The 57,671-nt window shown below is 64.2% G+C and carries 47 protein-coding genes and 1 pseudogene (2 of these 48 running past the window's edge); 32 read left to right on the top strand and 16 right to left on the bottom strand.

The window, feature by feature from the left end; translation table 11 throughout:
• A pseudogene (locus ECTOBSL9_RS05410) lies at window positions 1–721 on the bottom strand (cobalt-precorrin-6A reductase); its annotated part reaches 23 nt to the left of the window's first position; the annotation flags it as partial.
• 242 nt (window positions 722–963) lie between these two features.
• On the opposite strand from ECTOBSL9_RS05410, the gene cbiE reads away from it, so the two are divergent.
• Both cbiE and cobM read left to right on the top strand, forming a co-directional pair.
• Window positions 964–2,172, top strand: a complete 1,209-nt coding sequence (cbiE, locus tag ECTOBSL9_RS05415; RefSeq protein ID WP_240481063.1) for a precorrin-6y C5,15-methyltransferase (decarboxylating) subunit CbiE — start codon at window positions 964–966, stop codon at window positions 2,170–2,172.
• A gap of 65 nt (window positions 2,173–2,237) precedes the next feature.
• Complete coding sequence (gene cobM, locus ECTOBSL9_RS05420; RefSeq protein WP_063464210.1) at window positions 2,238–3,002, top strand: precorrin-4 C(11)-methyltransferase; 765 nt, start codon at window positions 2,238–2,240, stop codon at window positions 3,000–3,002.
• A gap of 99 nt (window positions 3,003–3,101) precedes the next feature.
• Here cobM and ECTOBSL9_RS05425 read toward each other — a convergent pair whose 3' ends face one another.
• The gene (locus tag ECTOBSL9_RS05425; RefSeq protein ID WP_063464211.1) at window positions 3,102–4,214 is read right to left on the bottom strand and encodes a cobalt-precorrin-5B (C(1))-methyltransferase; all 1,113 of its coding nucleotides are present in this window, start codon (window positions 4,212–4,214) and stop codon (window positions 3,102–3,104) included.
• Between the two features lie 20 nt (window positions 4,215–4,234).
• On the opposite strand from ECTOBSL9_RS05425, the gene ECTOBSL9_RS17810 reads away from it, so the two are divergent.
• From ECTOBSL9_RS17810 to recG, 8 genes are all read left to right on the top strand, one after another.
• Complete coding sequence (locus ECTOBSL9_RS17810; RefSeq protein ID WP_371259001.1) at window positions 4,235–4,660, top strand: uroporphyrinogen-III C-methyltransferase; 426 nt, start codon at window positions 4,235–4,237, stop codon at window positions 4,658–4,660.
• Window positions 4,621–5,097, top strand: a complete 477-nt coding sequence (locus ECTOBSL9_RS17815; RefSeq protein WP_371259002.1) for a uroporphyrinogen-III C-methyltransferase — start codon at window positions 4,621–4,623, stop codon at window positions 5,095–5,097. Before ECTOBSL9_RS17810 ends, ECTOBSL9_RS17815 begins: the two co-directional genes overlap by 40 nt.
• Window positions 5,098–5,163: 66 nt before the next feature.
• Window positions 5,164–5,505: a hypothetical protein gene (locus ECTOBSL9_RS05435; protein WP_156500045.1), complete on the top strand. Its 342-nt coding sequence runs from the start codon at window positions 5,164–5,166 to the stop codon at window positions 5,503–5,505.
• Between the two features lie 46 nt (window positions 5,506–5,551).
• Window positions 5,552–6,070: a transcription elongation factor GreB gene (gene greB / locus ECTOBSL9_RS05440; protein WP_063464213.1), complete on the top strand. Its 519-nt coding sequence runs from the start codon at window positions 5,552–5,554 to the stop codon at window positions 6,068–6,070.
• Window positions 6,071–6,080: 10 nt separating this feature from the next.
• The gene (locus ECTOBSL9_RS16435; RefSeq protein ID WP_082829760.1) at window positions 6,081–6,215 is read left to right on the top strand and encodes a lipoprotein; all 135 of its coding nucleotides are present in this window, start codon (window positions 6,081–6,083) and stop codon (window positions 6,213–6,215) included.
• A gap of 68 nt (window positions 6,216–6,283) precedes the next feature.
• Window positions 6,284–7,531, top strand: coding sequence for a diaminopimelate decarboxylase (lysA, locus tag ECTOBSL9_RS05445; protein ID WP_063464214.1), 1,248 nt, complete (start codon window positions 6,284–6,286; stop codon window positions 7,529–7,531).
• Window positions 7,532–7,574: 43 nt separating this feature from the next.
• On the top strand, window positions 7,575–7,958 hold the full coding sequence (locus tag ECTOBSL9_RS05450) for a RidA family protein (protein WP_063464215.1): 384 nt from the start codon (window positions 7,575–7,577) through the stop codon (window positions 7,956–7,958).
• 30 nt (window positions 7,959–7,988) lie between these two features.
• On the top strand, window positions 7,989–10,049 hold the full coding sequence (gene recG / locus ECTOBSL9_RS05455) for an ATP-dependent DNA helicase RecG (RefSeq protein ID WP_063464216.1): 2,061 nt from the start codon (window positions 7,989–7,991) through the stop codon (window positions 10,047–10,049).
• A gap of 45 nt (window positions 10,050–10,094) precedes the next feature.
• Here recG and ECTOBSL9_RS05460 read toward each other — a convergent pair whose 3' ends face one another.
• A complete protein-coding gene (locus tag ECTOBSL9_RS05460) occupies window positions 10,095–10,751 on the bottom strand; it encodes a hypothetical protein (protein WP_063464217.1) in 657 nt (218 codons plus the stop codon).
• A gap of 249 nt (window positions 10,752–11,000) precedes the next feature.
• Here ECTOBSL9_RS05460 and ECTOBSL9_RS05465 point away from each other — a divergent pair, with 249 nt between their 5' ends.
• The 6 genes from ECTOBSL9_RS05465 to msrA all read left to right on the top strand — a co-directional run bounded on the left by ECTOBSL9_RS05465 (window position 11,001) and on the right by msrA (window position 17,577).
• Entirely contained in the window at window positions 11,001–11,453 is a 453-nt protein-coding gene (locus ECTOBSL9_RS05465) for a DoxX family protein (RefSeq protein ID WP_082829761.1), read from the top strand.
• A 153-nt stretch (window positions 11,454–11,606) separates the two neighbouring features.
• Window positions 11,607–12,596 carry a CHAD domain-containing protein gene (locus ECTOBSL9_RS05470; protein WP_063464218.1) on the top strand — a complete coding sequence of 330 codons (990 nt, stop codon included), beginning with the start codon at window positions 11,607–11,609 and terminating at the stop codon, window positions 12,594–12,596.
• A gap of 234 nt (window positions 12,597–12,830) precedes the next feature.
• Complete coding sequence (locus ECTOBSL9_RS05475; protein WP_063464219.1) at window positions 12,831–13,829, top strand: TAXI family TRAP transporter solute-binding subunit; 999 nt, start codon at window positions 12,831–12,833, stop codon at window positions 13,827–13,829.
• 145 nt (window positions 13,830–13,974) lie between these two features.
• Window positions 13,975–16,158 (top strand): TRAP transporter permease, encoded by a 2,184-nt coding sequence (locus ECTOBSL9_RS05480; RefSeq protein WP_063464220.1) that lies wholly within the window; start codon window positions 13,975–13,977, stop codon window positions 16,156–16,158.
• Between the two features lie 112 nt (window positions 16,159–16,270).
• Window positions 16,271–16,849, top strand: coding sequence for a hypothetical protein (locus ECTOBSL9_RS05485; protein WP_063464221.1), 579 nt, complete (start codon window positions 16,271–16,273; stop codon window positions 16,847–16,849).
• A gap of 86 nt (window positions 16,850–16,935) precedes the next feature.
• Window positions 16,936–17,577 (top strand): peptide-methionine (S)-S-oxide reductase MsrA, encoded by a 642-nt coding sequence (gene msrA / locus ECTOBSL9_RS05490; RefSeq protein ID WP_205631995.1) that lies wholly within the window; start codon window positions 16,936–16,938, stop codon window positions 17,575–17,577.
• Here msrA and ECTOBSL9_RS05495 read toward each other — a convergent pair.
• From ECTOBSL9_RS05495 to ECTOBSL9_RS05525, 7 genes are all read right to left on the bottom strand, one after another.
• Window positions 17,565–18,665, bottom strand: coding sequence for a hypothetical protein (locus ECTOBSL9_RS05495; protein WP_063464222.1), 1,101 nt, complete (start codon window positions 18,663–18,665; stop codon window positions 17,565–17,567). The genes msrA and ECTOBSL9_RS05495 overlap by 13 nt on opposite strands.
• 27 nt (window positions 18,666–18,692) lie before the next feature.
• The gene (locus ECTOBSL9_RS05500) at window positions 18,693–19,862 is read right to left on the bottom strand and encodes a hypothetical protein (protein ID WP_063464223.1); all 1,170 of its coding nucleotides are present in this window, start codon (window positions 19,860–19,862) and stop codon (window positions 18,693–18,695) included.
• A gap of 15 nt (window positions 19,863–19,877) precedes the next feature.
• The gene (locus ECTOBSL9_RS05505; RefSeq protein WP_063464224.1) at window positions 19,878–20,327 is read right to left on the bottom strand and encodes a hypothetical protein; all 450 of its coding nucleotides are present in this window, start codon (window positions 20,325–20,327) and stop codon (window positions 19,878–19,880) included.
• Window positions 20,328–20,404: 77 nt separating this feature from the next.
• Window positions 20,405–21,199 carry a gamma-glutamyl-gamma-aminobutyrate hydrolase family protein gene (locus ECTOBSL9_RS05510; protein WP_063464225.1) on the bottom strand — a complete coding sequence of 265 codons (795 nt, stop codon included), beginning with the start codon at window positions 21,197–21,199 and terminating at the stop codon, window positions 20,405–20,407.
• A gap of 3 nt (window positions 21,200–21,202) precedes the next feature.
• A complete protein-coding gene (locus ECTOBSL9_RS05515) occupies window positions 21,203–22,201 on the bottom strand; it encodes an amidoligase family protein (RefSeq protein WP_063464226.1) in 999 nt (332 codons plus the stop codon).
• Entirely contained in the window at window positions 22,198–23,121 is a 924-nt protein-coding gene (locus ECTOBSL9_RS05520; RefSeq protein WP_371259017.1) for a diguanylate cyclase, read from the bottom strand. Before ECTOBSL9_RS05520 ends, ECTOBSL9_RS05515 begins: the two co-directional genes overlap by 4 nt.
• Entirely contained in the window at window positions 23,118–28,820 is a 5,703-nt protein-coding gene (locus tag ECTOBSL9_RS05525; RefSeq protein WP_063464228.1) for a PAS domain S-box protein, read from the bottom strand. The genes ECTOBSL9_RS05520 and ECTOBSL9_RS05525 overlap by 4 nt, the downstream gene beginning before the upstream one ends.
• A 165-nt stretch (window positions 28,821–28,985) precedes the next feature.
• On the opposite strand from ECTOBSL9_RS05525, the gene ECTOBSL9_RS05530 reads away from it, so the two are divergent.
• The 10 genes from ECTOBSL9_RS05530 to ubiB all read left to right on the top strand — a co-directional run bounded on the left by ECTOBSL9_RS05530 (window position 28,986) and on the right by ubiB (window position 38,955).
• The gene (locus ECTOBSL9_RS05530) at window positions 28,986–30,662 is read left to right on the top strand and encodes a sensor domain-containing diguanylate cyclase (RefSeq protein ID WP_063464229.1); all 1,677 of its coding nucleotides are present in this window, start codon (window positions 28,986–28,988) and stop codon (window positions 30,660–30,662) included.
• 49 nt (window positions 30,663–30,711) lie between these two features.
• Complete coding sequence (gene dapF, locus ECTOBSL9_RS05535; RefSeq protein ID WP_063464230.1) at window positions 30,712–31,548, top strand: diaminopimelate epimerase; 837 nt, start codon at window positions 30,712–30,714, stop codon at window positions 31,546–31,548.
• Window positions 31,545–32,243, top strand: coding sequence for a DUF484 family protein (locus ECTOBSL9_RS05540; RefSeq protein ID WP_063464231.1), 699 nt, complete (start codon window positions 31,545–31,547; stop codon window positions 32,241–32,243). Before dapF ends, ECTOBSL9_RS05540 begins: the two co-directional genes overlap by 4 nt.
• Complete coding sequence (xerC, locus tag ECTOBSL9_RS05545; RefSeq protein ID WP_063464232.1) at window positions 32,240–33,157, top strand: tyrosine recombinase XerC; 918 nt, start codon at window positions 32,240–32,242, stop codon at window positions 33,155–33,157. Before ECTOBSL9_RS05540 ends, xerC begins: the two co-directional genes overlap by 4 nt.
• 276 nt (window positions 33,158–33,433) lie before the next feature.
• Window positions 33,434–33,967 carry an ATP-dependent protease subunit HslV gene (gene hslV / locus ECTOBSL9_RS05550; protein WP_063464233.1) on the top strand — a complete coding sequence of 178 codons (534 nt, stop codon included), beginning with the start codon at window positions 33,434–33,436 and terminating at the stop codon, window positions 33,965–33,967.
• 57 nt (window positions 33,968–34,024) lie between these two features.
• Window positions 34,025–35,368, top strand: a complete 1,344-nt coding sequence (gene hslU, locus ECTOBSL9_RS05555) for an ATP-dependent protease ATPase subunit HslU (protein WP_063464234.1) — start codon at window positions 34,025–34,027, stop codon at window positions 35,366–35,368.
• Window positions 35,369–35,420: 52 nt separating this feature from the next.
• Window positions 35,421–35,783, top strand: a complete 363-nt coding sequence (locus ECTOBSL9_RS05560; protein ID WP_025280228.1) for a gamma-butyrobetaine hydroxylase-like domain-containing protein — start codon at window positions 35,421–35,423, stop codon at window positions 35,781–35,783.
• Between the two features lie 14 nt (window positions 35,784–35,797).
• On the top strand, window positions 35,798–36,547 hold the full coding sequence (gene ubiE, locus ECTOBSL9_RS05565) for a bifunctional demethylmenaquinone methyltransferase/2-methoxy-6-polyprenyl-1,4-benzoquinol methylase UbiE (protein WP_063464235.1): 750 nt from the start codon (window positions 35,798–35,800) through the stop codon (window positions 36,545–36,547).
• Between the two features lie 93 nt (window positions 36,548–36,640).
• Entirely contained in the window at window positions 36,641–37,261 is a 621-nt protein-coding gene (locus ECTOBSL9_RS05570) for an SCP2 domain-containing protein (RefSeq protein WP_025280230.1), read from the top strand.
• 8 nt (window positions 37,262–37,269) lie between these two features.
• Window positions 37,270–38,955, top strand: coding sequence for a ubiquinone biosynthesis regulatory protein kinase UbiB (gene ubiB / locus ECTOBSL9_RS05575; RefSeq protein WP_063464236.1), 1,686 nt, complete (start codon window positions 37,270–37,272; stop codon window positions 38,953–38,955).
• 189 nt (window positions 38,956–39,144) lie between these two features.
• Here ubiB and lpdA read toward each other — a convergent pair whose 3' ends face one another.
• The 3 genes from lpdA to ECTOBSL9_RS05590 form a co-directional block, all read right to left on the bottom strand.
• On the bottom strand, window positions 39,145–40,593 hold the full coding sequence (gene lpdA / locus ECTOBSL9_RS05580; protein WP_063464237.1) for a dihydrolipoyl dehydrogenase: 1,449 nt from the start codon (window positions 40,591–40,593) through the stop codon (window positions 39,145–39,147).
• A gap of 81 nt (window positions 40,594–40,674) precedes the next feature.
• Entirely contained in the window at window positions 40,675–42,003 is a 1,329-nt protein-coding gene (gene odhB, locus ECTOBSL9_RS05585; RefSeq protein ID WP_063464238.1) for a 2-oxoglutarate dehydrogenase complex dihydrolipoyllysine-residue succinyltransferase, read from the bottom strand.
• 100 nt (window positions 42,004–42,103) lie between these two features.
• Complete coding sequence (locus ECTOBSL9_RS05590; RefSeq protein WP_063466029.1) at window positions 42,104–44,911, bottom strand: 2-oxoglutarate dehydrogenase E1 component; 2,808 nt, start codon at window positions 44,909–44,911, stop codon at window positions 42,104–42,106.
• Between the two features lie 163 nt (window positions 44,912–45,074).
• On the opposite strand from ECTOBSL9_RS05590, the gene uvrD reads away from it, so the two are divergent.
• Complete coding sequence (uvrD, locus tag ECTOBSL9_RS05595) at window positions 45,075–47,246, top strand: DNA helicase II (protein ID WP_063464239.1); 2,172 nt, start codon at window positions 45,075–45,077, stop codon at window positions 47,244–47,246.
• 244 nt (window positions 47,247–47,490) lie between these two features.
• Window positions 47,491–48,594 (top strand): TRAP transporter substrate-binding protein, encoded by a 1,104-nt coding sequence (locus ECTOBSL9_RS05600; RefSeq protein WP_063464240.1) that lies wholly within the window; start codon window positions 47,491–47,493, stop codon window positions 48,592–48,594.
• A 14-nt stretch (window positions 48,595–48,608) separates the two neighbouring features.
• Here the strand turns inward: ECTOBSL9_RS05600 and ECTOBSL9_RS05605 are convergent, their stop codons facing one another.
• Both ECTOBSL9_RS05605 and ECTOBSL9_RS05610 read right to left on the bottom strand, forming a co-directional pair.
• On the bottom strand, window positions 48,609–48,950 hold the full coding sequence (locus ECTOBSL9_RS05605; RefSeq protein WP_063464241.1) for a DUF2782 domain-containing protein: 342 nt from the start codon (window positions 48,948–48,950) through the stop codon (window positions 48,609–48,611).
• Complete coding sequence (locus ECTOBSL9_RS05610) at window positions 48,947–49,672, bottom strand: TIGR00730 family Rossman fold protein (protein WP_063464242.1); 726 nt, start codon at window positions 49,670–49,672, stop codon at window positions 48,947–48,949. The genes ECTOBSL9_RS05605 and ECTOBSL9_RS05610 overlap by 4 nt, the downstream gene beginning before the upstream one ends.
• A gap of 155 nt (window positions 49,673–49,827) precedes the next feature.
• Between ECTOBSL9_RS05610 and polA the strand changes: the two genes are divergently transcribed.
• Entirely contained in the window at window positions 49,828–52,539 is a 2,712-nt protein-coding gene (gene polA, locus ECTOBSL9_RS05615; protein ID WP_063464243.1) for a DNA polymerase I, read from the top strand.
• 518 nt (window positions 52,540–53,057) lie between these two features.
• On the opposite strand, the gene yihA is transcribed toward polA, so the two are convergent.
• Window positions 53,058–53,696, bottom strand: a complete 639-nt coding sequence (yihA, locus tag ECTOBSL9_RS05620; protein ID WP_063464244.1) for a ribosome biogenesis GTP-binding protein YihA/YsxC — start codon at window positions 53,694–53,696, stop codon at window positions 53,058–53,060.
• Between the two features lie 172 nt (window positions 53,697–53,868).
• Here yihA and ECTOBSL9_RS05625 point away from each other — a divergent pair, with 172 nt between their 5' ends.
• The 3 genes from ECTOBSL9_RS05625 to ccsB all read left to right on the top strand — a co-directional run.
• Complete coding sequence (locus ECTOBSL9_RS05625; protein WP_063464245.1) at window positions 53,869–54,492, top strand: cytochrome c; 624 nt, start codon at window positions 53,869–53,871, stop codon at window positions 54,490–54,492.
• Window positions 54,493–54,669: 177 nt separating this feature from the next.
• The gene (locus tag ECTOBSL9_RS05630; RefSeq protein WP_063464246.1) at window positions 54,670–56,733 is read left to right on the top strand and encodes a cytochrome c biogenesis protein ResB; all 2,064 of its coding nucleotides are present in this window, start codon (window positions 54,670–54,672) and stop codon (window positions 56,731–56,733) included.
• Window positions 56,734–56,778: 45 nt separating this feature from the next.
• Window positions 56,779–57,671, top strand: partial view of a c-type cytochrome biogenesis protein CcsB gene (gene ccsB, locus ECTOBSL9_RS05635; protein WP_063464247.1) — the 5' portion only. Its footprint extends 454 nt past the window's final position; the window shows 893 of its 1,347 coding nt (coding positions 1–893); the start codon lies at window positions 56,779–56,781; its stop codon lies off the right edge, out of view.

Below are 57,671 nucleotides of genomic sequence, written 5' to 3' on the forward strand. Positions count from 1 at the left end.
GGGTGTCTGCCTCGTGGGTGGCCTTGGGCAGGGGGGGGCGCTCCACCATGATCACTTCTACGCCGCATTGACGGGCGGCCTGCAGCTTGGCCTGGGTGGCATTGCCGCCGGAATTCTTGGTGACCAGGGTGTCGATGTGGTGTTCGCGTAGCAGGGTCAGTTCATCTTCCAGTTGGAAGGGGCCCCGTTGGGTGAGGCACAGGCATTGGGGCGGGCGGGTTTCGGGGAGTTCGACGCTGCGGGTGATGTAGTGGTGCTGGGGGGCCTGGCAGAAGGCGGCCAGTTCCAGTTGGCCGATGGTGAGCAGCACCCGTTTTGGGGTGTCGCCCAGGGCCTGGGCGGCGGCGGCCATGTGGGGCACGCTGCGCCAGTGATCCTCGCGCTCGGGATTCCATGCCGGACGGCGCAGGGCCAGGAGTTGGCAACCGGCTTGATCCGCTGCGGCGGCTGCGTTGGCGGAGATTTGGGCTGCGAAGGGGTGGGTGGCGTCGATGATGATGTGGGTGCCTTCGGTGCGCAGCCATTCCACCAGGCCTGGAACGCCTCCGAAGCCGCCGGTGCGGCAGCGCAGGTTGGGCAGGCGGGGCTTGCGGGTGCGGCCTGCGACGGAGTAGACCGGGTCGAAGCGCGTGTCGTCTTCCAGGGCCCTGGCCAGTTCCATGGCTTCGCCGGTGCCACCGAGGATGAGGAGTTTGAGGGGAGGGCTGATGTCTGCGGGCATGGGAGGCGACGGGTTTCAGGGGATGGCTGTTGATGGTACTGCACCTTACTGAACGTGTCCGGGATGTTCCATCGTCGTTGGCCTCCGCGCCCCTCATCCCCGGCACGAGCCCCAGTTTATGGCACACTTGGAACGATCTTCCCGCGACCGCATCGCCCATGATGGATTCTCCTACTACCCAACCTTTCCCATCCCGCCCCTGGCTGCACCTGATTGGCCTCGGAGAGGAGGGTGTCGACGGTTTGACACCCACCGCTCAGGCCCTGGTGCGTTCCGCCGAGCTTGTGGTGGGTGGCCGGCGCCATCTGAAGCTGGCCTCTTCGTTGATTCAGGGCCGGGCGCTGCCCTGGGCATCGCCTCTGGCGGATTCGCTGCCTGAACTCATGGCCCATCGGGGGCGCCCGGTGGCGGTGCTGGCCTCGGGAGATCCCTTTTTCTTTGGCGTGGGCAGCACCTTGCGTCCGCATGTGGAGCCGGGCGAATGGCTGTGTTTGCCGCATCCTTCCAGTGTGGCGCTGGCGGCGTCCCGGCTGGGTTGGTCGCAGCAGGAATGTGCGGTGATCTCCCTGACGGGGCGGCCCCTGGAGAGCCTGCGTCCGGCCTTGCAGCCGGGTGGCCGGGTTTTCGTGCTCAGTGCCGATGCGACGACGCCCTTTCAGGTGGCCCGGGCACTGGTGGATTGGGGCTTCGGGGAGAGCATCGTGACCGTCCTGGAGGCCCTGGGCGGTCCTCATGAACGCCAGCGATCGTCGGTGGCCCATCGCTTCGATCTGGATGACGTCAACCCGTTGAACCTTCTGGCCATTCAGGTGGTGGCGGGGCCGGAGGCCCGGGTGTTGCCGCGGTCACCGGGTTTGCCCGATGACTGGTTCGAGCACGATGGTCAGATCACCAAGCGCGAGGTGCGCGCCGTGACCCTGTCCAGCCTGCGACCCCGGGCGGGTGAGCGACTCTGGGATGTGGGATGTGGCTCGGGGTCGGTGTCCATTGAATGGCTTTTGGCGCATCCCTCCACCCAGGCCATTGCCCTGGAGAGTCATGAGGATCGTGCGGCCCGGGCTGCCCGCAATGCGGCATCGCTGGGGGTGCCTCGTCTGGAGTTCAAGGTAGGACGGGCTCCGGCCGTGCTGGAGGGTTTGCCGACGCCGGATGCCGTCTTTCTGGGTGGAGGGGCGCGGGACCCGGAGGTGATCGAGCGTTGCTGGGAGGCATTGCGGCCTGGTGGGCGGCTGGTGGCCAATGTGGTGGTGCTGGAGACGGAGCAGGTGATTCAGGCTGCGTGGCAGCGCCTGGGCGGCAGTCTCACCCGGCTCTCTGTGGAGCGTCTGGATACCGTCGGTGGACTGCATGCCTTCCGGCCGGCCATGTCGGTGGTGCAGTGGGTGGTGGACAAGCCGGTTTCGGGTGCCGCCCCCGGCCCCGATGAGGGGATTGGGCTGTTGTCGCGCTGATCTTGTATGGTGTGTTGCTCGACCGATCATCTTCACTGTCATTCGGATCTTCACAGGATTAACCCATGACTGTTCATTTCATCGGCGCCGGGCCCGGTGCCGCCGACCTGATCACCTTGCGTGCGGCGCGTTTGCTGGGCGAGTGCCCGGTGTGTCTGTATGCGGGTTCCATCGTCCCCCAGGAGGTGCTGGAGCATTGTCCGGCAGGGGCGCGTCTGGTGGATACCGCGCCGCTGGATCTGGATGCCATTGAGGCGGAGTATGTGCGTGCCTTCAAGGCGGGGGAGGATGTGGCGCGGCTGCATTCCGGTGATCTCTCGGTATATAGCGCTGTGGCGGAGCAAATGCGGCGTCTCGAGCGTCTGGGCATTCCGTACACCCTCACCCCCGGTGTGCCGGCCTTTGGTGCGGCGGCCGCCGTGCTGGGTCGGGAGTTGACGGTGCCGGAGGTGAGTCAGAGCCTGGTGATCACCCGGGTGTCGGGGCGGGCTTCGAAGATGCCGCCGGATGAGACCCTGGAGAATTTTGCCCGTACCCAAGCCACGCTGGCGATTCATCTGGCGATTCATCGTCTGGAGGAGGTGGTGGAGCGCCTGGAACCGTTTTATGGGGCGGATTGTCCGGCAGCGGTGGTGGCCCGCGCCACCTGGCCGGATCAGGTGGTGGTGCGTGGCACCCTGGGGGATCTGGTGGAGATGATGCGGGCCTCGCCAGTGGAGCGCACGGGGTTGATCCTGGTGGGGCAGGCCCTGGGGAGTCGGGATTTCCGGGAGAGCGCCCTTTATGACCCGGGCTATCGACGTCGCTATCGGTCCGGGGGGGCTGGATAGGTTGGATGCCCGCCGTCCCCTCATCCCCAGCCCTTCTCCCCAGAGGGGAGAAGGGAGCCGACCCTGACATTCCGGCGTGTTCTCCCTTGGGGTGAGGGCCTACGGGGCCGAGGTGGCCCCGCCCACCAGATGACCGGAGCGGTCAAACACCAGGATCTCCAACTGGCTCTGCTGAGGGTCGATCAGATGCAGCGCAAAATGCAGCGCTGCCTGGGCTACGGCGTCGCCGATGGGAACGCCGGCGGCCCGGGCATGGTCGAAGGCTTCAGCTACGGTGTTGGACTGGCGAATCCTGTCCTGACAGGTTTCGTCTGCCCCCGCGGTGGCTGCCAGATCCGCCAATTGCCCCAGGTCCGCCTGGCCACGTCGGGAGTGTACATCCATGAAACCCTGGGACAGCTTCGTGATCTTGGCCATGCCGCCGGCCACCGTGATGCGTGGTATGGGATGAGTGCGCAGATATTTGAGCATGCCGCCGATGAAGTCTCCCATGTCGATGAGCGCCTCTTCGGGCAGATCATGATGGGCCTGCACGGCCTTCTCGGAGGTGCGACCGGTGGAGCCGGCCACGTGGGGCAGCCCCGCGGCCCGGGCCACGTCGATGCCCCGCTGGATGGAATGGATCCAGGCCGAACAGGAGAAGGGGATCACCACGCCCGTGGTACCCAGGATGGACAGCCCACCGACGATGCCGAGGCGGGGATTGAGGGTCTCGATGGCAATTTCCGCGCCCCCGGGGACAGAAATTTCCACTTGAACATCGCCGGGCACGTTAAACTGTGCGGCTACCTCGCTCACGGCCTGCTGAATCATGGCCCGGGGCGATGGATTGATGGCGGGTTCGCCCGCCGGGATGGGCAGACCCGCGCGGGTTACCATGCCCACCCCTTCGCCAGCGGCGAATGTGACGCCGCTTCCCGGTACGCCCAGGCGTACCGTGGCCCGTATCAGGGCGCCGTGGGTGACATCCGGATCATCCCCGGCGTCCTTGATGATGCCCGCCATGGCGGTGCCATCCCCCTGTTCCTGCACCGCCAGGGAAAATGCCGGGGTGCGGTTCTTGGGCAGGGTCACCTGGACGGGGTCCGGGAAATGGCCGCTGACCAGGGCTGTGAAGGCCGCCTTGGTGGCCGCGGTGGCGCAGGCCCCCGTGGTCCAACCGCGTCGGAGGGCTGTACCCTGTTCAGGGGGCGTAGGGGTCTGCTCGGACATAGCACGGAGTATACTGATCGATGAATTCACTGTCCCGGACAAGCCATCCCGTCATGGGTACGGCGCTGGATACACTGGACGCCCTGATCCCGGGGCTACCGCGCATGCGCCCGGGCGAGGTGTGGATCGTGGGTGCCGGGCCGGGTGATCCGGGGCTGCTGACCCTGCACGCGCTCTCGGCCCTGTTGCAGGCGGATGTGCTGGTGCATGATGCCCTGATCGACCCCAGAACCCTGGCCATGGTGCGCCCCGACGCGGTACGCATCTTTGCCGGCAAACGTGGCGGCAAACCCTCCACTCATCAGGACGACATCACGGCCACCCTGGTGGATCAGGCCCGGCGCGGTTTTCGCGTGGTGCGCCTCAAGGGGGGCGACCCCTTCATGTTCGGTCGGGGGGCGAGGAAGTGGCTGCGCTGCTGGAGGAGGGGATTCCCAATCGCGTGATTCCCGGCCTCACCTCGGGTCTGGCCGGATTGAGTGCCGTGGGCATTCCGGCCACCTGTCGGGGTGTGAATCAGGCGGTGTTCCTGGCCACCGGCCATGGGGCCGGGCGCAAGCCCACGCCGGAGGGCATCGACTGGACCCTGGTGGCTCGCCTGGGACAGCCCGTGGTGCTTTACATGGCCATCAAGAACCTGCCCCATATCCTTCAGGGCCTCACCGATGGGGGCATGGCAGCAGACACGCCGGCCGCCGTGGTGACCTCGGCCACCACGCCCCAGGAACGGGTGGTGATCGCCACGCGGGCGACCCTGCTGGAGACCATCACCCGGGAGCGCCTGGAGGCGCCGGCCATCATTGTGCTGGGGGAGATTGTCCAATGCCGCACCACCCTCAACCGGGTGGTGACCCACACGGCGCAGGAGATGTCAGGCAGCTGAGCGTTTTACTGGCTGGCAGTTTCCGGCCATGTATTCCAGGTCCGTTTGTCCCGGGAGCACCCTGTCATGAGCAATGTTCGTCAAAGGTTGGTCTCCATGCGCAGGCATCTGGATGCCCTGCAGTCCGCCGCCGGCGAGGCGGATGCCCATGTGCGGGATCTTGTCGCGCAGTTGAGCGGCGAGTTGGCCGGCCTTGAGCAGGCCCTGGACCCGCGCCAGTCAGAGTCCTCGCCGGGCCACGCGGTCACCCGGGAGCCGGATGGCGATGCGGAGAAGTGTCCCTGCTGCACCCTGCGTTCCCTGTATGCGGTGCCGGGAGAGGTGCGGGACAGTCAGGATCGTGACGGTGGCCGGGAGGCCCTGTTCCACTGCTGGAGCTGTGGCTACGACACCTGGCGTCCTATCTGAGGCCCGAGGCCGTGATGAAATATCGGATTGATAAGGTTTTCTTCTGATGGCACGCTGGCGCCCGCCGCAACCCCGTTCATCCCCCCACATCACCGCCGAGGGTCACGCGGCCCTTGAGGCGGAGCTGCAGGGTCTTTGGACGCGCCGCGCCGATGTGACCCGCCACCTGTCCGCCGCAGCGGCCGAGGGCGATCGCTCGGAGAATGCCGAATATATCTATCGCAAGAAGGAATTGCGGGAGATCGACCGGCGCATCCGCTACCTGCAGAAGCGAATACCGTCCCTGCAGGTGGTACGCGATCCCCCGACGGATCAGGCCCGTGTCTTCTTCGGTGCCTGGGTCACCCTGGCCGATACCTCGGGTCGGGAGGTGCTCTACCGCATCGTCGGTGCCGATGAGTTTGACCCGGAGCGGGGCTGGATCAGCCTGGATTCCCCCGTGGCCCGGGCGCTACTGGGCAAGCACCTGGACGACGAGGTGGAGGTGGAAACGCCCGGCGGGGTCGTCCGCTACGAGGTGGTGGATGTGGCTTACCGGGATGCCGAGGCTTCCCCTGACTCATGAGGTGCATACCATGCGTTTTTGCTGGTCCAATCTGTTGCTCATCGCCGTGGTCGTGATTCTGGGGACGGCCAGCATGCTGTCCAGTTGTGGTCAGCGTGGCGACCTGTACCTGCCCGATGATGAGACTCAACGGGCCGACCCCTAGGCCCTTCAATCCATTACCACACGCAACCCACCGGGCCATCGGCCCGCCCCCGAACCGGATATCGACGGATGGATCATTTCAATTACCAGGACGGCGTTCTCTGTGCCGAGGACGTGAGTCTGCAGGCTCTGGCCGAAGCCCATGGCACGCCCCTCTACGTGTATTCCCGGGCCACGCTGGAGCGACACTGGAAGGCCTTTGACGATGCCCTGGGGGATCACCCCCATCTGGTGTGCTACGCCGTGAAGGCCAATTCCAGCCTGGCGGTGCTGAACGTGCTGGCACGTCTGGGGGCGGGTTTCGATATCGTCTCCGGTGGCGAGCTGGAGCGGGTGCTGCGGGCCGGTGGCGATCCCGGGCGCGTGGTGTTCTCGGGTGTGGGCAAGCAGGTGGGGGAGATGCGCCGGGCGCTGGAGGTGGGTATCCGCTGTTTCAACGTGGAATCGGTGGCGGAACTGGAGCGCCTGAACCGGGAGGCGGGGGCGCTGGACATGATCGCGCCGGTCTCCATCCGCGTGAATCCCGATGTGGATGCCGGTACTCACCCTTATATCTCCACCGGCCTGAAGGAGAACAAGTTCGGGGTGGATGTGGAAGATGCCCTGGATCTCTACCGCCAGGCGGCCGCTCTGCCCCATCTGAGGGTCACGGGACTGGATTGCCACATTGGTTCCCAGCTCACGTCCCTGGATCCGTTCGTGGATGCCCTGCGGCGGGTGATTCTGCTCACCCGGGCCCTGCAGGCAGAGGGTATTCAACTGGAGCACCTGGATCTGGGAGGCGGCCTGGGCATCCGTTACCAGAACGAGACGCCGCCCTCGCCGCGCGACTATGCTCAGGCGATGCTGGCGGAGCTCAAGGACACCGGCTACGAGATCCTGCTGGAGCCCGGTCGGGCCATTGCCGGTAATGCCGGGGTGCTGGTCACCCGCGTGGAGTACCTCAAGCCCACCCGCCACAAGGATTTTGCCATTGTGGATGCGGCCATGAACGATCTCATCCGCCCGGCCCTGTACGACGCCTGGATGGATATCCTGCCGGTGCGCCCCCGCAGCGGTGAAAGCCGTGAATATGATGTGGTGGGTCCTGTCTGCGAGACCGGCGACTTCCTGGGCAAGGGGCGCTCGCTGGTGCTGGAGCAGGGGGATCTGCTGGCGGTACGCTCCGCCGGTGCCTACGGTTATGTGATGAGTTCCAACTACAATACCCGGGCCCGGGCCGCCGAGGTGATGGTGGAGGGTAATCGTGCCCATGTGATCACCCGGCGCGAGACCCTGGAGGACCTGCTGGCGCGGGAGACGGTATTGCCCGGGTAGCATGAGATAATAGACAACCCATCATGACCCATAAGGAGTCCCCATGGCACGCGAGATCATCGCCACCCCCAAGGCCCCTCAGGCCATCGGCCCCTATTCACAGGCAGTGAAAACGGGCAGCACCGTGTACCTGTCGGGCCAGATCCCGCTCATCCCCGAGACCATGGAGCTGGTGGATGGGCCCATCGAGGACCAGGTGCGCCGCGTCTTCGATAACCTGTCGGCGGTGGCCGAGGCCGCGGGAGGGGATCTCAACGATATTGCCAAACTCAATATCTTTCTCACTGACCTGGGACATTTTGCCATCGTCAACGAGATCATGAGCCAGTACTTTGCCGAGCCCTATCCGGCCCGCGCCGCCATCGGCGTGGCCAGCCTGCCCAAGGGCGCGCAGGTGGAGATGGATGCCATCATGGTCCTGGAGTAAGCCTGACTCCCCCACGCAACGGACGCACCCATGACTGAACCCATCACCGCCCTCAAGGGCGTGGGTCCGAAGATGGCTGCCCGGCTGGAGCGCCTGGGCATCGCCACCGTCACCGACCTGCTGTTCCACCTGCCGGCCCGCTATCAGGATCGCACCCGCCTCGTGCCCATCGGCAGCCTGCGGCCCGGGGACGAGGGGGTGGTGGAAGGGGAGGTGGATCACACCGAGGTGGTGGCCCGTTCCCGGCGCATGCTGCTGGTGCATCTGGGCGATGGCACCGGTGGGGTCACCCTGAGGTTCTTCCATTTCTCCGGTGCCCAGCAGCAGGCCATGGCCCGGGGCACGCGCCTGCGCTGTTTTGGCGAGGCCCGCATGGGTAAGGCGGGCATGGAGCTGGTGCATCCCGAGTACCGCATCCTGCGTGAGGGCGAGGCGGTGGTGGAAGAATCCCTCACGCCCATCTATCCCACCACCGAGGGCCTGCATCAGATGAGCCTGCGCCGGCTCACCGATGAAGCCCTGGCTCGCCTGGACCGGATCCCGGAGTGGCTGCCGCCGCCTATCCTCGATTCGGCGGGCCTGCCGGATCTGGTCACGGCCCTGCGTACCGTGCACCGCCCGCCCCCGGATGCCCCCGTGTCCAGCCTGCTGGAAGGCTGTCATCCGGCTCAGCGGCGCCTGGCCTTCGAGGAACTGGTGGCTCATCACCTGAGCCTGGGGCGCGTCAGGGCGCGGACCACGGATCAGCCCGCCCCTCCGGTGCGGGTGGCCGGCCAACTCCTGCAGCGATTACTGGACAGCCTGCCGTTCCCGCTCACCGGGGCTCAGCAGCGGGTGATCCGTGAACTGGTCACTGACATGGCCCGACCCCATCCCATGTTGCGTCTGGTGCAGGGGGACGTGGGGGCGGGCAAGACCCTGGTGGCCGTGGCCGCCTGTCTGCATGCGGTGGAGGCGGGTTATCAGGCGGCGGTGATGGCGCCCACGGAGATTCTGGCCGAACAGCATCACCGCAACTTCAAGGCCCTGCTGGAGCCCCTGGGCGTTGAGGTGGCCTGGTTTTCCGGCAAGCAGGGGGCACGCTCCCGCCGCGAAGCCAGCGAGGCGCTGGCCTCCGGGCGGGCCGCCGTGGCGGTGGGCACCCATGCCCTGTTCCAGGGGGACGTGACTTTCCGGGATCTGGCCCTGGTGGTGGTGGATGAGCAGCATCGTTTCGGGGTGCACCAGCGCATGGCCCTTAGGGAGAAGGGTGCCCGGGACGGGCGTCTGCCCCACCAGTTGATCATGACGGCCACGCCCATCCCCCGCACCCTGGCCATGACCGCCTATGCGGACCTGGACTATTCCGTCATCGACGAACTGCCGCCGGGGCGCACGCCCATCAAGACCGTGGCTCTGAGTGATGACCGGCGCGATGAGGTGGTGCAGCGCATTCACCACGCCATTGGCGAGGGGCGCCAGGCCTATTGGGTGTGTACCCTGGTGGAGGAATCCGATGTGCTGCAGGCCCAGGCGGCGGAGGATACCCATGCCCAGCTGGAGGAGGCCCTGGAGGGCATCCGTGTGGGGTTGGTGCACGGGCGCATGAAGCCCCGGGACAAGGAGGCGGTGATGGCCCGGTTCAAGGCCGGGGAGGTGCAGTTGCTGGTGGCCACCACGGTGATCGAGGTGGGCGTGGATGTGCCCAATGCGTCACTGATGATCATCGAGAATGCCGAGCGTCTGGGCCTGGCCCAGCTGCATCAGTTGCGGGGGCGCGTGGGGCGCGGCGAGGCGGCCAGTGCCTGTGTGCTCATGTATCACCCGCCCCTGTCCCAGACGGCCCACCGGCGTCTGGAGGCGTTGCGTAACAGCACTGATGGCTTCGAGATCGCCCGCATCGACCTGGATCTGCGCGGCCCCGGCGAGGTGCTGGGGACGCGTCAGACCGGGATGATGCAGTTTCGCATCGCCGACATCGTCCGTGATCAGGACATGCTGGAGGACGTGAAGATCGCCGCCACCCGCCTCACCGCCGAACACCCGGACCATGTGGACCCGCTGATCGACCGCTGGCTGACCGGCTCCCAGGAGTACGGCCGTGTGGGTTGAGGCGCCGCGCCGCCCCATGGACGGCGCGGCCTGGGGCGGCAGGGGTCAGAAGCGGTAGGTCACGCCCAGGCTCACGACCGGGTAGTACTTGAAGTCGTCCAGATCGTCCTGGAGTTCTTCCTGCTCCCTACGCACGTCTTGGTCGAATTCGTCTTGAAGGGCAGGGTCGTTGACCCGCCCCTTAAGGCTGACATCCGGTGACCCCGTGAACATCACACCCGCGTCAAAGGCAAAGGACCAGCGCCCACCCTGGACCGCATTGCCATAACCAATGCCCAGGTAGGGGGCAAAGCTGCGCCAGTCAATGGTGGCATCCAGCGAGCCTTGATAAGGGCCGTCATCGCCAATATCAAGCTCACCCTGGGCCTTACCGGTCAGCTCATTGCCGTTGTAATACGCCCCGGCACTCAAGCGGAAACCGCCATTGAACGGATGCCAATCCGCCAGCAGCGCAGCGCTGCGCAGCTTGAGATCGGCGTCGTAGTCCACATCGGTCTCCTCCACATCGGTGCTGTAGGTGAAGCCGTACAGCCCGCCGCGCAGATTCACGTTCTCGCGCAGGCCGTAGGTGCCTTCCAGGCCCAGGCCCGTGGTCCCCACCTTGGCCCCCAGGGCGAAGGAGCCCGCCTGTGCCGCCCCCCCGGCGGTCAGCAGCCCTACGGACATCACGACAACGGCGAGTTTGATCGACTTCCTGTTCATGCTGTGTTCCCCCCAAAAAGCTGAAGATAAAGATCGAATTGAACAAAACCCTGCTGGCAGTGGACCAATACGGGAAATCGGCCACTGTACAACTGTGTTCAGTGTAAGGTCCGGATGACGCAGGGGGTCCCCGTCCGTCGGTGATATGAACGCGCTTCTCGGCCGGGGGCGCGCGTGCGGCGGGTCCCCAGCAGATGGACGACCCGGGATTCCCCGTCTTGCTCACTCACTCACGAAAGGAGACTCTTCATGCAATTGAATCTCAACGAGCTGCTCTTCGGCGGCCAGACGCCAGCCTCCATGGCCACGGATGCGGGCATGACCGTGCTGCGGGTGGCGGCGGGGCTGATGATGGCGTTCGGGCACGGGCTGGGCAAGCTGCCCCCTTCACCGGGGTTCGTGGGCATGGTGGAAGGGCTTGGATTCCACTCGCCCGAACTCTTTGCCTGGATGGCCGGGCTGGCCGAGGGGATCGGCGGGTTGCTGCTGGCCGCCGGTTTGCTGACGCGGGTCTCTGCGGTGGCCATCCTGGGGGCCATGATGGTGGCAGCCTTCATGGCCCATGGAGGTGATCCGCTGTTTGCCACCGCTGGCCCAAGCAAGGAGTTGGCCCTGCTATATGCCGCTGTGATGGTGCCCTTCCTGTTCGCCGGCTCCGGCCGCTATGGGGTGGACTCCATGTTCCGCCGTCAGGAAGGCTGATCGGCAGGGATTTGAATCCGGGCGGCCCCGCACGAGTATGATGTCTGGGGCCGCCCGTTCCCCCCAACTTTCCCCGCAGCTGTCATACTTTCATCATACTGTCATCTTCCTCGGTCTTAATGTTGCCCCTGATATCCATTGATCCGGAGCCCCATGAAACAAGCCCTGGCAGCCCAACCCGCCTCCCGCGCCGTCCGTCACCTGGCCAGGACCTATCTGGATCAGGCCCAGGCGGCCTGCGACCGGCTGGATGACCCCGCAGACACCGAGGCACTGCACGATTTTCGGGTGGCGCTGCGGCGCCTGCGCAGTCTGCTCAAGGCCCACAAGGGCTATGCAAAGCAATGGTTGTCCAAAAAACTTCGCCAGCGCGCCAAGGACCTGGCATCCAGTACCGGGCTGGCGCGGGATACCGAGGTTCAGCTGGCCTGGCTCATGACGCAGCAGGATCGCATCAAGTCCCATCAGCGCCCGGGTTTTCTGTGGATGAAGGAGCGTTTGCAGGATCGCCTTGGTGATGAATACGCGGATATCCGGCAGGCAACACCATCTGCCTTCAAGCGTTTCCGCAAGCGCATGAATGAGCGACTGGATCTGGACAAGGACGATGACGCACCGCCGTTCGGTCGGGTCACGGCCCTGCGCCTGACGGAGGCCGCCGAGGATTTCCGTGCTCACCTGGACCAGATGAAGACGGGGGTCGCCCAGGACGAGGTGCATCAGGCACGCATTGCCGGCAAGCGTCTGCGCTATCTGCTGGAACCGGTGGCCAGGGAACTGGAGGGTGGCAAGGACCTCATCAAGGAACTCAAGGAGATGCAGGACCTCATGGGCGAGGTTCATGACATCCAGGTGTTTGCCGAGGAACTGGCCCAGGCCTCCGAGGAGGCCGGAGCCGAGCGCATGCGGCGGATGGTGGAACTCTCCCTGGCGCGCGGTCAGGACGATCCGGATCTGCAGGCAGCCCGGCGCACCGACGAACGGGCGGGCCTGATGAGCCTGGCCCGGCAGCTCCATGATCGCCAGGAACACCTCATGTCGAGACTGACCGCCAAACTGGAGGATGGCGAGGCCGAGCGCTTCCTGGCGCATCTGGAACAGACGGCAGAGCAGCTTGATGTGCTGGCGTACCCGGAGGGCTGACCTCGGGGGCTGGGCCCTGGCGGCAAGCAATCCTCCGCATTTCGCCTGCAATTTTCGTCCATTGACTTCAACCGAATCCGTCAATCCGTAATAATCCGCACCCGGTCTATGCTATCTTCCGAATCGGGCTTGACCGGCGGGGACATGGCAGTCTGTCCGGATGGCCCACGTTTCAAACCATCCAGAAGAACGGGAGACCGGAACGGTCCCCAGACTCCCAGGAGGAGTTTTGCCATGCTAAAAAGTTGTATGCGTTGGGCGGGTGTGGCCGCCCTGAGCTGTGCGATGGCCCTGGGCGGTGCCGTATCCGCCGACGATCGCTCCGATTGGCCGCGTTCGGCCAACGTAGGCACCGCCTCTCAGGGTGGAACCTACTTTATCTACGGTGCCGGCTGGGCAGGACTGGTTGACGAAGCAACCGGTGTCAACATGTCCGCCGAGGTGACCGGTGGCCCCGCCCAGAACATGGTGCTGGTGCATCAGGGCCAGCTGCATTTCGGGATGACCACCATGGGACCGGCCTTTGAAGGTTGGCACGGCCAGTTGCAGGTGGCCCGCGGGCTTGAGACCCGCAATGTGCGTGCCATGTTCCCCATGTATCAGACCCCGCTGCAGGTGGTGGCATTGCAGCGTTCCGGCATTGCGACCATTTCCGACCTGGATGGCAAGCGTGTGGGCGTGGGCCCCCGGGGTGGCACCGCCAGCATGTTCTGGCCGCGCTTCTTTGAGGACCTGGGTCTGAACGTGCGCGTACGCTTTGGTGGTGCCGCCGACCAGGTGGGTCAGGTACAGGACGGCATCCTGGATGCCTTCGCCTTTGCCGCTGGCGTGCCCATCTCCGCTTTCAGTCAGATCGAAGCCCAGCAGCCGGTGAACATCTTCTCCCTCAACGAGGAAGAGATTGCCCAGATGGTAGAAAACCACCCCGTGAGCCGCATCGTCATCCCCGGTGGCACCTATCGCACCGTGGAAGAAGACCAGCCCACCGTGGCTCTGTGGAACTTCGCCATTGCCAACAAGGACATGCCCGAAAGCTTCGTGTACGAAATCATGAAGACGGTGCTGGACAACAACGACCGCATGAGAAGCATCCACCGCTCCGCGGCGGAAACCTTGCCCGAGAACATGGAACACAACAGCTTCATGTGGTTCCATCCGGGCGCAGTGCGCTACTACCAGGAACGGGGCATCGAGGTGCCTGAGAACCTCATTCCGCCCGAGTACGAGAGCTGATCAGCCATCAGGATGGCATGGAAGGGTTCGGGCCGCATCATGCGGCCCGAACCCTTTGCCGCTGAACCTTACTGACGCCCCGATGACGTGCATCCGCGCCCGGCGTGTCATGTCAACATAACAGTATGCTCAGAAGAACTCTCCCATGACGAGCTCCGAAAAATCGGGCCCCGCTGAAGACAAAGACATTGTTGCCGCCGCGGCTGCCGCCGCCGAGGAAGGGACCTCGTCACAGCGTAATCTCACCCGCTGGCAATACTGGCTGCTGTTCGCGCTGGGTCTCACCTATACCAGTTTCCACCTGTTGGTCCTCAACGTCTTCCCCATGGAGACCTGGACCTTCCGGATCATCCACGTGGCTGGCGCCCTGGTGATCGGTTTCGCCATTGTCGCCGCCTGTGTACCGCCTTCTGATCAATCGCCCAGGCGACGATGGCTACTGGAGTTGCTGCCCATGGTGATCACTGTGGGTACGGCGCTCTACGCCGTGGGTGCCATCATTGCCGCCTACCTCATGCGCCATGTATGGGGGTATGACTCATGGTCCATGCCTGACTGGCTGTTCCAGAGTTTCAGCTGGACCCTGCTGGCCGCCACGGTACTGGGCATCCTTTTCGCCTGGGTCTTCAAGCCCCGTTCGGACCGCATCGGCTGGTACGACTGGTCGCTGATGGCCACCAGTCTTTCCGTGGGGGCCTACCTGGTCTTCCATCTGGAGGATCTGCAATTCCGATCCGGCGTGATGCCCACCCAGCCGGACTTCTGGGTCGCGGTGGCCGGTATCCTGCTCATCCTGGAGCTCACCCGGCGTGTGGCCGGCATGGCCCTGGTGGTGATTGCAGCCGTCTTCATCCTGTATGGATTCATCGGCCCCTGGCTACCCGGGGTGCTGGAACACGGCGGCTATGAGGCAGATCGCTTCTTCACCTATCTGTACACCGACAACGGCATTCTGGGTCCCACCACGGCCGTGTCCTCCACCTACATCATCCTGTTCATCGCCTTTGCCGCCTTCCTGCAGGCCTCCAAGGTGGGTGATTATTTCGTGAACTTCGCCTTCGCCGCCGCCGGGCGGGCCCGGGGTGGTCCGGCCAAGGTGGCCATATTCGCCAGTGGCCTGATGGGCATGATCAATGGCACCTCGGCCGGTAACGTGGTGGCCACCGGCTCCCTGACCATCCCCCTGATGAAGCGCGTGGGTTATAAGCCACGCAGTGCAGGGGCCATCGAGGCGGCGGCCTCGTCCGGCGGGCAGATCATGCCGCCAGTGATGGGGGCGGGTGCCTTCATCATGGCGGAGATCACCGGCATCCCCTATACCGAACTCATCATCGCCGCCCTGATCCCGGCGGTGCTGTACTTTGCCTCCGTCTACTTCATGGTGGATCTTGAAGCGGCCAAGACGGGGATGAAGGGGCTGCCCTCCAAGGACCTGCCCAAGGTGGGCAAGCTGTTGCGCCAGATCTACCTGTTCGCGCCCATCATCATCCTCATCGGTGCGCTCTTCATGGGGTATTCGGTGATCCGCGCCGGGACCGTCGCCCTGATGAGTGCCGTGGTGGTGAGCTGGCTCACACCCTTCCGTCTGGGGTTCGTCGGCTCTGCCAAGGCATTGGAGCTGGCGGCCCGCATGTCCATCCAGTTGATTGCCGTGTGTGCCTGTGCGGGTATCATTGTGGGCGTCATCGGCTTGACCGGGGTGGGGCTGCGCTTCTCCTCCATGCTCCTGGCGGTGGCTGACAACAGCCAGTTGCTGGCCCTGTTCTTTGCCATGGGGATCTCGGTGATCCTGGGCATGGGCATGCCCACCACCGCTGCCTATGCCGTGGCCGCCTCCGTGGTGGCACCGGGTCTCATCCAGATGGGAGTCGAGCCGCTGGTGGCGCACTTCTTTGTCTTTTACTACGCGGTGATGTCGGCCATCACCCCGCCGGTGGCCCTGGCGGCCTATGCGGGCGCGGCGATCGCCGGCTCGGAGCCCATGCGCACCTCGGTGACGGCCTTCAAGATCGGTCTGGCGGCCTTTATCGTGCCGTTCATCTTCTTCTATCACCCGGCCCTGCTCATGGTGGGTGAATGGTGGCAGATCAGCCAGAGCTTCCTGTCGGCCCTGCTGGGCGTGTTCTTGCTGGCGGCTGCGGCCCAGGGCTGGTTCTTCGGACAGGCCGGTCGCGTGGTGCGGCTCCTGTTGTTCATTGGTGCCCTGATGGCCATCTCCGGTGAATTGGTCAGCGACATCATCGGTGTGGGCCTGGCGATTGCCTTGGTGATATGGCAGCTGAAGATGGCTGGTGGGGGTGGAAAACCCTCGACAGTCGAGGCATCGTGACCATCGCGTGGGGGCTCTGATTCAGGGCCTCCCCCTTGGGTGGCGGCAAAGTGATGTGTACCGGCTTTCATCGGGAAGATGACAAGGCGGTCAACGGTGATAAGGGGGCGTCATGGGAGACAAGGCCTATCTGGTGGCGGTGACCGGGCAGTTGGTCGATGGCGTCGACCATGCCACCGCCCAGGCCAATCTGGCCCGGCTGTTCCGCATCCCCGAGGCGCGGGCGGCGGCGATGCTCTCGGGCAAGCCCGTGGTCATCAAGAAGGGTGTGGACGAGGTCACGGCCAGGCGCTATCAAGCCTCCCTCAGGGAGGCCGGCGTGCTGGCCCGGCTGATGGCCTGCGCCTCCGAGCCTGATGAGTCGCCCCCCGCCAACGTCGAACCGGATCCGCCGGCCCCCGCGTCCAGTGGCGACCTGAACGAGTCGCCCAACCCACCGGTTGCACAGGTGGAGCCTGCAGGGCCGGACTGGATACTGGCACCCGTGGGTACCGATCTCAGTGATCGCGAGGAACCACCTCCCCTGGAGGTGGATCTGTCGGAGCTGTCCCTGGCTGAACCCGGCGTCACGCTGGGCACCCCCCGGGACGACCCCCCTCTGGAGGTGGATACCAGCGATCTCACCCTGGCACCGCCCCCAAATGAAGAAGATGGGTCATCAGCAGAGGAGCCGGACAACCCCCGTCCATAACCTCAGCCCCCAATAACCAAACTTTCCCGCTCCGGCGCTTTCCAAGTGAGGCAAGCCCGCCATCCATCTCCGGGAGGTGACCCACCGTGTTCTCTTTCATGCGCAAGACCGCCATGCCTCGTCCCGATCAGGCCCTGCCCGGCCGCGACGAACCCATGCCTGTGAGCAAGCACCATGTGGTGCTCAACACCCCCATGAAACCTCCGTATCCCGAAGGCATGGAGACCGCCCTGTTCGGCATGGGCTGCTTCTGGGGGGCCGAGCGGGCCTTCTGGCAGTTGCCCGGGGTGCATGTGACCGCCGTGGGCTATGCGGGCGGCTACACGCCCAATCCCACCTACAAGGAAGTGTGCAGCGGGATGACCGGCCACAACGAGGTGGTGCAAGTGGTGTTCGATCCGCAAAGGATCAGTTATCAGGACCTGCTCAAGCTCTTCTGGCAGTCCCATGACCCCACCCAGGGCATGCGCCAGGGCAACGACGTGGGCACCCAATATCGTTCGGGGATCTACACCCATGATGACGACCAGGCTCGACAGGCTGCCGAGTCGCGGGATGTGTATCAGCAGGCTCTGAGCGCCAGAGGACGGGGCGCCATTACCACCGAGATCGTGCCGGCGCCGCCCTTCTATTTTGCCGAAGACGACCATCAGCAGTATCTGGCCAAGGTGCCGGGAGGGTATTGTGGTCTGGGCGGAACGGGGATCCCCTGGCCTCAGGCCTCCTGATCCGTCTCGTCGCTGAGGATGACGGCGCCGCGCTCGTCCACCATGGGGCGGTCGAGCACTGCGGTGGTGGCCACGTGGGGCCAGGCACCTGAGCGGGCGATGGTTCGGGTATGCCGCATCCAGATGCCAGCCAGGGCCAGTTGCAGCAGCCACTGCATGGCCCCGGCATGACCGGTGGCAGCGCCGCTATCCAGGGAGGGGGGCGTGATGGGCTCCGGGGGCAAGGGATCTTCGTCGGGCTCCCGGGGCAGTGACACGCCTTCCGGGATGTCGGCGCGCAACGGCCATAGATGCACCTGGCAACTCCACCACTCCCGATCCCCTTCGGCCCCGTTCCCCGGCGGCAGCAGGATGCCATCCAGGCTGGATGCCTCAAGGCCTGCCTGCGTCAGGGCACTGGCCAGCGCCTGGGCAAGGGCGGGATGCTCCCCTGTAGAGTCAGGTCTGGCTACCGGAGTGGGGCAGCTATCCCAACCCAGAATCCGCACGCCATCGCCGCCATCCCGCACAGGGATGAAGACCGCCGCCTCACCCGGGACGAGGCCATCCTCGCCGTCCCAGGCCAGCGGCACCTGCTGATCCACCAGGGCCAGCAGGGTGTCCGGGTCCAGCAGGCTATCCGCTCCGCCCAGAACCAATGCCCGGTCCGGATGATGGGACCATGCCTCCTCTGCATGGTCCAGGAGCGTGACGGCCGACTCATCCAGGTAAACAGGCTGCAACCGGGCCTCTGGATGGCGCAGGCCCTCCTTGCCCATCCAGTTCCAGAGTGCTTGTGGGTGCAGCCGTGAGTGTTCAACCAGGGTGGAGCGATACGGCCACAGAACCAGGGTCTGGGCGGGCAGGGGATGTTGCTCCAGTGCCCCTCTGAGCAGTGCCTGTATCCGGCTGAGGGTGTCCTGCTGACCGCCCATCGCCGGCGCCCCGCGCAACACCTGATGACGGCCGCCCGGCGAGGCCAGCGCGGCGGAGTGGGTCAGGCGTTGCTCCCTGCCAAGGGGTGTGGCGGCTGCCGCCCAGAGCGCCAGAGGATCGTTGCCGGTCGCGGCGCATAGGCGAATGTGGTCCGGGTGGAACACCAGCCTCATGAACGACCCTCTTTGACTGCAATGAATTCATGCATGCACGGCCTCCCGAGGGGATTCCGCCTGCAGCGCCTGGATGCGCCCGGCGAGCTGGCGTCGCCGTCGATACTGCCAGTGTTCCCGCGGCGCCGCTGGAGGCGCCCCCAGGGCCAGGGCAAGCCGCAACTGCAGCCCATCGGCCTCGCGCCCGGCCGTGGCCATGACATGGCGGGCCAGACTCACGGGTGTTTGTGGTGCCCCCTGCCAGAGGCGTTGGCGAGTGTGAAGGCGGGGACGCGTCTTGCGCCACCAGGCCTGGGCCATCATCTGGGGATCGGGCCCGGCGTTGCCGCGCAATGGCCGGGGCCCGCGCGGCCCCCTTGGCAGGCGCAGCCCGGAGACCGCTTCCAGGGCAGCGTGAATGTCACTCAGGTGACGGGGCTGGGCCAGGCCTGCGATCAGGGCATCCACCGCCGCCGGCGTACCGTTTAAAGCCAGCCCCCATGCCGCACCCGCATGCCGGGGCAGGGCGTCGACGAGGGTTTCCAGGGCCTCGGACAGGCCCAGCACGCCCATGAGTCGCAGTACGGCATCGCTGCTTTCCATGTCCAGCAAGTGCTGCAAGCCTTCCCGGGCAGAGATCCGGCCTCGGGCACAGGCGCCGCGCACCCACCAATACCGTGCCGCGGCACGGGCATGACATCCCGGGGTGTTCGGCTCGATCACCGGGGCACGGGGATGATCTGCCATCCAGCGCAGCCGGGCCAGAACGGTGTCGGGGTCATCGTTGGGCGAGGGTTCGGGCAGCCCGGCTGGCACGGTGTTCTGGCAGCGGGCGATTTCCCAGCAGAGCGGACGCAGGGTCGGCACCGATCCCAGCGTGGTCAGCCAGGGTCCCAGTGGTTCAGGAGGCAGGTGAATCAGCAGCCAGCGCCAGGGGTGTTGTGCATCCTCGCTCAAGGCACTGACCACGTCCTCCATGGCGGGCCGCTGCTGACTCACCCAGGTGGCGGCGCAGCGCAGGAAGTGGGCGGAGGTCGAGGCGTCGTCGGGCAGCACGGCTCCGGCATCACGGCCCAGTAACAGCCATTGCGTGAGCAGCCGTCGCTCCAGCCGCTCCAGGCTGGCGGCATCGTCCAGTGGCAGCGCCTGACGCCGACCGTGTTGATCCCACAGGGCTCGGGCCAGGTCCTCATGTTGTTTCCAGAGAGGCCGTTCCATGGCGATGCTCCCGGGTCAGTTGAAGTGGATCCGGGCCGCCAGAAAGTGCATCAGCCGCGCCATGATGCCGTGCAGTTCCCGGCCTCGCATCTCCATGCGCCCTTCGGGCTCCAGGGTCATGGCGGATTCACCGCAGCGCAGGTACAGGCCGCGCTCGGCTCGCAGATGCACATGGCCGTCACGTTCGGTCACCGCCTGGGAGGGCGGAGCCTCACCATGGCGCCGGAGACGGTCCAGGATCACCGGGCCTGTGGCTGGCTGGAGCAAGACCAGCACCCGGTCGCCGGGGCGCAGGGCGGGAGTCGATTGAGCATGGCCCATGGGGGGCAGGGTGGCGCCGTTGCAGTCCACCCAAAGGGCCTCGCCGGCCTGGGCCTGGACCACCCGGGCCAGGGCGACCTGGCTTGGGTCTGGGGTAGATGACTGAGGGGTGGGGTTCAGCGGCAAGACGTCCTTGGCCTGCATGGATGCACTCTCCCTGTGGGCGGGGCCAGGCCCCTGGATGATGGATCGGGCGATTCCCGTCGCCCGGTCGCTCAATCCTACTGGGATCGGGCCCTGGCCGACAAGTCCCGGCTGGAGTCCACCAGACCCTGGAACAGACGTCGCTGGCGGGCCTTCTGGGGCAGATACTCCGGATGCCATTGCACCCCCAGGATGAGGGGGGCGCGTCGACTCTCGATGGCCTGGACTACGCCGCTGGCCTCCCGGGCCGCCACCACCAGATCCTGGCCCAGGTCTGCCACCGCCTGATTATGCAGGGCGTTGACGGGCAGGGGGTCCTTACCGGTCAGGGCGGCGATACGCGAGCCTTCGGTGAGGGTGACCACCTTGCGTGGCAGCACGCTGCGCACCTGGGGGTGTTCACGGTAAAATCCTTCCAGATTCTGGTACAGGGTGCCGCCGCACACCACGTTCAGCAACTGCATGCCCCGGCAGATGCCCAGGATGGGCAGCCCGCGGTCCAGGGCCTCCCGGATCAGGGCCTGTTCGAGACGATCCCGGTCAGCGTCGCCGCCGTGCAGCTTGGTGTACAGCACCCTGCGCAGCAGCCACAGCAGGGGGTAGAGCACAAAGCCGAGGATGCGCTGTCGCCAGCCGGTCTCGGTGGCATCGATCTCCCGGATCAGGCTCAAGGGATCCTGACCATAGAGGCTGGGGTCCACATCCGCGCCCCCACCCACCACCAGGCCGTCCAGTTCCTGGCAGCTGCGGGGCCGCCCAGGGGTAATGTGAATGGCCTTGCCGCCGGCCCGCCGGATGGCCCACCAGGTCATGATCCAGGCAGCCACGCCGCCCCGGTCCGGCCCCGTGACGCCGATGCGGGGTCTCGCCATGGTTCAGCTCCGCAGCCAGTCGGTGACTTTTTCCACCCAGCGTTGCCCCTTGCTGGCCAGGGTCTCGGGTTCTGCCGCCAGGTATTCACGGGCCATGGCCCCCAGGCGTTGAGGGTCCGCGGCCAGGCGTTCCACCTCCACCCAGGCGTTCCAGGGCACGCTCAGATCCCAGTCCGGTTCGTCGATGCGACAGTCCGGCAGGCGGTAGTGAAAGGTGGGCCGAGGGCGGATCAGATGATGTTCCACCGGCGCCGCATCCACCTGTTCCGGGGATAGATGGGCAAACAGCGGCAGCATGTCCAGTGGCCGATTACGGGTGGGGTTGTGGGCCAGATAATCATCAATCAGGCCCGACAGGTCCGGGTGATAGCCCGACGCCAGGATCAGGCGGGGGTAGTCCTCGGGGAACGGGTCCACGAAGGGCGTGAGGCGCCGGGACAGATCCGCCTGGGAATGGCTGAGCAGCCAGTCATACAGGAGCATGAAGGCCTGAAGATGATGCAGGATGTGATCGGCATCCAGGCGCGCCAGCTCCAGGTTGATCTGCAGGCCGAAGGCGTAGAACAGGGAGCTATGGGTCCCCTTGGCCCCTTCCTGCTGCAGGCGCTGGCGCAGCCTGTCCAGTTCCGGTAGGGCATCGTGGGGGATGGGCGGGGCCACCACCTCATGGGGCACCACCAGTCCGGCCACCTGGGACAGGGCGTTCTCCAGGGCATGGGGCTCGGCGTCCCGGTCGATCTCGATGCCCATGTTTTCCAGGTAGTCCAGATATTCCCGGCGTTTGAGCAGGTCGCTGTCCAGTTCCAGGCCGAAATCACCGAATCGTGTTCCGGTTACGTGGTGTTCAAAGGGAGAGTCCTGCTGATGCACGCCCCCGAAAAGATCCACAATGGAATCGGCAATGACATCCAGCGAGATCTCCGCCATTTCCATCTCGATGCCCACGCGGCGCAACTCGCCGTCCGGGTTCTGGCTGTGGGGAAGGTGCCTGAATTCTGTCATGTGTCAGCCTGGTATTGGTTACGCCCGTTCTTCTTGGCCTGGTAAAGGGCAGTATCAGCGGCCTTTTTCAGTGCTTCCGCCGAAGCCTTGGGATGCTGCCTGGAATGGGTGGCACCGCCTGCGCTGATGGTGACATGGGGCGCCACATCCGAGTACTCATGGGTGATGCCAAGGGCGCTTATCGCGTCGATCATTCCCTCGGCCACGTGCCGGGCGCCTTGTGCGTCGGTCTCCGGCAGTAACACCACGAACTCCTCGCCCCCATAACGGGCCACCAGATCCATGGCACGCACAGGCACGCGCTCCAGGGCCTGCGCCACCCGTCTGAGACACTCATCACCGGCCCCATGGCCGTAATGGTCGTTATAGGGCTTGAACTGATCAATGTCGATCATGAGCAGGGAAAGGGATTGATTATTTCGACTCAATCGGGCCCATTCTTCTGCCAGCTTCTGGTCGAAGTAGCGCCGGTTATGTATTTCCGTCAGGCCGTCCTGCAGGGAGATCTTCTCCAGCAAGTCTGTCTTGAGCTTGAGATTCACCTGGTTGCGCACCCGGGCACGCACGACGGCCGGGCTGAAGGGCTTGGAGATATAGTCGGCGGCACCCAGGTTCAGGCCTTCCTCCTCGTCCTTCTCATGGTCCAGGGCCGTCACGAAGATCACCGGGATGGCCCGGGTGGCCTCGTTGTCCTTGAGTCGACGGCAGATCTCGTAGCCGTCCATGTCCGGCATGACGATATCCATCAGGATCAGGTCCGGAGCTTGCTTGCCCTGGGCCAGTTCCAGTGCCTTTTCGCCCCGCGTGGCGGTCAGGATCCGGTAATCCCCCTTGAGCAGGGAGGCCAATGCATGGATGTTGGTCGGTTGATCGTCGACGATCAGTACCGTCGCTCTTGTATGGGGCACATCAGACCTCAGGAAAGTTTGACGCCGGCCTGCCTGGCCAGTTGTTTGAGCAGCGCGGCCGCTCCATCATGATCGAATTGATCCACCCGTTCTGCCAGCTCCTGGGCGGCGCGTGTATCCACCTGCTGGCCCAGGTAGGACGTGACCTGACCCAGCTCCCGTTGGTCCAGCAGCTCCCCCGAGGCAAGGCATTGCAGGATATGCTGCATCGCTTGTAGCGGGGGCTGTGGGTTCGTGCCTTGAATGCCTTCAGAGCCTTGCGTTTGCGGAAGGGTGGCCAGTTGAGCCCGGACGGTGTTCAGGGCCTCCATGAAGGCACTCAGGTCGTCTTCGGGAATGGTCTTTCCCTCCTTCAGCATGGTCTCCAGGCGTCCGGCCCTGTGGGCCAGATCAAGGGCGCCGATGGTGCCCGCCAGGCCCTTGAGGGTGTGGATCATCCGCCCCGTGCGGGGGTTCTCGGGCTGATCCAGGCATCCGCATAGCTCGTCGAACTCCGCTTCCATCTGCGCTGCGAAGCGTTGCAGGGTGCGCAGATACAGGCTTATGTCGCCGTCGAAGCGCTTGAGCCCCGCCGCCAGATCGAAGGCCTTCAGTGTATCAGGCAGCTCCGCGCCTGGGGTGTCTTCGTCCCGGGGTTCGACGCAGATGCCGTCGCTTTGCAGCCACTTCTCCAGCGTGTGCAGCAGCGCCTCACTGTCGATGGGCTTGGCCAGGTGGTCGTTCATGCCGGCGGCCCGCGCCCGCTCGCGATCATCCTCCATCACGGCCGCCGACAGGGCAATGATGGGCAGGTCGGGGAACCGTTCGCGGATGTGACGGGTGGCTTCGAAGCCGTCCATGACGGGCATCTGCAGATCCATCAGCACCAGATCGATGGGGTATTGTGCCACCTGGTCCACCGCCTCGCGGCCATCATTGGCCAGGATGACCCGGACCTGGGTCTTCTTGAGCATCTCCCGGGCCACTTCCTGATTCAGGGCGTTGTCCTCCACCAGCAGGATGGTCCGACCCTGGAAGCATGGGACTTGCATCAAGTCACTAACGGATGCTTCCGTGGTTTGTTCCGCCACCGCCTTGTTCATGGCCTCCACCAGGGAACGCGGTGTGACAGGTTTGCTCAAAAAGGCGCTGAAGCGATCCGAATGGGGCACCAGATCCTCCTGGCTGTAGGCGCTGATAATCAATGCAGGAATGGTCGTCTGCTGCAGATCTCCCTGCTGGCGCAGCGCATGCAACCGATCCAGTGCCTGCAACCCATCCAGCTCGCCGGGCATCTTCCAGTCCATGAGGATGAAGTCAAAGGACATGCCGGCCCGTTCCGCCGCCCGCACGGCCTTGATCGCCGCCTCTCCGCTGTCGGCTTCCTGCGTCTGGAAACCATAGCTTTGAAGCATGTTGTTAAGCACGATCCGCGCGGTGGCATGGTCGTCCACCACCAGGACACGGGCCCCGGGTCTTATGGATTCATGTGTCGATGCCAGCCCTTGATCCGGTGACAGCGGCAGGGTGAGTTCGAAATGGAAGCTGCTGCCGGCCCCCGGGCTGGAATCCAGTTGCAACACGCCTCCCATCCTTTCCAGCAGCTTGCGACTGATCACCAGACCGAGGCCGGTGCCGCCATATTTTCGGGTGGTGGATGTGTCGACCTGTGAGAAGGCCTGGAACAGCCGTGTCTGCTGTTCTGCATCGATGCCGATACCCGTGTCGCGCACCTCGAAATGCAGGCGCGCGCCCTGCGCGTCGCGGCCCAACCGACGAATGGACAAGACCACCTGCCCCTGATCGGTGAATTTGATGGCGTTGCTGAGCAGGTTGGTGAGCACCTGCCCCAGGCGCAGGGCGTCGCCTTCGACGCTGATCGAACCCTGAGTGTCCAATTCGAACACCAGTTCGATGCCCTTGGCATCGGCCGCCGAGGCAAACAGGGTGCGCATTTGATCGAGCAGATCATCGATGCGGAAGCTATGGTTCTCCAGATCCAGCCTGCCGGCCTCGATCTTGGAATAATCCAGGATGTCGTTGATGATGCCCAGCAGCATGCGGGACGAGTCGCGTATCTTGCCCAGGTAATCCCGCTGTTTGGCGTTGAGTGACGAGCTCAGCAGCAGATCACTCAGGCCGATCACGGCGTTCATGGGCGTGCGGATTTCATGGCTCATGTTGGCCAGGAACTGACTCTTGGCAAGATTGGCCCGTTCGGCGGTCTCCTGTGCCTGCTTGATCTCGGTGAGGTCGTTGTAGACGGCCACCACTTCGCCGGAGGAAAGTTTGAACAGCGTGTTTTCGCGCCAGCCCTTGAGGTGCCCATCGTCATACTGGGAGAGGGGCAGGAATTCGCCCTGCCCGGTACGGGCCACCCGGCGCAAGGCGTCCATCAGCCCCATCTCATGGACGGCGGGGAAGCGCTCCGATAGCCGGTAACCGATGACGTCCTCACGGCATGTGTGGTCCATCTGCTCGGCGGCGGGATTGTAATCGGTGAACACGAAGTCCTGGGCATCATTTACCGGCCGGTAGACAGCCACGCCGCTACCCGTCTTCTCGAAAATCCCCCGGAAACGTTCTTTCTCGGCTTCCAGGGCCTGCTTGGCATCGACGGCCTCGGTGACATCCAGGTCGCTGCCCCGATACCCCCGGAATATCCCCTGTTCATCCATCAGCGGGAAGGCGTGGGTGGACATCCAGAGTGTTCGTCCCTGTTTGTCGTTAACGGGATTGATCAGTCCTTGCACGGTCTCGCGCCGCTCAATCATCTGGAAGGCTTTGGTCTTGAAGGCCGGCCGATGGGCTTCGGGGTAGAGTTCGTAAAAGTATTTGTGGCCCACCAACTCATCACTTGAATACCCCCAGACGGCCTCGGCTACGGGGCTCACGTAGGTAAAACACCCTTCAACATCCATTTCCCAGGTGACGTTGCGGCTATGGGCCGCCAGTTGCTGCAGCCGCTCCTCACGGTCCTTGAGTTCCTGTTGCGCCTGTTTGACGGCCGATATGTCCTGAATGATCGACCAGATGACTTCCCGCCCTTCTGCGGTGGTGGTCTTGAAGCCATGGAGCAGCACCGGGTAGCGCGTGCCGTCCTTGCGGATGTACTCCTTTTCGAAGGGGCCGTAGATGCCTGCCCGGTTCATGGACTCCAGCACCCGCTGTTCATCCGGCAGGTATTCTGATGGGGTGACCTCCCAGTAACTCAGCCGACGAAATTCCTCGGGACTGTAGCCGGCCGGCTCGTTGATGGCGGTGTTGAACTCCAGAAACTCCCCCGTATGGAAGTCGTTCATGGCGATGCCCACTGGCGAGAGTTCGAACAGGGTGCGGAACTTGGCCTCCTCCGCGGCCAGTTTGCGGTCGGCCAGGATGCGTTCGGTGATGTCCTCGTTGACCCCCACCACCCGGATGGCCTTGCCCTGGTCGTCACGGATGGCCCGAGCCAGCCCGCGCAGGCTACGGATCTGGCCGTCACTGGGGCGGCGTATCTGGATCTGCACATCAAAAGGCGTGTCGTCCTGGATCAGGGCCCGGAAGGCTGGCTGAACCCGGGACAATGATTCGGGCATCAGGGTGTGGGCCCAGTCGTCGAATCGGTGCCCGAACTGCGCTGGATCCACGCCGTAGAGCATGTACATCCGTTCATCCCAGATCAGGCGGTCCTTCTCCACGTCATAGTCCCAGATGCCCATTCCGGCGGCCTCGGTGGCCAGTTTCAGGCGGTCCTCGCTGTCATGTAGGCGCTGTTCGGCCTGCTTTCGCTGGGTGATATCCCGAAACACGGCCAGCATGCAGGGCTGCTCGCCCAGTTCCAGGAGGGTGACCGTCACGTTCACATCGATCAGGCTGCCATCCTTGCAGCGATGGCGGGTTTCAAAATCGTCCCGGCCTTGCGCCTTTATCCTCTGTATGTGCCTGGCCACCTCGGCGGGCGTTTCCAGGGCCTCGTAGTCCGTGATGCGCAGGCCAGCGAACTCTTCGGCGGTGTAGCTCAGTTGCTGGTGGGCCTTGGTATTGAACTCCAGAGTGCGGCCATCAGCCACGTCGATCAGCAGCGTGGCGTCGGGATAAAGCTCGAACAGGGTGCGAAACCGCCTTTCCTGCTCCTCCAGGGCGTTTCGGGTTTCCAGTTGTTCCGTCTGGTCCAGCAGGTAGCCACGCAGGGCCACCAGACGGCCGTCGGCGTCATATTCGGGGAAGGAGTAGTCGTAAAATCGCCGGTATTCGCCGTCCTTTCTCCTCAGGCGATACTGATGCTCCATGACCGGGGCCCGCCGGGCCAGGTAGTCAGCGATTTCCCTTTCCACACGGATAACATCCTGTTCGTGGCCCAGATGGGAAAAGCCTTGCCCACCGCTGAGCAGTTCCTCCCGGGTGAAGCCCAGGATATCCTGGGCGTTGGGGGAGACATACTTGAGGGGCCAGCCGGGTTCGGGCAACCAGACGCAGACTATCACCGGCCCACGGGAAAAGAGCTCCAGTTCCTTCTCCAGCTGACGCGCCTTCAAGGCCGCATCGCTGACATCCTGCAGCAACAGGAGGAACCCGCGACTCTGGGCCATGGGCTTGGCCTTGAGTTCCACGATGATCGGGCTGCCCTCCCGGTTGAACATCACCTCGCGCCCCGCGAACGGCTGACCATCCCGCAGGGATTCGAACACCCGACAGCGTTCCGCAGGGATCCAGCTCTGGGTATGGTCACAGTGCAGCCAGCTGGAGTCTCCATTCCTGTGGTGTGCGCAGCGAAATAAGTCCAGGGCTTTCTGCCCCAACACCTCGTCGGATGCGTAACCCAGAAGTTCCGTCGTGGCCTGGTTGATGCGCGTGATGATGCCCGCGTTGTCGATGACCATCAGACCGGCCGGCACCTCTTCGGTCAGGCTCGTCAGGGCCTGGTTGGTGTCGCTCAGTTCCTGATTGAGCTGGTCCAGTTGCTGCTGATGGTCCTTGAGCAGGTTGAACCAGCGGTTGTAATACAGGCTCACCAGCTCCTTTTGACCCACCAGGCCAGTGAAGCGACGATCGGCATCCACCACGACCACCCGCTTGATCCGGTGTTGACGGCAGAAGCGCAGTGCCTCGGAGATGGTGGTGTCCTTGCTGAGGGTCTGCAGCGGGGAGGTCATGTACTCGCCAATGGGCCGATCCAGATCGGCACTGGCATCGATGAGGTGGATCACGTCCCGCTGGGTGAGGATGCCCACGGGGATGCCCTGTTGGATCACGATGGCGGGGGTGAAGTGATCCCGGTCCATGCGCTGCATCACCTGGCGCACGGGCTGGTTCTCCTCCACGGTGAGGGGCTGCAGGCCGTGGATCAGTTGCCCCAGGCTCTGGCTTTCAGCCAGCACTTCCGGGTCCAGGCTGCAGGCCAGGTCGCTGTAGCTGACAATGCCTTTCAAGACCCCCTCTGCATCGACCAGGCAGATGTGCTCGGCCTCGTTGCGGATGGCCTTGAGTCCCTCCAGCACGGTCTCTTCGGGGTTCAGGATGGCCGGCGCAGGGAGCTGCAGATCCCCCAGGGGGGTGGACAGCGGCACACCCTGGATCTGCAGCTTCAGCAGCAGGCTGGAGAGCAGCAGGCGATAGTCATCGCCGAGGGTGACCACCACATCACGGATATTGTGCCGCCGCATGCTGTGCACCGCCTCTGTCAGGGTGGCGGTCGCTGGTAGGGTGATCACCCTGGCTGTGGCGATGCTGCGAAGCTTCGGGAAGAACATTCTCACCTCGGTGGAATTCGACGGCGACAGGTCTTGATGTTACCAAGCCCGGGCGCCGAGGTGAGACCCGCGCAGCCCGGTCTGCGGTGGGTTATTTGCAATGGCGGTGGAGGGCGGTATCGTGAATACCATGACGAACGGGAGTTCGTCCCAAAGGAGCATGCCATGGGACCCGCTGGCAAGGGTCGTGATACCCGTCACTGGAAAACGTCACCTGGTCCGATTCATGTCGCTGGGCGACGCCTCTGGCGCGGCCTGGGTCTGCGCCCCCGGCTGCTGATGGCCTTTTTGCTGGTGGCCCTGATTCCCATGGGACTGTTGTTCATGCTCCAGTACCATCATACCCGCAGCCTCACCCTGTCCTTTGCCGAGGTCGGCCTGGAGCGGGTGGCGCAGGTTCAGCAGCGTCGGCTGAACGTGGAACTCGGTCGCATGTTCGATCATATGGATCTGGTGGCCAGTCGCACGCAGATGCGCCTGAGCCTGCGGGCCTACACGCGCACCGGCGAGGACGCGCACCGGCAACTCATCGAGCGCATCCTGCAGGACGCCATCGACCCCATCGTCATGCTCGACGGGGCCTGGATCCGTGATGCACGGGGTCATCTGGTAACAGGCGTGAACCATGATGGGGGACTGGATGAGCCGGATATCCAGCCCCCGTTGCATGAGGGCTCGCAGGGCCGCCTGGATGTTTACTGGCCCGAAGGCGACACACCCATGATCTGGGTCAGCGGTCCTCTGGAACTGGATGGTGAGGAGATTGGCAGTGTGCATCTGCTGATGCGGCTGGATGACCTGAAAGCCGTGCTGGAAGATTTCCCCTATGAAGAACTGGGCGGCAAAACCCTGCTGCTGCTGGAAGAGCCCGGGCGCAAGCCTGCATTGATCGGGGGTGGTCAGCAAACGGATCTTTTCCTGTGCGAGCAACGCCGTGATTTTCCGCTCGCCTCAGGTGGCGGACCGATACGCGTGTGTGACTATCTGATGGTGGTCCTGCCGCTGGATCATGTGCCGGGCGAGGTGCTGGTCTACGCGTCGCTCGATGCATTGAAAGCGGCGCTACGGGAACAGACGCGTTTCATGTTGTGGAGCGTGCTGTTCATGCTGATGCTTGGTCTGCTCATGGCCATCGCATTCACCCGCATGATCTCGCGACCGGTGACGATGCTGACCCGGGCCACGCGGGCCTTGCGCAAGCATCGGGGCGATGTCCTGGTCAGGGAGCCCTTCTGGGGGGAGTTCACGGAACTGGCCCGCTCCTTCAATCAGGCGGCGGGCATCATTACCCGCCGCACCCATGACCTGAGTCGGGAACTGGAGGCGCGACGTCACGCACAGCATCAGCTCACCGAGCTTGCCAATACGGATGCCCTCACCGGTCTGGTGAACCGCCGGCGATTCATGGAAATCCTCGAGTCCCGGATGGAGGAAAGCCGGGAGATGGGAGGCAGCCTGACGCTCCTCTACCTGGACCTGGATGGATTCAAGCCCGTCAACGATCAGTTGGGGCATGATGCAGGCGACATCGTCCTGCAGGTGGTGGCAGAGCGTCTGCGTTACCTGGTGCGTGGCGAAGACATCGCCGCGCGCCTGGGGGGGGACGAATTTGCCCTGCTGCTCGCGGACGACAACGGGGACAGGCATGCCGATCCCCGCCGCCTGGCCAGGCGCGCCGAGGAACAGCTCTCCCTGCCCATCGAGGTCAAGGGCCGCCTGGTGAAGGTGGGTTGCAGCGTCGGCGTCGCCACAACCCGGCCCGAGGACAAGCCCCAGGACGTGCTCAACCGCGCAGATGAGGCCATGTATCAAGTGAAAAGGTCTCGTCGCGAGAGGGGTTGAGGAGGGGCCGCTCTTCCCAGCCGGGCCTCCACCCTTTACGCTTTCGCCGATGACACTCTTCTTTACCAAGATGCAGGGCCTGGGCAACGACTTCGTGGTGATCGACGGGGTGCGCCAGGCGGTTGAACTCACGCCGGAGCGGGTGCGGTTTCTGGCCCATCGCCGGCTGGGCGTGGGTTGTGATCAGGTGCTCCTGGTGGAGCCGCCCGCCGATCCCGCCAGGGCGGCCTTTCGCTACCGGATCTTCAACGCCGATGGCGGCGAGGTGGAGCAGTGTGGCAACGGCGCCCGCTGTTTTGCCGTATTCGTGCGCGATCAGGGCCTGACGGACCAGACCCTGATTCCGGTGGAGACGGCCGGGGGGCTGATCCAGCTTCAGGTGGAGGGCAATGGCGAGGTCACGGTGAACATGGGCCGGCCCCGGTTCGAGCCAGCCGAGATACCGTTTGAGGCATCTGCCATGGCACCGGTCTACGCGCTGGAAGTGGATGGGCAAACCGTGGAAATCGGTGCGGTCTCCATGGGCAACCCCCATGCGGTGCTGCGGGTGGAGGATGTTTGCAAGGCCCCGGTGGAATCCCTGGGACCCGCCATGGAGTCCCATCCGCGTTTCCCCAGGCGCGTGAATGTGGGCTTCATGGAAGTGATGGCAGGGGATCATGTGCGTCTGCGGGTGTTCGAGCGCGGGGCAGGGGAGACCCAGGCCTGCGGCACCGGTGCCTGCGCCGCCGTGGTGTCCGGGCGCAAGCGCGGCTGGCTGGACGAACGGGTGGCAGTGGATCTGCCTGGCGGGCGGCTTGTGATACAGTGGGAGGGCTGCGAAGACGCCCCGGTCTTCATGACCGGCCCCGCGACATCGGTCTTTACGGGTAACATCAAGCTATGAGCACACAAGGCAAGGGCGCGCTGGCCGAAGAGGCCTTGTCCGAGGAGGCGGTGGAGTCCTATCTGCGCGCGCATCCCGATTTCTTCGAACGTCACTTATCCCTGCTGGAGGTGTTGCGTCTGCCTCATCCCAGCGGCGCGGCCGTCTCCCTCATTGAGCGCCAGATGGCCGTGATGCGGGACAAGAATCGCGCCCTGGAGCGCAAGCTCATGGATCTGGTGCACACGGCCCGGGAGAACGAGCGCCTCAGCCAGCGCATGCACCAGCTGGCCCTGGGAGTGATGGAGGCGGAAAGCCTGGATGCCGTGCTGGCCATCACCCAGGAGCAGTTGCGCAACGAGTTCCGTGCCGACGTGGTGGTGGTGCGCCTCTGTGGCGATCCGGCACAGGGCATGCACTTCATGGCCGAGGATGACCCGGCCATGCAGAGCCTCTCCCATCTGTTCGAGCATCGCCGCCCGGTATGCGGGCGCCTGTCGGACACTCAGCTCCAGGCTCTGTTCTCCGCAGAAGATGCCCCGGGTGTGGCCTCAGCCGTGGCCGTGCCGCTGCTGGACGGCACCCAGCCCCTGGGTTTCGTGGCCCTGGGCAGCCAGGAGGCCTCACGGTTCCATCCGGGGATGGGCACGCTGTTCCTGGGTTACCTGGGCGAGATCATCTCCCACGCCATCGGGGGCCGTCTGGGGCAGGCATGAATACATCCCTGGATCCCTGGATCGATGCCTACCTGGGGCATCTGGGCCGGGAGCGGGGCTGCTCGCCGCATACCATCAGCAATTACCGCCGGGATCTTCTGGTCCTGCAGGGGCATGTACCGTTGCCGGCGTCGTCGGATCGCCGTGACTGGGCGACGGTCACTGTCCACGACATCCGCGCGCTGGTGTCGGCACTTCACCGGGGTGGCAAGGCCGGCCGCAGCCTGCAGCGGCTGCTCTCCTCGGTGCGTGGATTCTTCAATTATCTGATCCGTGAAGGTGTACTCGGGGCCAATCCCGCCCAGGGCCTGCGGGCACCGCGTACCCCCCGCAAGCTGCCCGAGGTGCTGGATGCCGAGCAGGTGGCGCGACTGGTGGAAGTGCCCGGGGACGACCTGTTGCTGGTGAGGGACCGGGCCCTGCTGGAGCTGTTCTATTCCTCCGGTCTGCGCCTGGCTGAACTTACCGACCTGAACTGCACCGATCTGGATAGGGCGGATGCCATGGTGCGAGTCACTGGCAAGGGCCGCAAGACACGCACCCTGCCGGTGGGCCGCAAGGCCCTGGAGGCCCTGGACGTCTGGCTGAAGCGTCGCGGTGAATGGGCGGCCCCGGATGAACCGGCCCTGTTCGTGAGTCGTCGCGGAGGGCGCCTTACGCCCCGCTCGGTGCAAAAGCGCATGGCCGGTCATGCCCTCACCCAGGGCCTGGAGCGACGGGTGCATCCGCACCTGCTGCGCCATTCCTTCGCCAGCCATCTGCTGGAGTCCTCCCAGGATCTGCGGGCGGTGCAGGAGTTGCTGGGGCATGCCGACATCGGCACCACCCAGATCTACACCCATCTGGACTATCAGCACCTGGCGCGGGTCTATGACGCCGCGCATCCAAGGGCGCGGCGCAAGGAAAAGGGCTGATCCTCTTCCTGGTGGGAGCGGGCCTCGCCCGCGAAGGCGGCGGCCACACGGCCTGGCCCCGGCGCTGCTGACGCAGCGCATCGCCGGCAGGCCAGCTCCCACAGGGGCGGTGCGGTTGCAGATGGGGCCACTCCGGTCTCTGGTTTGAACGGCAAGCTTGAGGCGTTTCGCCGTTCGCGGCAGAGGGCCGCCTCCAGCGGGGCGGTTGCCCATCCCTCATGGCAGCGCTTTCCGTTACAATGCCCCTTTTGAATGGCGGCACATCGGAGTCTTTCCTTGGAACAGTTTCGCGGCACCACCATCGTCAGCGTCCGTCGCAATGGCCGGGTTGCCCTGGGCGGCGACGGTCAGGTCTCCCTGGGGAACACGGTCATGAAGGGCAACGCCCGCAAGGTGCGGCGTCTGCATCATGACAAGGTCCTGGCGGGTTTCGCTGGCGGCACCGCCGATGCCTTCACCCTGTTTGAGCGCTTCGAGGGCAAGCTGGAAAAATACAGCGGCAACCTGGTGCGTGCCGCCGTGGAACTGGCCAAGGACTGGCGCACCGAGCGCAGCCTGCGCCGTCTGGAGGCCCTGCTGGCGGTGGCCGATCAGGACGCCTCGCTGATCATCTCCGGCAACGGCGATGTGATCGAGCCCGAGGAAGGCCTGATCGCCATTGGCTCCGGCGGCCCCTTCGCTCAGGCTGCGGCCCGTGCGCTGATGGAAAACACGGAACTGGAGGCCCGGGAGATCACCGAAAAGGCCTTGAACATTGCCGCCGATATCTGCATCTATACCAACCGTAACCTGAGCATGGAAGAACTGTGATGCCCGGTTGCGTTGCGTACAAACCCCAGTCCCCATGCATTATGAAGGGATGTTCCCATGTCTGAGATGACACCCAGAGAAATCGTTCAGGAGCTGGACCGCTTCATCATCGGTCAGGATCCTGCCAAACGCTCGGTGGCCATCGCCCTGCGCAATCGCTGGCGTCGTCAGCAGCTGCCGCCGGAGCTGGCCCGGGAGGTCACCCCCAAGAACATCCTCATGATCGGCCCCACCGGGGTGGGCAAGACGGAGATTGCCCGGCGCCTGGCGCGTCTGGCCAATGCCCCGTTCATCAAGGTGGAGGCCACCAAGTTCACTGAAGTGGGCTATGTGGGTCGGGATGTGGAATCCATCATCCGCGATCTGGTGGAGGCCGCGGTGAAGATGGTGCGTGAGCAGGAAATGGAAAAGATGCGCCCCCGCGCCGAAGAGGCCGCAGAAGAACGGATTCTGGACGCCCTGCTGCCGCCGCCGCGCAGCAGCGGCACCGGCTTCATGGCAGAAGAACCCCAGCCCACCCGCCAGGATAACGAGACCCGGCAGAAATTCCGCAAGCGCCTGCGCGAAGGCAAGCTGGACGACAAGGAGATCGACATCCAGGTGCAGGCCATCCCCTCCGGCGTGGAGATCATGTCGCCGCCGGGCATGGAGGACATGGCCAGTCAGCTGCAAGGCCTGTTCCAGAACCTGGGTGGCCAGCGCACCCGCACCCGCAAGCTCAAGATCAAGGAAGCCTTCAAGCTCATCACCGATGAGGAAGCCGCACGCCTGCTCAACGATGAGGACATCAAGCTGCGCGCCGTCTCCCATGTGGAGCAGAACGGCATCGTCTTCCTGGACGAGATCGACAAGGTGGTACGCAAGGGGGAATACAGTGGTGGCGACGTCTCCCGCGAGGGCGTGCAGCGCGACCTGCTGCCCCTGGTGGAGGGCTGCACCGTGACCACCAAGGTGGGCTCGGTGCATACCGACCACATCCTGTTCATTGCTTCCGGCGCCTTCCATCTCTCCAAGCCCTCGGACCTGATCCCCGAGTTGCAGGGGCGGTTGCCCATCCGGGTGGAACTGGAGGCCCTGACCGCCGCGGACTTCGTGCGTATCCTCACCGAACCCAAGGCCTCCCTCACCGAGCAATACGCCGCCCTGATGGCCACCGAAGGGGTGACCGTGGAGTTCACCGAGGATGGTGTGCACCGTCTGGCGGAGATCGCCTTCCAGGTGAACGAGCGCACCGAGAATATTGGCGCGCGGCGACTGCATACCGTGATGGAGCGGGTGGTGGAGGTCATTTCCTACGAGGCCCCCGACTGCTCCAGCCCCATCCGTATCGACGCCGAATACGTGAACCAGCGTCTGGATGATCTGGTTCAGGATGAGGATCTGAGCCGTTACATCCTCTAGGGTCCGTCACCGGTCCGGGGGTTAACCCCCTCGGCGAGGGAGTACCAGCACGATGACCACCAAGAACCGCCCCACCGACATCCGGCTGCACCAGCAGTCGCGTGTTCTGGAACTGGTTTACACGGATGGCGAGACGCATCGGCTCAGCTGCGAGTTCCTGCGGGTGCATTCGCCTTCGGCGGAGGTCACCGGCCATGGGCCGGGCCAGGAGGTGCTGCAGGTGGGCAAGGAAGACGTGAACATCACCGGCATCGAGCCGGTGGGCCATTACGGCATCAAGCTGGTGTTCTCCGATGGACACGACACCGGCATCTTCGACTGGAACTATCTTTACCACCTGGGCGTCAACCAGACCCAGTTGTGGGACAAGTACCTGGAGCGACTGGCGGCCGCAGGCCACCAGCGCAAGGGCTGATAACGGGAGCAGGCATGTCCGACGACAACACCACTGATTTCGGCTACGAACGTGTGCCGACTACGGAAAAGGCCAAACGAGTGGGGCAGGTGTTCCACTCCGTGGCTCAGCGCTACGATGTGATGAACGACCTGATGTCCATGGGCATCCATCGCGTGTGGAAGCGCTTCACCATCGAGGTGGCTGCGGCTCGCCCGGGCTGGAAGATCCTGGACCTGGCCGGTGGTACCGGTGACCTGGCCGCCAAGTTCTCGCGCATCGTCGGACCCAAGGGGCATGTGGTGCTCTGCGACATCAATGCGTCCATGCTGGAATGCGGCCGCGCCCGCCTGGTGGATGAAGGGCTGGTGGAGAATCTCAACTACGTGCAGGGCAATGCCGAGTGCCTGCCCTACCCGGATGACTATTTCGACCTGATCACCATTGCCTTCGGCCTGCGCAACGTGACCGACAAGAACAAGGCCCTGTCGTCCATGCTGCGGGTGCTCAAGCCCGGTGGCAAGCTGCTGGTGCTGGAGTTTTCCCAACCCACGTCCAAGGGCTTTAGCCAGATCTACGATCTGTACAGCTTCAAGGCCCTGCCGATGATGGGCAAACTGGTGGCCAACGATGCCGAAAGCTATCGCTACCTGGCAGAGAGCATCCGCATGCACCCGGACCAGGAGACCCTCAAGCAGATGATGGAAACAGCGGGTTTCGAGCGCTGCGACTACCACAACCTCACCGGGGGCGTGGTGGCGCTGCACAAGGGCTACAAGCTGTAGACACAACGGGGTTTCCTGGCGGTTCAAACGCAACCTCCCGGGAGCCTGTCCAACCCCTCACGGTCAAAGCCTCACTCGCTTGGGAGAGACGCCATGAGCTCAGCACTGACGCCGGTCACCGCCTTGCTGGAAGCGGCCATCAATCAGTACCTCTCCATGGACCCCGGCAGCCAGAGACGACTGGCGGCCCTGAAGGGGGGCGTGGTGGCGCTGCATGTGACTGGCGTGGGCGTGACCCTGTATTTCATTCCCGGCGAGGAAGACCTACAGGTCTCCGGGCAGTTCGATGGAGACCCGGACGCACACATTGCCGGCACCCCCCTGGCCCTGGCCGGTCTGCTGGCCAGCGAGCCCGCAGCCCGCATGCCCGAATCCGTCACCCTCGTGGGGGATGTGGAACTGGCGCGGCATTTCAATGACCTGCTGCGCCGGGTGGACCTGGACTGGGAGGAACTGCTGTCACGCTTCACCGGTGATCTGTTTGCCCATCGGGTCGGTGAAACGTTTCGGGAATTCGAGTCCTGGCTCAAGCGGGCACGGGAATCCTTCCGTGGCGATGTGGCCGAATACCTTCAGGAAGAAACCCAGACCCTGCCCGCCCGTTCGCAGGTGGAGTCCTTCATGGATGAAGTGGATGGTCTGCGCAGTGACGCCGACCGCCTGGAGGCGCGCATTCAGCGCCTCGAACAAGCCCGGGATCGGGCAAGATCATGAGAATCTAAATGCTGCAGCACCTGCATCCTGCCCAGCTGCTCCGGCTGCTGACCATCAACCGCGTACTCATCCGTCATGGCCTGGATGAGGTGGTACTGGCCATCCGCCTGTTCCGGCCCGTGCGTTTTCTGCTGTACATGGCGCCCTGGAACTGGTTCCGCACGGTGTCTTATGGCCGAGGCGAGCGCATTCGCCGCGCACTGGAAGATCTGGGCCCCATTTTCATCAAGTTTGGCCAGATGGTCTCCACCCGGCGCGACCTGCTGCCGGATGACATTGCCAACGAACTCTCCCGACTGCAGGACCGGGTGCCCCCGTTTCCCAACGAAGAGGCGCGGGCAATCATCGAGAAATCACTGGGTCAACCGGTGGAGACCCTGTTCGCCTCCTTCGAGGCCACCCCCATGGCGTCGGCTTCCATTGCCCAGGTGCATGGGGCGGTGCTCCACGACGGCCGTCGGGTGGTGGTCAAGGTCCTGCGTCCCAATATCGAAAAGGCCATCCGGCGCGACGTGGAATTGATGTACGTGATCGCCGAGCTGGCGGAACGCTACTGGCCCGAGGGGCGCCGCCTGCGGCCCGTGGAGGTGGTGCGCGAGTACGAACAGACCATCATCGATGAACTGGACCTGCTCAGGGAAGCCGCCAACGCCTCACAATTGCGCCGCAACTTTGAAGGCTCCGGTGTGCTCTACACCCCCGAAGTACACTGGGACTACTGCCGTCGCAACGTCATGGTGATGGAACGCATTCAGGGCGTACCCGTCTCCGACGTGGCCACACTGAAGGCCCGGGGTGTGGATCTCAAGCTGCTGGCCGAGCGGGGTGTGGAGGTCTTCTTCACCCAGGTGTTCCGCCACAACTTCTTCCACGCCGACATGCACCCGGGCAACGTCTTCATCGACGCCACCGACCCCGCCGACCCCAGCTACCTGGCGGTGGATTTTGGCATCATCGGCACCCTGTCACCCGCCGACCAACGCTACCTGGCGGAAAACTTCTACGCCTTCTTCAACCGCGACTATGCCCGTGTGGCAGAACTGCACGTGGAATCCGGCTGGGTGCCACGGGATGTGCGGGTGGCAGACCTGGAAGGGGCCATCCGCACCGTCTGCGAGCCCATCTTCGAAAAACCCCTGAAGGACATCTCCTTCGGCAACGTGCTGGTGCGCCTCTTCCAGACGGCACGGCGCTTCAACATGGAAGTACAGCCCCAGCTGGTGCTGCTGGAGAAGACCCTGCTCAACATCGAGGGCATGGGCCGCGACCTCTACCCGGAACTGGATCTGTGGCAAACGGCCCGCCCCTTCATCCAGCGCTGGATGGACGAGCAGGTGGGCGTGCGCGCCCTGGTCAAGGGGCTGCGCCGCAACCTGCCCTTCATCCTGGAAAAGACCCCCGACCTGCCGGGCCTGATCCACGAAACCCTGCGCCAGCAGGCCACCGCCGACGAGCGCCACGCCCTCCAGCAGGCCCAGTTATACCAATTGCAAAGGGAAATCCGCGCCTCCAATCGGCGCACGGTCTATGCCGTGATGGGCAGCGCCCTGGCCCTGGGCGCCGTGCTGCTCACCTCCCAGTCACCGGACATGCCCGAACTCCTCACCGTACCCTGGCCCGCCTGGGTGCTGGGCACCCTGGGGCTGGCCTTCCTGCTGGGCGCCGTCTGGAAACGCAGCGAACTGACGAACTGACGCCATCAAGCTGACGTAACCACCGCCGCAGCGTCCGGAGGGGGTATCCCTGTGGGCGGGTGTGCGCCGCATGGATGCGGCGCCCAAACCTCCATGGACGGATTCACGGCGTCCCGCCTGCAGGGATACCCCCTCCGGACGCGGTCCACGGGCACCCGCATGGACCACCTCCCGGCATCAGCAGGACAACTACCCCCGCTTCCCCTTGGGCGGAATATGCAACGGATGCCCCAGCGTCGCCAGGGCCGCCTCATGCACCGCCTCCGAGAGCGTCGGATGCGCAAACACCGTGCGTGCCAGATCCTCGCTGCAGGCCCCGAATTCCAGGGCGATCACGCACTCCGCGATCAACTCCGAAGCCCGTGAACTGATGATATGCGCCCCCAGGATGCGATCCGTCTCCGCGTGGGCCAGCAGCTTCACGAACCCCGTCGTATCCTCCATGGCCCGGGCCCGCCCCGAGGCCACGAAGGGAAACACCCCGGTGGCATAGGGAATACCCTGCTTCTTCAGATCCTGCTCCGTCCGCCCCACCCAGGCGATCTCCGGCAGGGTGTAGATCACATTGGGAATGGTGTCGTAATTCACCGCGCTGCCCATGTTGGCGATGCGCTCCGCCACCATGACACCCTCCTCGGAACCCTTGTGGGCCAGCATCGGGCCACGTACTGCATCACCAATGGCATATACCCCGGGCATGGTGGTCTCGCAATGCTCGTTCACGTGGATGGTGCCACGCTCGTTCATGGCCAGTTCCACCGGTCCGCTGACCAGGCCATCGGTCGCCGGTCGCCGACCCACGCAAACCACCAGACGATCGAAACGCTCCTCGTGCTGGCCATTCTCGTCCTCGTAGACCACCGACACCTGTCCCTTTTCCTTGTCCACCTTGGTGGCGGTCACACGGGCCGAGAGACGGATGTCCAGACCCTGCTTGCTCATGATCTTCAGGGACTCATTGGCCACCTGCTCATCGCAGAAAGACAGGAACTGGTCCTGGGCCTCCAGCATCACCACTTCGGACCCCAGGCGCCGCCACACACTGCCCAGCTCCAGACCGATCACGCCAGCACCGATCACGCCCAGGCGCTTGGGCACCTCCTTGAAGCGCAGGGCACCGGTGGAACTGACGATGTACTCCCGGTCAAACGGGGCGCAGCCCAATTCCACGGGGAACGAACCCGGGGCCAGGATCACATGCTTGGCCTGTAGCATCTGCTCCTTGCCATCATGCCCGGTGAACTTCACCTGGCGCTCCGCCTGAAGCTGCCCCTGCCCCTTGAACCACTCCACCTGATTGGCCTTGAAAAGCCCCTGGATGCCCTGGGTGAGGTTGTTCACCAGACGGTCCTTGCGGGACATCATGGCGGGCAGGTCCAGTGCCACATCGTCGCAGCGCACACCGTGGAGTTGCAGATGTTTCTGGGCGTGCTCGTAGAGTTCGGAGGACTCCAGCAGCGCCTTGGAGGGGATGCACCCCACGTTGAGGCAGGTACCGCCCAGGCGCTCCTTGCCCTCCGGATCCTGCCAACGGTCGATACAGGCCGTCTTCAGGCCCAGTTGAGCACAGCGAATGGCGCCCACATAGCCCGCCGGACCGCCGCCGATGACCACTACATCATATTCCTGCTCTGCCATGATTCTGGCTCCCGATCATTCTCGTCGATATCTGGTTTCGCCCGCCTTCGAGCGGGCGCATGGTTTCTGGCCGCGGAGCGATCACACCTCCAGCAGCAGGCGGGCCGGATCCTCCAGCATGTCCTTGATGGTGACCAGGAACTGCACGGCCTCGCGCCCGTCCACCAGGCGATGGTCGTAGGACAGGGCCAGGTACATCATGGGCCGGATCACCACCTGACCATTCTCGGCCATGGGACGCTCCTGGATGCGGTGCATGCCCAGGATGGCGCTCTGCGGTGGATTGATGATGGGGGTGGAAAGCAGCGAGCCGAACACGCCACCATTGGAAATGGTGAAGGTACCGCCGGTGAGGTCCTCCATGCTCAGATTGCCCGACTCGGCCTTCTTGCCATATTCATTGATGCTGCGCTCCACATCCGACATGGTCAGGGTGTCCGTGTCCCTGAGGATGGGTACCACCAGGCCCCGGGGAGCCGAGACGGCGATGCCGATATCGAAATAACCGTGGTAGACGATGTCCTTGCCGTCGATGGAGGCGTTCACCTCCGGGAAGCGTTTGAGGGCCTCGGTGGCGGCCTTGACGAAAAAGGACATGAAGCCCAGGCGCACGCCGTGACGCTTCTCGAAGCGATCCTTGTACTGGGCCCGCAGGTCCATGACCGGCTTCATGTTCACCTCGTTGAAGGTGGTGAGCATGGCCGCTGTTTGCTGGGCTTCCACCAGCCGTTCCGCCACCCGGGCTCGAAGGCGGGTCATGGGGACGCGCTTCTCCGTGCGCCCGCCGGCGGTACTGGTACTGGCCGTGGGTGGCGTGGAGGGCTTCTTCTCCGATGGCGCACTGGCCGGTTCGGCCTGGGTGCCCCCAGATTCGGTTTCGGGCCTGGATTGAGGCGCCGGAGCGGATGGGGTGTCCGACTCCTCCAGGTGCTTGACGACGTCCTCCTTGAGGATGCGCCCGCCCTTGCCGCTGCCCTGGATTTCCCCGGGATCCAGGTCGTGTTCATTGATCAGCTTGCGCACCGCCGGGCTCAGGGCCGGATCATCCTGAGACGGGTCCCGTGAGGAACGACTCGCGTCTTCGGCAGCCTTCTCTGTCTGCTTGTCCTTGCCGCGGTCCTTTTTGCCGGACTTCTTCTTGCCCGAATCCTTATCGCCCGAATCCTTGCCTTCACTGATCTCCACATGGCCGATCACCTGCCCGGCGGTGACCACCGATCCCTCGTCCTCGATGATGTCCCCCATGACTCCGTCTTGCGGCGCGGGGACTTCGAGAACCACCTTGTCGGTCTCGATGTCCACCAGGATCTCATCCCTCTGCACGGCGTCACCGGGGCGCTTGTGCCAGGAGACGATGGTGGCGTCGGACACGGATTCGGGAAGTTGCGGGATCTTAACCTCTGTACTCATATCGTCTTGTCCTTATTGGTTTCGGCAACAGGGTCATGGGCGGTGGCTGTGCCGACAGTATCAATGAATGCGTCCGCTGGCGCGATGGGGTGATCGCCGCCTACGACTGACGCAGGGCGCGTTCGATCAGGGCTTCCTGCTGCTTCACGTGCACATCCAGGTGTCCCACGGCGGGCGCCGCGCTGGCGGGCCGGGTCACGTGCTGCAGATAACGGTCGGGGCCGAGCAGGGTGCGCATGTGATGCTGGCTGGAATACCAGGCCCCCTGATTGAGTGGTTCCTCCTGCACCCAGTAGAACTCCTTGGCATTGGGGAAGGCGTCCAGGGCGCGTGACAGGTCTTCCTCCGGGAACGGATAGAGCTGCTCGATGCGTAGCACGGCGATATTGTGCTTCTCTTCCTTGCGGCGGCGTTCGAGCAGGTCGTAATAGACCTTGCCAGAACACATGACGACCCGGGTAACGCCCTGGGGATCCAGATCGTCGATCTCGCCGATCACGTTCTGGAAGCGGCCCTCGGTCAGGTCCTCCAGGCTGCTTACCGCCAATTTGTGGCGCAGCAGGCTCTTGGGCGTCATGACCACCAGGGGCTTGCGGTACGGGCGTACCATCTGCCGGCGCAGCAGGTGGAAGATCTGCGAGGGGGTGGTGGGCACGCATACCTGCATGTTGTTCTGTGCGCACAGCTGCATGTAGCGCTCCAGGCGTGCCGAGGAGTGCTCGGGACCCTGCCCCTCGTAGCCATGGGGCAACAACATCACCAGGCCGCACAGACGCCCCCATTTCTGTTCGCCGGAACTGATGAACTGGTCGATGACCACCTGGGCACCGTTGGCAAAGTCCCCGAACTGGGCCTCCCACAGTGTGAGTGTGTTGGGGGTGGCGGTGGCATAGCCGTATTCAAAGGCCAGTACGGCCTCTTCGGAGAGCAGGGAGTCGATCACCAGAAAATCAGCCTGTTGCTCCGACAGATGCCGCAACGGGATCCAGCGGTCTCCGTCCTTTTGGTTGAACAGTACCGAGTGCCGGTGGAAGAACGTACCCCGGCCACTATCCTGGCCGGTGAGCCTGACCGGATAGCCGTCCGCCAGCAGAGCCGCATAGGCGCTGGTCTCGGCAAACCCCCAGTCCAGGGGCAGGGAGCCAGCGGCCATCTTGCGCCGGTCGTCCATGATCTTGGCCACCCGCGGGTGGAGCTCGAACCCCTCGGGGATATCACATATGCGCTTCCACAGGTCCCGCAGCGTATCCAGGCCCACGCGGGTCTGAGCGCTCTGGCGCCAGTCCTGGTCCAGGAAGGGCTTCCAGTCCACGGCGGACTTGTCATGGCCCTGATCGCTGCCCTCCAGCACGTAGGGCATGATGCCCTCGCCGGCGTCCAGACGGGTGCGCAGGGAGGCCTCCATGGAGCGGGCCTCATCATCGTCGATGACCCCTGCCTTTTCCAGGCGCTGGGCGTAACGGGCCCGGGTGGTGGGGCTCTCCTTGATGCGCCGGTACATGGCTGGCTGTGTCACTGCGGGCTCGTCCGCTTCGTTGTGCCCCTGTCGCCGGTAGCAGATCAGGTCGATGACCACGTCCTTCTTGAAGGTCATGCGGTAGTCCAGGGCGATCTGGGCGGCAAACATCACCATTTCCGGGTCGTCGCCGTTCACGTGCAGGATGGGAGCATTCACCATCTTGGCCACGTCGGTGCAGTAGGGGGTGGAACGGGCGTCCTTGAGGGTGCTGGTGGTGAATCCGATCTGGTTGTTGATCACCACGTGCAGCGTGCCCTTGGTGGCAAAGCCGCGGGTCTGGGACATGTTCAGGGTTTCCATGACCACACCCTGGCCGGCAAAGGCGGCATCACCATGGATCACCAAGGGCAGGACCTGGTCTCCATCCTTGTCGCCGCGCCGGTTCTGGCGTGCCCGTACCGAGCCTTCCACCACGGGGCCGACGATCTCCAGGTGGGACGGGTTGAAGGCCAGTGCCAGGTGCATGGGCCCCCCAGGGGTTTCCAGATTCGAAGAGAAACCCATGTGGTATTTCACGTCGCCGGTGCCCGGGTGGCGACGTCCGGTGCCCTCGAATTCCTGGAAGAGTTCCGCCGGGGATTTGCCCAGAATATTCACCAGCACATTGAGGCGGCCGCGGTGGGCCAGGCCCATGACGGTTTCCTTCACGCCCCGCTCGCCAGCCTGGTGGATGACCTCGTCCAGTAACGGGATCAGGCTTTCTCCGCCCTCGAGCGAGAAGCGCTTTTGACCCACGTAGCGACTGTGCAGGTAGCGCTCCAGGCCTTCGGCAGCGGTCAGGCGGTCCAGGATGTAGCGCCGGCGCGCATCGCTGAAATGGGGCTCGCCGCGCACCGACTCCAGCTTCTGCTGCAGCCAGCGCTTCTCGCCCGTGTCGGTGATATGCATGTATTCGGCGCCCATGGTCTTGCAGTAGGTGCCGTTGAGGATGCGCGTGATTTCCCTCAGTTGCGCCTCGTCGGGGCCCACCAGGGAGCCGGTGTTGAACACCGTGCCCAGGTCCTGCTCGGACAGGTCATGATGTTCCAGGGTGAGTTCCGGCAGCGGCGCCGGTTGCGACAGGCCCAAGGGATCCAGGTCTGCCTGCAGGTGCCCCAGGAAACGGAAGGCGTTGATGTACTGCAGCACCCGCACCTGTTTGCGCTCATGTTCCAGACTGCCCATGGGCAGGCCACGTCCCGGGCCCGCCTCGGCCAGCTCGCGAAACTCTTCCCGCACCTGGCTGTGGAGCACGGAGGTGTCGTCCCTGCCGCCGTGGGTGATGTCGTCGAAGTGCTGTCGCCAGATCTCCGGTACTTGATCCGGATCCTGCTGGTAGGCCTCGAAGAGTTGTTCCAGATAGGCGGCATTGCCCGCGTCCAGAAAGGAGGAGTCCCAATGGGACTGCATGTCGCGGGCTTGGCTGGGCTTGGTCATGGGCGTGTCTGTCTTTGGGCGCTGTGGGAGTGTGGGATGCCTGTATTGCGTTTTGCTCAGGATCAAGTCTCGACCTTAAACGCCGAACTGGCAAGTGGTGCGTTCCGGGAGGTCGGGGTTTTGATAAGATTCGGCCATGGATGTTTCCCCTTTGTTTGATTCCCTGAACGAGGCCCAACGCCAAGCGGTGGGCAGCCCCTCTGGTCCTATCCTGGTGCTGGCCGGTGCCGGCAGTGGCAAGACCCGCGTGCTGGTGCATCGCATCGCCTGGTTGATTCAGGCGGAGGGCCTGTCTCCCCACAGCATTCTGGCGGTCACCTTCACCAACAAGGCGGCCAGCGAGATGCGTGGGCGGCTGGAAGGCCTGCTGGGCATGCCGCCCCGGGGGCTTTGGGTAGGCACCTTTCACGGCCTGTCTCACCGCCTGTTGCGGGCCCATTGGCGCGAGGCCAGGCTGCCGGAGAACTTCCAGATCCTGGACTCGGACGATCAGTATCGCTTGGTGAAGCGCGTGCTCAAGGCCCTGGAGCTGGACGAGGCCCACTGGCCGCCGCGCAAGATGCAGTGGTTCGTCAATGGTCGCAAGGATGAGGGGGTGCGCCCGGCGCACATGCAGGACACCGGCGATCCGGTGAACCGGCAGATGATCCGCTTCTACACGGCCTACGAGCAGGCCTGTCAGCGTGCCGGTGTGGTGGATTTTGCCGAGCTCATGCTGCGCAGCCTGGAGTTGCTGCGCGACAACCCGAGCTTGCTGGAGCATTACCGCAGTCGCTTCCGCCATCTGCTGGTGGATGAGTTCCAGGATACCAACGACATCCAGTATGCCTGGCTGCGTCTGCTGGCCGGTGAGAAAACGCCGGTGTTCGCCGTGGGTGACGATGATCAGTCCATCTATGGCTGGCGAGGTGCCCGCATCGAGCACATCCAGAAGTTCACGCGGGACTTCCCCGGCGCCCTGACGGTGCGTCTGGAACAGAATTACCGCTCCACCGCCACCATCCTGGGGGCGGCCAATACCCTGATCCGTCAGAACGGCTCGCGCCTGGGCAAGGAGTTGTGGACCGACGGGTTGCAGGGGGAGCCGATCAAGCTCTACGGTGCCTTCAATGAATACGATGAGGCCCGGTTCGTGGCCGACCAGCTCCGCGGCTGGCGGGAGGGGGGTGGGGCCTGTCGTGAGGTGGCCATTCTCTATCGCTCCAACGCCCAGTCGCGGGTGCTGGAGGAAACCCTGATCCAGGCGGGCATCCCCTACCGGGTATACGGGGGGCTGCGGTTCTTCGAGCGGGCCGAGATCAAGGATGCCCTGTGCTACATGCGCCTGGTGGCGTCGCGTGACGATGACATGGCCCTGGAACGGGTGATCAATCAACCCACGCGGGGCCTGGGGGAGCGCACCGTGGCGTTGATCCGTGAACAGGCCCGGGAGCAGGGGGTGTCTTTGTGGGATGCCGCTGGCAGGCTGCTGGAGCAGGGCGCCCTGGCGGCCCGGGCCGGTAATGCCCTGAGGGGGTTCAGGGCACTGGTGGACGACATGGCTGCTGCCTGTGCGACTCTGGATCTGCATGAGCAGGTGGAGCATGTGGTCGCGCATTCGGGTCTCAAGGGTCATTACGAGGCAGAAAAAGGGGAGAAGGCTCAGGCGCGGGTGGATAACCTGGAGGAGCTGGTGAGCGCGGCCCGGGGGTTTGTCCACGATCCGGAGCGGCATGAGGACATGAGTCCGCTGACGGCGTTTTTGTCCCACGCGGCCCTGGAGGCGGGCGAGGGTGAGGCGGACGCCTGGGAGGATTGTGTTCAGTTGATGACCCTGCATTCGGCCAAGGGTCTGGAGTTTCCGCTGGTGTTCCTGGTGGGGATGGAGGAGGGCCTGTTTCCGCACCGGATGTCGCTGGAGGAGCCGGGGCGGTTGGAGGAGGAGCGGCGTCTGGCCTATGTGGGGATCACCCGGGCCTGTCGTCGGCTGGTGCTGACGTATGCGGAGAGTCGGCGTCTGCATGGTCGGGAGAGTTATAACGCGCCTTCGCGGTTCATCGCGGAGTTGCCGGAGGATCTGCTGGAGGATGTGCGCCCGCGGGCGACGCTGCGGCGACCGGTGGTGGAGCCGGTGCGAGCCAAGCGTGTGAAGGAGCCGCCGGCACAGGGGCTGGCTCTGGGCGCGCGGGTGCGGCACAGGAAGTTTGGTGAGGGTGTGATCCTGGATTCCGAGGGGCAGGGTTCTTCGGCGCGAGTGCAGGTGCGGTTTGATGGTGAGGGCACCAAGTGGCTGGTGGTGGGATATGCGAAGCTGGAGCCTGTGTCATAAGGTCGGGGTGCTGCGCCGCCCACCAGCGGCCTGCATCGTGGGGCGACGGGCATGGAGGTGCCTTCCCGGTCGTGGCTGGGGGGGTATCCCTGGCCGCGGGACGCCGTGAATACGTCCTTGTAGGCTCGACCGCCGCATCCATGCGGCGAACGCCCGCTCTCAGGGATGCCCCCCAGCCACGACCTGCATTGGGGCGGCATTGGCTACGCAGATTCCATCAAGAAGACATGTGGTGAGGTCTTTCATGCGGCGAAGAGAGTTTCTGGGTAAGGCGGGTGGTCTGGCGGCCCTGGCTTCGGCGGGGGGGCTGGCGGGCTGTGGTTCGCCGGAGGGCAACGCCAGTGACGGGGTGCGGGATACGGGGCTGCGGTTCCACTGGCGCATGGTGACTGCCTGGCCCCATGGCTCTCCGGGTCTGGGAGCGGGGGCGGATTATCTGGCCCGGGCCATCAATGAGCTCTCCGGGGGTCGTATCTCGGTGCGGGTCTTTGGGGCTGATGACCTGGTGCCGGCACTGGAGGTGTTTGATGCGGTGGCACGCGGTTCGGCGGAGATCGGCCATGGGGCGGCTCATTACTGGGATGATGTGGGCCCCGCGGCACAGTTGTTCACGTCGGTGCCCTTTGGCATGAATGCCCAGGAGACCCATGCCTGGCTTTACAAGGGCGGAGGTCTGGAGTTGTGGCGGGATCTTTACCGGCACTTCGATGTCATTCCCTTCCCCTGCGGTAATACCGGTGCCCAGATGGGGGGCTGGTTCAAGCGGGAGATCAACGATTTTGGGGATCTGGAAGGGGTGTCGATCCGCATGTCCGGGCTGGGTGCCCAGGTCATGGATCGGGCCGGGGCCCAGGTGGTCTCCCTGGCCGGTGATGACATTCTTGACGCCCTGCGAGCGGGGCATATTGAGGCGGCGGAGTGGGTGGGTCCTTATGGGGACAAGGATCTGGGTCTGCACCGGTGGGGATGGCATTACTACTACCCGGGCTGGCAGCAGCCCAGTTCACTGGTGGAGGCGCTGATCAACCGTGATGCCTACGAGGCGCTTCCACACGGGTTGCGGCAGGCGGTGACCCATGCCTGCCGGCTGGCCAGTGACCACATGCTCATGGAGTTCACGGCCCGCAACCAGCAGGCGCTGGATGCGCTGATCAATGATTATGGCGTGCCGGTGCGGCGTTTGCCGGAACCGGTGCTGGCGTCGCTGCGACGGCTGACGGATGAGGTGCTGGATGAGATGGCCGAGGAGGACAGCACTGCCCGCCGGGTGATCCGTTCCTACCGGGATTTCCAGTCGCAACTGGCGCGCTGGCGTGCGTTTACGGACCTGGATCCGTTGGCGGGCTGACGAGGGCTCGAACGTTAAAAGCTGAAGATCACCCAGGCCGGGATGAGGATCTTGGGGTCCAGTTCGTCCATCTGGGTTTCCAGGCGACCGTCACCGTCGGTGTCCACCAGGTAGTAGGCTGGGGCATTTTCCGGCTGCACACGGATCATGTACAGCTCGCCCTGGATCCGGAATTCCTCGATACGTTCGCCCTCGCGCTCAATGATGGTGACCTGTGGTTCCATCAAATCCCGCGTGACCTGAGCCGAGTCGTCCAGCAGGGGTGGGGGCGGCGGCGCCGCCTGATCCTGGGCCGACAGGGGGGTGGCCAGGCAGGCGATCAGGATCATGGGGGTGAGTGCGCGGCGTGTGGTCATAGGTCCATGAGCCTCTCGCGTTCTTCGCTGGTGGGTTCCAGACCGCCGTATTCGTAGAAGTTGAAGATGGCGTCGACGACGGACTTGGAATCATCCACCAGGGTGTAAAGGTCCAGGTCTTCCGGGCTGATGGTGCCCTCCGTGACCAGGGTATTCTCGAACCACTCCAGCAACCCCTTCCAGAAGTCCGAGCCCACCAGGATGATGGGGATGCGGCGGGTCTTGTTGGTTTGTACCAGGGTGAGGATCTCCGCCAGTTCGTCCAGGGTGCCGAAGCCACCGGGCAGGACCACATAGGCCGAGGCGTATTTGACGAACATCACCTTGCGGGAGAAGAAGTGCCGGAAGTACAGGGAGACGTCCTGATAGGCGTTGGCGGTCTGCTCATGGGGCAGATTGATGTTCAGCCCGATACTGGGAGACTTGCCACCAAACGCCCCCTTGTTGGCCGCCTCCATGATCCCGGGGCCGCCGCCGCTGACCACGGCAAAACCGGCATCGGACAGATCCCGGGCGATCTTTTCGGCCAGTTGATATGTCGGGCTCTCGGGCGGGATGCGGGCGGAGCCGAAGATGCTCACCGAAGGCTTGATCCGGGCCAGGCGCTCGAAGCCCTCCACGAACTCGCCCATGATCTGGAATATCTTCCAGCTCTCCCGGGTGAGCATGGTGTCATCCATGGGTTGCAGGCCTGGATGGGAGGCTCGCTGGTCACGCTTCATGATGTGCTCGATGTTCCATTGTTTGATTGAAGCATATCCTGTTCCCGGGTTATGGCAAACCGCATTGTTTGGTCATTTTTCCGCATCGGGCCACAATGGAGCCCCCGGTGGCGCCGGCCCCATCGACCCCGTACCCAAAGCATAGAGAACAACCCGTGACTGACAGCAAGCCCCTGGTCCTGGTGGACGGCTCGTCCTACCTGTACCGCGCCTTTCATGCCCTGCCGCCCTTGTCCAACTCCCGGGGCGAGCCCACAGGGGCCGTGCTGGGTGTGGCCAACATGCTGCGGCGGCTGATGAGTGATTATCAGCCCGATCACATGGTCGTGGTGTTCGATGCCAAGGGGCGCACCTTCCGGGACGATCTCTACGATCAGTACAAGGCCAACCGTCCACCCATGCCCGATGAACTGGCGGCCCAGGTGGACCCCCTGCACGAACTGGTGCGGGCCATGGGCATCCCCATCCTGGTGGTGCCGGGGGTGGAGGCGGACGATGTGATCGGCACCCTGGCCCGTCAGGCCCGACGGGATGGCATGGAGGTGGTGATCTCCACCGGCGACAAGGACCTGGCGCAACTGGTGGAGCCGGGCGTGACCCTGGTGAACACCATGACGGGCACGACCCTGGATGAGGCCGGCGTGAAGGAGCGCTTTGGCGTGCCACCATCGCTGATCGTGGACTACCTGAGCCTGGTGGGGGACACCTCGGACAACGTGCCCGGCGTGGACAAGGTGGGCCCCAAGACGGCGGTGAAATGGCTCGAGGCCCACGGGGATCTGGACGCCATCATGGCCCATGCCGACGACATCAAGGGCAAGGTGGGTGAGAACCTGCGCGCCAGCCTGGACAGCCTGCCCCTGTCCCGGGAACTGGTTACGGTGCGCTGTGACCTGGCGCTGGATCTGGCGCCCACGGGACTGGAACTCCAGTTACCGGAGTCCGAGACCCTGCGCGGCCTGCTGGAGCGCTTCGAATTTCGCAGCTGGCTCAAGGAATTGGGTGGCGATGCCCAGGAGGGGGAGGCGCAGCCCGAACAGGCAGGTGCCGGAGGTGATCCCGTGGAGTACGAGATCCTGCTGGAACAGGAACAGCTGGATCGCTGGCTGGAAAGGCTGCAAACGGCAGACTTGTTCGCCTTCGACACCGAGACCACCAGTCTGGACTACATGCAGGCGCAGGTGGTGGGGGTGTCCTTCTCGGTTCGCCCCGGCGAGGCGGCCTATCTGCCCCTGGCCCATGACTATGCCGATGCCCCACAACAATTGCCCCGCGAGGAAACCCTGGCCCGGCTGAAGCCCCTGCTGGAGGACCCGGGCCGGCCCAAGCTGGGGCATCACCTCAAGTACGATCGCAACGTGCTGCTCAACCACGGCATCGAGCTGCGCGGCATCGCCCACGACACCATGCTGTCGTCCTACGTGCTCAACAGCACCGCCAGCCGCCATGACATGGATACCCTGGCCGAGCGGCACCTGGGAATCCGCACCACCCATTACGAGGAGGTCGCCGGCAAGGGAGCCAAGCAGATTTCCTTCTCCCAGGTCCGCCTGGATGAGGCGGCCCCCTATGCCGCCGAGGATGCCGACGTCACCCTGCGCCTGCATGAGTACCTTTGGGGGCGGCTTCAGGGAGAGCCGGGGCAGCGTCGTATCTACGAGGACCTGGAAATCCCCCTGGTGACGGTGCTCTCGCGCATGGAGCGGGCCGGGGTGCGGGTGGATGCGGACCTGCTCTTCACCCAGAGCCATGAGCTGTCCGACCGCATGGGAGAGATCGAGCGCCAGGCCCATGAGGTGGCCGGCGGCAGTTTCAATCTGAGTTCGCCCAAGCAGATTCAGGAGATCCTGTTCGAGCGCCAGAAGCTGCCTGTGGTGCGCAAGACGCCCAAGGGGCAGCCCTCCACCGCCGAGGATGTGCTGGAACAACTGGCGGCGGATTACCCGTTGCCCCGGCTGATCCTGGAGTATCGCGGCCTGTCCAAGCTCAAATCCACCTATACCGACAAGCTGCCGGGTCGCATCGACCGTGACACGGGGCGGGTGCACACGTCCTATCATCAGGCGGTGACCAGCACCGGGCGCCTGTCCTCCTCGGAGCCCAACCTGCAGAACATCCCCGTGCGCACACCCGAGGGGCGGCGCATCCGCCAGGCCTTTGTGGCGCCCGAGGGGCGGGTGATCATGGCCGCCGACTACTCACAGATCGAATTGCGCATCATGGCCCATCTGTCCGGTGACAAGGGTCTGGTGGAGGCCTTCAGTCAGGGCATGGACATCCACCAGGCCACGGCCGCCGAGGTCTGGGGGCTGGAGACGGACCAGGTCAGCCATGAACAGCGACGTGCTGCCAAGGCCATCAACTTCGGCCTGATCTACGGCATGTCGGCCTTCGGGTTGGCCCGGCAGCTGGGCATCGAGCGGGGGGCCGCCCAGGAGTATGTGGATCGCTACTTCGCCCGCTATCCTGGCGTGAAGGCCTATATGGACGATACCCGGGAGCGGGCCAGGGAGCAGGGCTATGTGGAGACGGTCTTCGGTCGCCGCCTCTATCTGCCGGATATCAAGGCCCGCAATGCCCAGGTGCGCAATCAGGCGGAACGCCTGGCCATCAATGCCCCCATGCAGGGCACGGCGGCAGACATCATCAAGCGGGCCATGCTGGCAGTGGATGACTGGATCCAGTCATCCGGGCGGCCCCTCACCATGATCATGCAGGTGCATGACGAACTGGTGTTCGAGGTGGATGAGGGGGCCGTGGAGGCGGTGCGCGAGGAACTCAACCGGCTCATGTGTCAGGCGGCAGAGCTTGAGGTGCCGCTGGTGGTGGACGTGGGTGTGGGTGCCAATTGGGACGCGGCACACTGATCTTCGTGTACTCCCAGTGAGATGTGTTTCACGTTTTGGAACATTGATTTCCAGTGGGCACCCAGGACCAGAACTTTCCCTTGAAGGCCCTGTCTGTGAGGGTAAGCGCTCCGGATGGGGCGCTTCCCGCTTAACCCCCTGAGCGGGATGCTCTGACTCCCCCAAGTCGAGCCCAAGCCTGGCCCCGCGTCGTGAAAGCGTCGCGGGGCTTTTTTTTGGGCTTTACCTGATAAAAACACTGAACCATTGCCCCGGCGGGTAGTCACAAGGGTTAAGCGCTGCAGCCCGGCGCTTCCCGCTTACCTCCCTGAGCGGGATGGCTCGCACTCCCCCAAGTCGAGCCAACCTCTGCCCCGGACCGGCCAACCCCCAATGGCCCCCGGGGCTTTTTTTTGCCTTGACTGCCACGCATCACGGTGGTGAGGCACTCCCGCTGATGAAACTGACCTACCAGACCCCTCTCCCCTGCGGGGAGAGGTCAGTGGTTGTCGCTGAGCCTGGGTTCTTCCACGCCAATCTTACTGTTCCGGTGATTCCGAGGCCTCCGCCTCTGGCTGATCGGCCGAGAAGAGCCAGTGATCCAGCACTGAATGGGCATCATCCACGCCCTGCTTCTTGAGCGATGAGAAGGGTTGTACCGTGGCTTCCACGTCCTCGGCGCCCAAGGCGGACGCCACCTGGCGTACCGTGTCCAGGGCAGGGCCGCGCTTGAGCTTGTCGGCCTTGGTGAGAAGGACGTGCAAGGGCAGTTGCCGTTGATGGGCCCAGCCGACCATTTGCCAGTCGTGTTTCGTGAGGGGGTGGCGGATATCCATCACCAGGATCAGACCGCGCAGGCATTCGCGGCCCGCCAGGTATTGCTCCATCAAATGTCCCCAACGGCGGCGTACCGCCTCAGGCACCTTGGCGTAACCGTATCCGGGCAGGTCCACCAGGCGGTGGTCCTCGTCCAGGGCGAAGAAGTTGATGAGCTGAGTCCTGCCAGGCGTCTTGCTGGTACGCGCCAATGCCCTTTGCTGGCACAATGTATTGACGGCGCTGGACTTGCCAGAGTTGGAGCGGCCGGCGAAGGCGACTTCGCGCCCTGTTTCCGGTGGCAAGCCCTTGAGGCTGGCGGCACTGGTCAGGAACTCGGCCCGGGAGTAAACCGGGTTCATTTAGTGTCTAACTCGCTTGGCGATGATTGAGGACCACCCCTGCCTGCTTTTGCGGCGGGGGGGTGAGTGTGATATACATTGCGGCTATTTTGAGGTTGCGCCGGTCGCGTCCGGGTGCCACAGGTTACCAAAGAAAAGCGCACACTGTTTCAGGTTCAGGAGTCAACCCACAATGAAAAAACTTGTCGTAATTGCCGCTGCAACCCTGGGAATGAGTCTGTCGGCGTCGCTGCACGCCGAGCCGGGCGATCCCGAGCGCGGCCAGTCACTGTCCACCCCATGCATTGCCTGCCACCAGGCAGATGGTAACAGCGCAAACCCCGCCTGGCCGAAGATCGCCGGCAAGGACAAGGCCTATCTCTTCAAGCAGCTCATGGACTACAAGGCAGGTGACCGCAGCCACGCGCTGATGAACCCCCAGGTGGCTCAGCTCGATGAGCAGGATATGCGGGACCTGGCAGCGTTCTACGCCAGCCAGGAGGCCTCCCCGGGCCGCACCAGTGCTGATGACGAGACCCTTGCCCTGGGCAAGCAGATCTACTTTGGCGGTAACGTGAGCGAAGGCGTGGCTGCCTGTGTGGCCTGTCATGGTCCTGGCGGCAAGGGCAACCCCGCCGCGGTGTTCCCCAAGGTGGCCGCCCAGCATGGCGCCTACAGCCTGGATCAGCTCCAGCAGTTCAGCAAGGGTGAGCGCGCCAATGACCCGGGCCGGATGATGCGCAGTGTGGCCTCGCGCATGTCCGAGGAGGAAATGAAGGCGGTTTCCGAGTACATGGCGACCCTGGATCCCAAGTGATCCATGTCTGGTAGGTCCTGAAGAAGGGGTGGCTTGCGTCACCCCTTTTTTCATGGTCGGCCCAATGCGTCTGAGCGCGCTGGTATTACCCGGATCTTTTCCAGGTTTTCGTGGTCAGAGTGCCCATTCCATCCACAGAACGGGCCACATCGGTATCCCAACGGGTTTCCTCAAAGCATGAATCGCTCTCCCCAGGAATCTGCATCCCCGCGACATCCCTCCCGCCTCTCCATTCTGGTGAGCTTTCTGGGATCCATGAATCTGGCCATCACCCTCTTGGTGATTCTGGCCGTGGCCTCGGTGGTTGGCACGGTGCTGGAGCAGAACCAGCCCTTCCAGAACTATCTGATGAACTTCGGGCCGTTCTGGCACGAACTGTTCCGCACCCTCAACCTCTACAACGTCTACGCCGCGGGCTGGTTCCTGTTTGTGCTGGCCTTTCTGGTGGTCTCCACAGCCGTCTGCATCTACCGCACCACGCCGACCATGCTGCGCGACATGCGCAATTTCCGTCTGAACGTACGGGAAAAGTCCCTGCGCAGCTTTGCCCATAATGTGCAGCGCGAAACACACCCCGAGGCACCCACGCAGGTGCTGGAGCGCACCGGCAAGGTGCTGGGGGCGCGTGGCTACCGGGTTCGCCAGGTGGAGCAGCCGGATGGCACACGTCTGTTGTCGGCCATGCGCGGTAGCGGCAACCGCCTGGGCTATTTCTTCACCCATGGGGCCATCGTCATCATCTGCGTGGGTGGCCTCATCGACGGGCGCGTGCCGCTGATGCTGGCGGAGATGAGCGGCCGGCTTGTGCTGGAAACCCGGGAGATTCCCGCCTCGCAGGTGCCCGAGCAAAGTCGCCTCGGGCCCTCCAACCCCTCGTTCCGTGGGAGTGTGGAGATCCCCGAGGGTCACAGTGCCAATGTGGCCTTCATCACCATTCGCGACGGCTATGTGGTGCAGGACCTGCCCTTTCGCATCGAGGTGAAGGATTTTCGCGTGGAGCGGCACGAAACCGGCCAGGAGCGCGCCTATGAGTCCGACCTGGTCATTCATGACGACGATCTGGACGAGCCCCTGACCCGCACCATCAGCGTGAACGAGCCTCTGGTTCATCGCGGCTATGCCATCTACCAGGCCAGCTTCCGCGATGGCGGTTCCTTCCTCGACCTGAATCTGCACCACCTGGGGCGGGGCGCCCGGGACCCGCTGGCGCTGGATACGAGAGTCTACGGCAATCACGTTCAGGAACTGACCGACGGCAGCCGATACACCTTCGAGTTCACCGATCTTCAGACCCACAACATCGGCACTGTGGTGGATGGTGACGGAAACGCGGAGCGCCGTGACATGGGGCCGAGCCTGGATTACACCATCCGAGACCCCAGCGGCTCGGGCATGTTCTTCCGGGCCATGAAGAACCCAATGGAGCGGGATGGCACGAGTTTCCTGCTCATCGGCGTGCGTCATGGTACGGCGGAACCATTCCAGTATCTGTACATGCCCCAGGATCCGGGCGGGAGTGGCGTGGACCGTTTCATGCGCATGGTCTCCCTGCTCAATGACGACCAGCAGGTGGCCGAAGTGGTGGGCGAGGTAGCCGCCTCGGCCGCCCGCCAGTTCCAGGGTACTCAAGGGGAGGTTCCCCTGGACGTGGTGGAGTCCATCATGATCCGCCTCATGGACCTGTTTGTTCAGGGGGGCTACGACGCCATCGTCGCCGATATCGAGCAGCGCGCACCCCAGCAGCAGTGGGAAGCGCTCATGGACCTCTTCGGCCGGGTGGTGAACATGACCCTGCGGGAGTTGTACATGCGCGTCCTGGAGGAGGAGGGCATTGAGTCCATGACCGGCGTGGACGCCGCCTATCTGGATGACGCCCTGGTGGCCCTGGATGCCTTGCCCCATTTCGGTTCGGATTTTCTGATTACCTTCAACGATTTCGAGCATGTGCAGGCCTCGGGCCTGATGATCAGCAAGGCGCCGGGTCAGAACGTGGTCTACTTTGGCAGCCTGATGCTGATCGTGGGCATCTTCCTCATGCTGTACATGAGTCATCGACGCTGCTGGTTGATGGTCCGGCCCGCCGGGCAGGGCAGCCAGCTGGTTTTCGCTGGCACCAGCAACCGGAATATGCTGGAATTCGACGAGGAATTTGACACACTCAGTCGTCATGTGCTCGGGCAGGAGAGCCCCGGCAATGCCACCGGTCCCGGCCAGGAAGGGTCGGAGAACACACCCCGGTGATCCCCATGAATCCAATCCGGTTTAGCACGACGGGAGGTAAGAATCATGTCCGTCCCGCATGACACCATCGGGGCTGAATACCCCGGCTTTTTCAAACGCCTGTCCTTGACCGACTGGTTGTGGGCGGCCCTGGTCACGGTATCCACCGTGTTCGTCCTGGCCGTGTTCGGCGGCTACATGGATATCTACCAGGTGATCACGCTGATCATCCACGCCGCCGCAGGCATCTGGATGGGCTGGTACTGGAAGCCCTTCCGGGCTTATGCCCTGGCCGTGGGGCTTTTGAGTGTCCTTGGGGTGCTCAGTTACGGTGATTCCCTGGCGCGGGCCGAGACCAACTTCTTCCTCAAGTATCTCGTCTCCGGGCAGTCGGCCGTCATGTGGATGTGCGCCCTGCTGTTCATGTCCACGGCGGCGTACATCGCCTACCTGTTCCGCCGCGATGCCACGGGCACGGGGGGGGTGATGCCCGCGATGGTGACCGCCGCGGGCACCGGACTGCTCGGGGGTGTCCTGCTCTGGCTGGGTCAGGCGGGCATCGTGCCGGGGCTGGAATGGGTCAGCCCGCTGGCCTTTCTGGTGGCCGTTGGGGCGCTGACCGGGCCGCTGAGCCGCACCGAATTCAGTGCGCAGGTGGGTGGCGCGCTGGCCTGGGTGGCCGCCACCTTCGGCCTGGTGGGGCTGTTCGTGCGCTGGCGCGAGACCTACCTGCACGACCCCGCCTGGGGCTACATCCCGGTGAGCAACCTCTGGGAAGTGTTCGTGCTGTTCTGCGTGGTCACTGTCCTGATGTACCTCTATTACGAGGGTCGTAGCCGGAATCGGGGCATGGGTGGCTTCGTGCTGCTGCTGGTCAGTGGCGCGGTGGCCTTCCTGCTGTTCTACACCCTGGACCGTCAGGCCCACGAGGTGCAGCCCCTGGTACCGGCGCTACAGAG

The organism is Ectothiorhodospira sp. BSL-9 (assembly GCF_001632845.1).
Taxonomy (GTDB): Bacteria; Pseudomonadota; Gammaproteobacteria; order Ectothiorhodospirales; family Ectothiorhodospiraceae; genus Ectothiorhodospira.

Bases quoted from the DNA above. Each gene is read 5' to 3' on its own strand.
- cobM (WP_063464210.1), top strand. From the start codon at position 2,238: ATGACTGTTCATTTCATCGGCGCCGGGCCCGGTGCCGCCGACCTGATC.
- ECTOBSL9_RS05425 (WP_063464211.1), bottom strand. From the start codon at position 4,214: ATGTCCGAGCAGACCCCTACGCCCCCTGAACAGGGTACAGCCCTCCGA.
- ECTOBSL9_RS17810 (WP_371259001.1), top strand. From the start codon at position 4,235: ATGAATTCACTGTCCCGGACAAGCCATCCCGTCATGGGTACGGCGCTG.
- ECTOBSL9_RS05435 (WP_156500045.1), top strand. From the start codon at position 5,164: ATGAGCAATGTTCGTCAAAGGTTGGTCTCCATGCGCAGGCATCTGGAT.
- greB (WP_063464213.1), top strand. From the start codon at position 5,552: ATGGCACGCTGGCGCCCGCCGCAACCCCGTTCATCCCCCCACATCACC.
- ECTOBSL9_RS16435 (WP_082829760.1), top strand. From the start codon at position 6,081: ATGCGTTTTTGCTGGTCCAATCTGTTGCTCATCGCCGTGGTCGTGATT.
- lysA (WP_063464214.1), top strand. From the start codon at position 6,284: ATGGATCATTTCAATTACCAGGACGGCGTTCTCTGTGCCGAGGACGTG.
- ECTOBSL9_RS05450 (WP_063464215.1), top strand. From the start codon at position 7,575: ATGGCACGCGAGATCATCGCCACCCCCAAGGCCCCTCAGGCCATCGGC.
- recG (WP_063464216.1), top strand. From the start codon at position 7,989: ATGACTGAACCCATCACCGCCCTCAAGGGCGTGGGTCCGAAGATGGCT.
- ECTOBSL9_RS05460 (WP_063464217.1), bottom strand. From the start codon at position 10,751: ATGAACAGGAAGTCGATCAAACTCGCCGTTGTCGTGATGTCCGTAGGG.
- ECTOBSL9_RS05465 (WP_082829761.1), top strand. From the start codon at position 11,001: ATGCAATTGAATCTCAACGAGCTGCTCTTCGGCGGCCAGACGCCAGCC.
- ECTOBSL9_RS05470 (WP_063464218.1), top strand. From the start codon at position 11,607: ATGAAACAAGCCCTGGCAGCCCAACCCGCCTCCCGCGCCGTCCGTCAC.
- ECTOBSL9_RS05475 (WP_063464219.1), top strand. From the start codon at position 12,831: ATGCTAAAAAGTTGTATGCGTTGGGCGGGTGTGGCCGCCCTGAGCTGT.
- ECTOBSL9_RS05480 (WP_063464220.1), top strand. From the start codon at position 13,975: ATGACGAGCTCCGAAAAATCGGGCCCCGCTGAAGACAAAGACATTGTT.
- ECTOBSL9_RS05485 (WP_063464221.1), top strand. From the start codon at position 16,271: ATGGGAGACAAGGCCTATCTGGTGGCGGTGACCGGGCAGTTGGTCGAT.
- ECTOBSL9_RS05495 (WP_063464222.1), bottom strand. From the start codon at position 18,665: ATGAGGCTGGTGTTCCACCCGGACCACATTCGCCTATGCGCCGCGACC.
- ECTOBSL9_RS05500 (WP_063464223.1), bottom strand. From the start codon at position 19,862: ATGGAACGGCCTCTCTGGAAACAACATGAGGACCTGGCCCGAGCCCTG.
- ECTOBSL9_RS05505 (WP_063464224.1), bottom strand. From the start codon at position 20,327: ATGCAGGCCAAGGACGTCTTGCCGCTGAACCCCACCCCTCAGTCATCT.
- ECTOBSL9_RS05510 (WP_063464225.1), bottom strand. From the start codon at position 21,199: ATGGCGAGACCCCGCATCGGCGTCACGGGGCCGGACCGGGGCGGCGTG.
- ECTOBSL9_RS05515 (WP_063464226.1), bottom strand. From the start codon at position 22,201: ATGACAGAATTCAGGCACCTTCCCCACAGCCAGAACCCGGACGGCGAG.
- ECTOBSL9_RS05525 (WP_063464228.1), bottom strand. From the start codon at position 28,820: ATGTTCTTCCCGAAGCTTCGCAGCATCGCCACAGCCAGGGTGATCACC.
- ECTOBSL9_RS05530 (WP_063464229.1), top strand. From the start codon at position 28,986: ATGGGACCCGCTGGCAAGGGTCGTGATACCCGTCACTGGAAAACGTCA.
- dapF (WP_063464230.1), top strand. From the start codon at position 30,712: ATGACACTCTTCTTTACCAAGATGCAGGGCCTGGGCAACGACTTCGTG.
- ECTOBSL9_RS05540 (WP_063464231.1), top strand. From the start codon at position 31,545: ATGAGCACACAAGGCAAGGGCGCGCTGGCCGAAGAGGCCTTGTCCGAG.
- xerC (WP_063464232.1), top strand. From the start codon at position 32,240: ATGAATACATCCCTGGATCCCTGGATCGATGCCTACCTGGGGCATCTG.
- hslU (WP_063464234.1), top strand. From the start codon at position 34,025: ATGTCTGAGATGACACCCAGAGAAATCGTTCAGGAGCTGGACCGCTTC.
- ECTOBSL9_RS05560 (WP_025280228.1), top strand. From the start codon at position 35,421: ATGACCACCAAGAACCGCCCCACCGACATCCGGCTGCACCAGCAGTCG.
- ubiE (WP_063464235.1), top strand. From the start codon at position 35,798: ATGTCCGACGACAACACCACTGATTTCGGCTACGAACGTGTGCCGACT.
- ECTOBSL9_RS05570 (WP_025280230.1), top strand. From the start codon at position 36,641: ATGAGCTCAGCACTGACGCCGGTCACCGCCTTGCTGGAAGCGGCCATC.
- ubiB (WP_063464236.1), top strand. From the start codon at position 37,270: ATGCTGCAGCACCTGCATCCTGCCCAGCTGCTCCGGCTGCTGACCATC.
- lpdA (WP_063464237.1), bottom strand. From the start codon at position 40,593: ATGGCAGAGCAGGAATATGATGTAGTGGTCATCGGCGGCGGTCCGGCG.
- odhB (WP_063464238.1), bottom strand. From the start codon at position 42,003: ATGAGTACAGAGGTTAAGATCCCGCAACTTCCCGAATCCGTGTCCGAC.
- ECTOBSL9_RS05590 (WP_063466029.1), bottom strand. From the start codon at position 44,911: ATGCAGTCCCATTGGGACTCCTCCTTTCTGGACGCGGGCAATGCCGCC.
- uvrD (WP_063464239.1), top strand. From the start codon at position 45,075: ATGGATGTTTCCCCTTTGTTTGATTCCCTGAACGAGGCCCAACGCCAA.
- ECTOBSL9_RS05600 (WP_063464240.1), top strand. From the start codon at position 47,491: ATGCGGCGAAGAGAGTTTCTGGGTAAGGCGGGTGGTCTGGCGGCCCTG.
- ECTOBSL9_RS05605 (WP_063464241.1), bottom strand. From the start codon at position 48,950: ATGACCACACGCCGCGCACTCACCCCCATGATCCTGATCGCCTGCCTG.
- ECTOBSL9_RS05610 (WP_063464242.1), bottom strand. From the start codon at position 49,672: ATGAAGCGTGACCAGCGAGCCTCCCATCCAGGCCTGCAACCCATGGAT.
- yihA (WP_063464244.1), bottom strand. From the start codon at position 53,696: ATGAACCCGGTTTACTCCCGGGCCGAGTTCCTGACCAGTGCCGCCAGC.
- ECTOBSL9_RS05625 (WP_063464245.1), top strand. From the start codon at position 53,869: ATGAAAAAACTTGTCGTAATTGCCGCTGCAACCCTGGGAATGAGTCTG.
- ECTOBSL9_RS05630 (WP_063464246.1), top strand. From the start codon at position 54,670: ATGAATCGCTCTCCCCAGGAATCTGCATCCCCGCGACATCCCTCCCGC.